The following is a 56,657-nucleotide window of genomic DNA, read 5'->3' as shown; positions in this document are numbered from 1 at the left end:
GATGGGCTCCTCGGGTGGCTGCGGGGTACTGACACCCATTGGTCGTTCGGCGCCAACGGGAATCGACAGCGGCGCGAGAAAATGTCGTGGCGAATTCATTCGCGAATGAATTCGCCCCCACGGGGGAGGAATTGAGGATAGCTCTGCCTGGCCGCCCGGCCCGCTGACGAGCCGAGCGGTCCGTTTCAGGTTATTTCTCGGCGGCGGCCTTGAGGTTCACCAGGCCCTGGTCGAACTTGCTGCCGACCATGTCATCCATGTCGAAGAACACCTGCATCAGGCGATGGGTATAGGGCGAAGGCCCGTACATGGCCCAGGTGACCTGGGTGCCGCCGTGCTGCGGCTGCAACATGAATTCGGCGGTGTTGTGGGCTTCGAAGGGCATCTGGAAGTCCAGCTTGATCTCCACCTTCGAGGCCGGCTCGCTCTGGGTGATTTCCATGCGCCCGGTGCCCACCTCGTTGTTGCCCTGCCAGGCATACGCGGCGCCGACGCCTTCCTTCGGGCCGCTGTAGCTGCGCTTGAGTGCCGGGTCGAGCTTTTCCCAGGGCGACCAGGACGTCCATTGGCGCAAGTCGTTGATCAGCGGGAAGACCTTCTCCGGTGGCGCCGCGATGGTGGTCGTGCGTTCGATGCGGAAATGATCCGGGCTGATCGCGGCGTACCCCAGCACGCCGAGTAACGCGATGACGATGATGGCGAGTATGGCTTTGAACATAGCGCCCTCCCGGGGCTTGCAGGCAGGTGGACTGGCACTTGGGCAGCATTGCCAGAACAAGGTTAGCCGCTCTGCGCCGCGACGCCTGGCAGCCGGATGTGTCGCCCCAACTCTTCGAACAGGGTGATGACCGAACGCAGCGCACGACAGTCCGGCCGGGTCAGTAGCCAGAGCGCGCTGGTGCAGCCGGGCAGGTCGCCTTCGAGAACCGTGAGTCCCGCTTCGCCACGCACCAGGAATTCCGGCAGCGCCGCCACACCGAGGCCGGCACGCACCAGTTGCGCCACCGACAGCATGCTGTTGCAGCGATGCATGGGCTGCACGTCGGGGAAGCGCTGGCGACGCCAGACCAGGCTGGGATGGTTGGGCAGGAAATCGTCAGGGGCTATCCAGGCCATGCGCGTCGGATCGCGTTCGGGCCAGCGCGCCAGATATGCATCCGCCGCGCAGAGGACGTAGGGCACCGGGCCCAGGCAGCGGCCCACAAGGTGGCCGGGCGGAGAGGTGGTCAGGCGCAGGGCGATATCCGCGTCGCGGCGGCTGAGGTTGGCGAAGTCGTTGGAGGTGGTCAGCTCCAGTTCCAGCGCGGGATAAGCGGGCATGAAGTGCGCGAGTGCGGGCAACAGCAGCCCGTGGAGTACGGCGTCGGTGCAGGTCAGGCGCAGGGTGCCACTGACAGCCTCGCTACCCTGCTCCAGGCCCAATCGCGCCGCTTCCAGCGCCTTCTCCGCCAGCTCGGCCTGCTGTGCCAGCAGTTGCGCCGCCATGTTGGGGAGGTAACCGGCGCGGCTTTTCTCGAACAGCACGCTGCCGAGCGCCTGTTCCAGGCGCCGGAGGGCGCGGAATACCGTGGAGACATCCACCTTGAGCTGCTCAGCGGCCCGAGCCAGGGTGCCACCACGAACCAGCGCAAGGACCAGGGCCAGGTCGGCGTGGTCGATCTTGTATTGCGTCACTGCAATCCCACCTTGCCAAATCGCCAATATTGATTGCCTTTTCGCAACTATATAGTCGACCGGAGCGGGCGCAAGCCGCGCCTGGCAATGGAGGACAGAGATGAAGCAACTGCGCATCGGCCTGGTTGGCGACAGGGACGACAACATCACCGCACACCGTGCCATTCCCCACGCCCTTGAGCTCGCCGCACGGGCCACCGGGAAAGACGTGAAAGGCATCTGGTTGGCTACGGAACGCATTGGCCAGACTCGGCTCGACAGCTTCGATGGCCTCTGGTGCATTCCCGCCACTCCTTACCGCAGCACCGAAGGCGCTCTGCAAGCGATTACCCACGCGCGCCGCAACGCCCAGCCATTCCTCGGCACCTGCGGTGGCTTCCAGCACGCGCTGCTGGAGTACGCGCGCAATGTGCTGGGCTGGTCCGATGCCGAGCACGCCGAAGAAGTCCCCCATGCATCGCGCGCCGTCATCAGCCCACTTGCATGCGCCCTGCGGGATACCCTGGAGCGCGTGCGACTGACCCCCGGCTCGCGCGTGGCCGAAGCCTACGGCGCCGAGGATGCCTTCGAGGGCTACTTCTGCGGATATGGACTCAACCCGACTTTCCGCGAAGCCCTCACCCAAGGTCCGCTGCGCGTTTCCGCCCAGGACCCCGCCGGGGCCGTGCGCGCAGTGGAACTGGACGACCACCCGTTCTTCATCGCCACCCTCTTCCAGCCGGAACGTGCTGCGCTGATCGGCCGCCTGCCACCGCTGGTACACGCCTTCGTCAATGCCTGCCAGGAGAATGCCCGATGATTGCCCAGACGCCGGAGCCGCCCTACTACGCAGTGATTTTCACCTCGCTGCGCAGTGAGACCGAGCAGGACTACGCCGCCACCGCCGAGCGCATGCTGGAACTGGCCGGTGACCAGCCCGGTTTCCTTGGCGTGGAATCCGCCCGTGGTGCCGACGGGCTGGGGATAACCGTGTCCTACTGGCGCAGCGAAGAAGACATCCGCACCTGGCGTCTCCAGGCCGAGCACCGTGAGGCGCAGCGGCGTGGACGGGAAGAGTGGTACCGGGCATTCCGCACCCGCGTGGCCCACGTCGAGCGGGACTACGGCAAGGCCTGAGCGCGGTGCACGACCAGGGGTCAGGCCACGCGCTGCGACTCCAGCACCAGCTCCTGCTCGGCTCCACGTTTGAGCAGCGCGTAGATCACTCCGGTCACCAGACTGCCGGCGACTATCGCCAGCAGGTAAAGCATCGCGTGGTTGATCGCGTTGGGGATCAGCAGCACGAACAGGCCACCATGGGGTGCCATCAGCTTGCAGCCGAAGTACATGGACAACGCGCCGGTCAGGGCACCGCCGGCGATGCTGGCCGGGATCACTCGCAACGGGTCCTTGGCAGCGAAGGGAATGGCGCCTTCGGAGATGAAGCACAACCCCAGCACAAGCGCCGCCTTGCCAGCCTCGCGTTCGCCCTGGGCGAACTTGCGACGCATCAGCAGGGTGGCGATGCCCATGCCGATGGGCGGCACCATGCCGGCGGCCATGGTGGCGGCCATCGGCGCATAGCTTTGCGATGCCAGCAGCCCCACGGAAAACGCGTAGGCGGCCTTGTTGATCGGCCCCCCGAGGTCCACGCACATCATCCCGCCCAGCAGCAGGCCAAGGAGGATGGCGTTGGACGTACCCATGTTGTCGAGGAAGTGGGTAAGGCTGGCGAGCATTCCCGCCACAGGCTTGCCCACCACGTAGATCATCACCAGGCCGGTGAACAGGCTGGCGAGCAACGGGATGATCAGGATCGGTTTCAGCGCCTCGACGCTCTGCGGCAGGTTCAGATGGCGATTGATCGCCCGCGCCGAGTAGCCCGCGAGAAAGCCCGCGACTATGCCGCCAATGAACCCGGCGCCGAGGATGCTGGCCAACAGGCCGCCGATCATGCCTGGCGCCAGGCCGGGACGGTCTGCAATGGAATAAGCGATGTAGCCGGCCAGCAGCGGCACCATCAGCTTGAAGGCCGCGTCGCCACCAATCTGCATCAGTGCGGCAGCGAGGCTGCCCTCCTCCTTGAACGCCTCGATGCCGAAGACGAAGGACAGGGCGATCAACAGCCCGCCCGCGACCACCATCGGCAGCATGTAGGAGACGCCGGTGAGCAAGTGCTTGTAGGCGCCCTTGGGTTCGGCCTTGGCCTTGCCTGCCTGGGCGTCAGTACCAGCCTTGGTGTCCAGCAACTGGCCTTCGCTCAGGGCACGCTTGAGGGTGGATTCGGATTGCTTGAGGGCAACGCCGGTGCCGCAGCGAAAGACCTTCTTGCCGGCAAAGCGGGCTGTGTCCACTTCGATATCGGTAGCCAGCAGCACGGCGTCGGCGGCGGCGATGGCTTCGGGCGTCAGCGGATCACGGGCGCCTACCGAGCCCTGGGTTTCCACCTGGAGGTCGATGCCCAGGCGCTGCGCCGCCTGCTTCAGCGCTTCAGCCGCCATGAAGGTATGCGCCACACCGGTCGGGCAGGCGGTGACAGCGACGATGCGTGGCCGTGAACCCGCGACGGGAGCGGCAGTCGGTGCTTCGGCCGGCTGCTCCCGCGCATCGACGGCGGCGCGCAGAAGGAAGGACTCGCTGTCACGCAGGGCTTCGGCGGGGCTGGCGATGCACAGGCGCTTGCCGGTGAAGCGGGTCAGGTCCAGTGCACCGCTCTTGACTACCAGCACCCAGTCGGCGGCTTCCAGGGTAGCGGCCGACAACTGGTTTTCCGGGTGCTGCGGGTCGACGATTTCGACGCTGGTGCTCCAGCCCAGGCGCTGTGCGGCGGCGTCCAGCAGGCGCGCACAGAGCACGCTGGTAACCATGCCATTGGGGCAGGCAGTGACTATGGCGAGTTTCATCGGGACACCTCTTGTTGTTCTTCCAGCGCCCGGATCTCTACGGCGCCTTCGAGCTGTTGCAGTTGCGCGGCATCGCTGATGCCGAAGCCCACCTGGGTCACCGCCTGGGCGGCGATGGCGGTGGCGTGGCGCAGGGCGCGAGCGGCTGGCCAGTCCCAGAGCAGGCCGTGAACCATGCCGGCCAGCAGGGAATCGCCAGCACCCACGGTGCTGGCCACGCTGACCCTTGGCGGCTGGGCGTGCAGGGCGAAACCGGGGCCGAACCAGTTAACGCCGTCTGCGCCCTGGGAAATCACAATCTGCTCGATCCCCTGTGCCTGTAGCTGGCCAGCCTCTTCGCGTTGTGCCGCGATATCGGTCAGCGACCGGCCACAGAGTTCGCTCAGCTCTTCGGTGTTCGGCTTGATCAGCCAGGGCGCGGCCTGCAGGCCGGCACGAAAGGCTGCGCCGCTGGAATCCAGGGCCACTTTCAGGCCATGCCCCTTGAGCCGCGTGATCAGTTCGGCGAGAAAACACGGCGCCACACCTCGAGGCAGGCTGCCGGCCACCACGGCCAGATCATGCCCCGGCGCGACGGCATCCAGTCGCGACAGCAGCGCAGCCTGGGCGGAGGCATCCACCATCGGACCCGGGCCATTGATATCGGTGATGCGCCCGTCGGCTTCGGCCAACTTGATATTGCTGCGAGTTTCCCCCGGTACACGAACGAAGGCGTCGGAGAAACCACGCCGGGCGAACAACGCCTCGAAAGCTTCTGCGTTGTCCGCGCCGAGAAAGCCGGACACCGTCAGGTCGTGACCGAGGTCAGCCAGCACCTGGGCGACGTTCACGCCTTTACCGGCAGCATGGCTGGCTTGGGCCAGGCTGCGATTCACCCGGCCGGGTTCCAGGCGATCCAGGCGCAAGGTCAGGTCGAGGGCGGGGTTCAGGGTGATGCAGAGAATGCGAGCCATCAGAAACGCTCCCCCAGTTCGCGGACCGCCGCCGCGCTTTCCAGGGTCAGTGCACCTTCAGCCAGCTCACGGGCAGCACTCAGGTTGAACTCGCGCACCCGTGCCTTGACCTCGGCAATGCCACCCGTGGACAGGCTCAATTCATCCACGCCCAGCCCCACCAGCAGTGGCACCGCCAGCGGGTCGCCCGCCAGCTCGCCGCACACGCCCACCCATTTGCCCTGGGCGTGGGCTGCGCGCACCGTGAGGGCGATCAGTTGCAGCACTGCCGGGTGGAGGCCATCGGCCTGGGCGGAAAGCGTCGGGTGGCCACGGTCGATGGCCAGGCAGTACTGGGTCAGGTCGTTGGTGCCGATGCTGAAGAAGTCCACCTCGCGGGCCAGCACGGGGGCAATCAGCGCCGCGGACGGCACCTCGACCATGATCCCCAGTTGCAAGTCGGCCTGGGGAATCTCCGCGGCAACTTTCAGCGCCATGTCGCGGGCCTGACGCCATTCTTCGACCGTGCCGACCATGGGGAACATGATGCGCAGCGGCCGCCCTTCGCTGGCACGCATCAGCGCACGCAACTGGGTCTCCATCAGCTTCGGACGCTGCAGGGTCAGGCGCACCCCGCGCACGCCAAGGAAAGGGTTCTCCTCGTCCGGCACCGGCCAGTAAGGCAATGGCTTGTCGCCACCGACATCCAGGGTACGGGCCACCAGCGGGCGGCCCTCGAGAGCGTCGAATACCCGGCGGTACTCCGCTTCCTGGGTGGCCAGGTCGGGCGCCTGCGGGTGAGCCATGAAGATGAACTCGGTGCGCAGCAGGCCGACGCCTTCCGCACCTTGCGCCACCGCCTTGGCGGCTCCCGCGCAGTCGCCCAGGTTGGCGCAGATTTCCACCCGGTGGCCATCGCGCGTCAGGGCCGGTTGCAGCTTGTCGGCATCGGCCAGTTGCAGGCGGCGCTGACGCCCTTCCTGCTCCTGACGGGCCCGTTGCAGCTGTTCGGCATCGGGAGCAACGACCAGTCGGCCGCGCTGGCCGTCCAGCAGCAGCGGTGTAAGCGGTTCCAGCAGCAGTACACCGGCTCCGGCCCCAACCAGTGCGGGAATGCCCAGGGCACGGGCGACGATGGCGCTGTGGGAAGTGGCACCGCCACGGGCGGTGAGGATGCCAGCCACGCGGTCGCGGTCAAGGCGCGCAACGTCGGAAGGCGCCATCTCGTCCATCACCAGGACATAGGGCTCGTCCGGCTCGGAGGCCGCCTCCACGCCACAGAGCTGGGCCAGCACGCGGCGGCCGATATCCCGCAGGTCGGCGGCACGCTCGGCCAGCAGCGCATCGTGCAGGCTTTCCTGCTGGGCGGCGGCACCTTCCACCACCGCCAGCCAGGCAGCGGCTGCGCTTTCGCCCTGTTTCAGGCGGGCATCCACCTCGTCGCCCAGTTCCGGGTCGGTGAGCATTTCCAGATGGGTGATGAAGATTTCACGGATGGCTTTCACCTCGCTGCGCAGCACCAGCGCCTCGATCTCGCCACGCACATGGCCGATGGCCTGTTGCAGGCGCGAGCGCTCGACGTCGGGGGACTCGCCACGCAGCGGATAGTCGAACTCCTTGTGCAGACGGATATGTGCAGGCCCAACGGCGATACCGGGGGCGGCGGGTACTGCGTGGAGCTGGCTGCCAGGCGTCGGGGCGGCGATGGGTTGCGCCTCCGCTTCGTCCTCCGGAGTGGCCTGCTCGCTGACCGGCAAGGGTTCGACCTCTTCGCCCAGACCCTGCTCGATGGCGGCTTTCAGCGCCGGCAAAGCGGCATCGGCGATAGCCGGTTCGGCAATGACCTCGATGAGCTGACCACGGCGGATGCCCAGGCTCAGGAGCTTGCTAAGGCTCTTGGCGGACACGGCGGCCGTGGCGCTGTCGGCAAGCCGCAGACGAATCTCGCCATCGAAGGTCTTGGCCAGTTGCGCCAGTTCCTTGGCCGGCCTCGCGTGCAGACCGTGAGCGTTGGCCAGGGGTAGACGCAGGCTCGGCCAGTCGGGCTGGATGTCTCCACCCAGGACCTCAAGTACCGCGCGACGTTGAGTGGCGCGGGCGAGCTCGCGGCCCCGCCCCTCGATCAACAGGGCGCATAGGCGTTCCAGCAGCGCCAGGTGGGCGTCGCCCAGGCTGGCCAGGCAGAACAGTCCGTTGAGGGGTTGGTCGAGAAGGCGCAGGGGTTTTTCCGGCGTCAGGTAGGCCAGGCCGGGACGCTGCACTGCCTGGTCGCTGTGCAGCCACCAGAGGCCCTCGCCCAGGGGCAGCGGTTCGCCCTGCAGCAACGCGGCGGCAAAGCTGCCGCCAACGCACTCGGCGCGACGCAACAGGCGAGCGCCTTGCAGCACCAGCTCGTCATAGTCTTCCACTGCCACGCCAAGGCCGATCAGTTGATCGTCCAGCGCCAGCTCCTGGGGAGCGCCCTGCAGCAGCTTGAGGATGTCTTCCGGGGTTTGCGCCTGTCGCAATTCGCTGCCGAGATCAGCTTCACCCAGGGCACGGGTGAGGATCTGCAGCAGGCGCAGGTGTTCATCGGATTTGGCGGCAATGCCGATGGCGAGGTAGACGATCTGTCCACCGCCCCAGTCGACCCCTTCGGGGAACTGCATCAGGCGCACGCCGGTGCTGAATACCAGCTCGCGGGTCTGCGGCGTGCCATGGGGAATGGCGATGCCCTGGCCAAGGAAGGTGGAGCCCTGGACCTCGCGAGCCTCGAGACCGGCGAGGTACCCCGCCGCCACCAGGCCATCGCCCTCGAGCAGCTCGGCGAGCATGCGCAACGCACCCGCCTTGTCCGCCGCGACCAGGCCCATGGAAATCTGCCCTGCGGTCAGTTCGAGCATCGCATCACCTCTTCGGGCCTTGCGCCCTTCTTATCGTTGTCACTTGCCATCAGCAGCGCCACCGAACGTCGGTTGGATCGGTCAAAGCGTAGACAGAGCGCTTGCTGAATCGTTTCACTAAACTGAACTGGCACGTTACTCGATAATCTTCGATTCTTGAAGCCCGCCCGATGAAACACATCCGCATAACAGGAGTCGTGAACTTGAAACTCAGCGATATCGCCCGCCTGGCCGGTGTTTCGGTGACCACCGCCAGTTACGTGATCAACGGCAAGGCCGAGGAGAAGCGCATCAGCCCGGCCACCGTGGAGCGCGTGCAGGCGGTGGTGGATGAGCATGGTTTCAAGCCCAATCCCCAGGCCGCCGGCCTGCGCAGCCGACAGACGCGCACCCTGGGTTTCATCCTTCCAGACCTGGAAAACCCCAGCTACGCACGCCTGGCCAAGCTGCTCGAACAGGCCGCGCGGGCGCGGGGCTATCAGTTGCTGATCGCCAGTTCCGACGACGAGCCGGAAAGCGAGCGGCAGCTGCTCAAGCTGTTCCGCGCGCGGCGCTGCGATGCGCTGATAGTCGCCAGCTGCCTGCCGCCGGAAGACGACAGCCTCGCTCGTCTGCTGGACGAAGGATTGCCGGTGATCGCTGTCGACCGGGTGCGCGATCCGGCGCGCTTCTGTGCGGTGGTCAGCGACGACCGCCAGGCCAGCCTGCAGCTCACCCGCAGCCTTTTGAGCCCCGCTCCCCGCCGCGTCGCCCTGCTCGGTGCGCGGCCAGACCTGCCCATCAGCGCCGAACGCAGCGCGGGCTTCCATGACGCCTTGAAAGGGCTCAAGTGCGAAGTGCTGGAACTCCAGGGCGAAGACTTCAGTCGCGAGTGCGGCCAGCGCCTGATGGCCGACCTGCTCGGACAGGGCGAGTTGCCGGATGTGCTGATCACCACCGCCTACGTCCTGCTGGCAGGCGTGCTGGATGCCCTGCGCGAACACGGCGCCTGGCCGCAGGGGATGCGTGTGGGCACCTTCGGCGATACCCAGTTGCTGGACTTCCTGCCGCTACCGGTGAACTCCATGTACCAGCAGCACGAACTGATCGCCGAACAGGTCCTGGGGCTGGCCCTGGCGGCGGTTGAGCGGGACGTTTACGAGCCGGGCGTGCGCGGCGTGGCGCGGAAGTTGAAACAGAGGATTGCCCGGTAGGAGCGATCTTGCTCGCGAGAACTGCGCCGGAAGAGCTTCGCGGGCAAGCCCGCTCCTACAGAACCGCCACCTCAACCGATGAACGCGTTTGCGCGGTAATCCCGCGGCGACTGCTCGAAGTGCTTCTTGAAGGTCCGGCTGAAATGCGCCGAATCGGTAAAGCCCCAGCGAAAGGCAATGTCGGTGATGGACTCATTACGCAGACGCGGATTGGAAAGGTCAGCGGCGCTGCGTTTCAGGCGAGCGCGCTGGATGAACCGGCAGACACTGTCGCCCTGGTCCTCGAACAGCCGGTAGAGCTGGCGCACGGAGATGTTCAGTTGCCTGGCCAGGGACAGCGGTGTCAGTCCGGGCTCTGACAGGGACTGGTCGATCAGTTGCTGGGCCATGCTGCGCAGGCCGGCATTGTGGCAGCCATCCTGTTCGCTGGTGGTTTGTCCGGGTTGCAGGCGCAGGGTCGGCGCCAACAGGGCGATCAGCGCTTCCTGCAGAGCCTCGCCCTCTTCGAGGCCAGCGCAATGGTCAAGCTCACCGCCGCATATCTGCTCCACCAGGGTTCGCAAGACCCGGCCGCTGGCGCAGTGCTGGGAGAGCTTGCCGAAGGTCGGCCGGCCTTCCGGCAAATGGCGGCAGACATCCTCGCGGGACAGGTGGAAGGAGGCGTGTTCGATCAGCCCGTGGGGGACGATCTCGCAACCGCGGGCCGAGTCCATCAAGGCCATCTCACCCGGAGCAAGCTCCACGCTTTCGCCATTCTGGCGCAATTGCGCACGACCTCTGCGCTGGACGATCAGGAAACAGTGGCGGTCATCGTCGTGGTCGATTGAGGTGCGCTGCCGGCTGATCATGCCGGCATTGGTGCGGATCTGGGCGACTTCCAGGCCGGCAAGGTCCTGGCGGGAGATTTCACCGATGAACAGCCCATGGCTGAGTGCGGGACGCGACTCGAAACGGCCGCAAACGCCTTGCAGAGAACGGAGCCAGGAATCGAAATCATGGGAGCGGACAGCTTGGGCAACCATCGGGAACCTCCGGATCGGGCTGACGCCACATTGTTGTTATGGCGACATTATTAACATGTTATCTATTTTGCCGACAAGGAAGCTGCCAGGCCCGAATAGATCGCTAATGCCTAAGCAAGAGGTGTACCCGTCCAGCTCGTTCAGTGGTTACCAAGAACGTCCTTGAATGCGCGCAACGCCTGCAACAGCAACTGCCGCTGTTCAGGCACGAGACGGATATAGCGGCGGAAGCCGGGCATCCGGTTGACCACTTCGCTGGCCCCCATGTGTTCCAGGCGGACTCTCCACTGCCGCCCTTCCCGCTCGATCACCAGACGTTTGAAATCCAGCGGCATCAGTGCCGCCCGCAACACCTGGTCGCTTTCCAGGCGCCCCAGCAACTCGCCCAGCGCGCGTGCATCGCCTGCACGCACATTGCAGGTGACTCCTTGGCGGCGAATCGCCCCACGATGGCTCAGTTCGATACGCACTGGTCCCACTCCGGTCGAAGGGACCTGCAAGACGAACTCGGTGAGCACCAGGTGCATGAGGAACTGCGCCTGGACCCGTTCACGAACATCGAAAACCAGGTCCCCGTCATCGCTGGAGAAGCGCGTGACCGCCCCCTCCAGCGTTTCGGCGCGCAAGCCTTGCAGGTCGCGCATCACCTTCAACAGCGTCGCCCCCGGCCGGTAGCCGGGAGGCGGCCGCCGCCAGTACTCAGACAGGCTTGGAAACATGGCTGAAATTCTCCACGGCGTGGGCAACAGGTTCGTGGCTGAACTCTTTTTCCAGCACTTCTTCCACCGGAACCGGAAGGAACGGATTGACCTTCTGAACCACCAGCGTCCAGAACAGCGCATAGGCAGCGGTAAGGCCCAACATCACGCCGAAGGGGATGTACACGTCACGGGGGTTCATGCCCGGCGGCGTGATGTACCAGAGACCGATGAGAATGCCGACGCTGGAGACGATCTGCGGCAGCGGGAACCAGGGCGAGCGATAGGCGCGCGGCAGGTCCGGACGACGGATGCGCAGCATCACCACCGACAGGGTCACCACCAGGTAGGCGGTGCTCCAGGCGCAGACGGCGGCCAGAACCAGATTGAAGATGTCATCGGTATTGCCACCCAGCCACCAGGCGTGAATGCAGGGAATCGCTGCCGCCACGGCGATGCACAACAGCGGGGTCTTGAAGCGCGGATGCAGGTAGGTGAAGGCCTTGGGCAGCGCGCCATCGACGGCCATGCCGTACATGATGCGCGGAAGGCCGGCCATCAACGTGTTGATGGTGGCGGCACCGGCGAACAGGAAGCCGATACCCAGCCAGATCGGCCCGATATCGCCCATCACGGCCTGGGCGAACTGAGGAATGGCCATGGGCGTGTCCAGCAGATGCACGCCGGTCGCTTCGTCCAGCAGCACGTTTTCCACCTGGCGTTTCATGGCCGCGCCGTAGATGAACATGCAGGACGCCACTCCCAGAAGCCCAAGGGCCATCGCGCGCGGCAGGGTCCGGGCCGAACGGCGTACTTCCGGAGCCAGCGGGGTGACGAACTCGCAGCCGACGAACATGAACATCGCCATGCCCACCAGGGACAGGATGGTGGTCAGGTCAGTACCGATCAGCGAGGCGCCGAACCAGCCGTCCAGCTCCACCCTGGGCGCGGCAATGAGGCCAGCCACACCGAAGATCATCAGCGTCGTCCACATGCCAAAGGTGAGGATCACTTCGGCCTTGCTGAACACACTGATGCCAAACGCATTGAGGATGCCGAAGGTAATCACGAAGGCGACACCCAACAGCCAGGAGCCACCGGCGGACTCGACAAGGGTGTTGAGGTGCTCGAAGTTCACCAGGGCCATGACCCCGGAGAGGATGGTCTCGGCGGTGCCGGCGAACACATGCACGATCAGGTAGGCGGAAATGGTGCCGGTGATGGCGAAGAAGCGCCCCATGCCACAGGAGATGTAGTCGTATACCGAACCACTGGTGGGCAGGATCGATGCCGCCTCGGCAAAGGTGGTGGATTGCGCCAGCATCATCACGGCGGCGATCAGCATGGCCACGGCGAAGGCACTGCCACCGATGCCGAAACCCATGGTGGCGGTGAGGATCACCGGGCTCGCCATGATCAGGCCGATGGTGCTGGCGAGCGCGGTGGGAAATCCGACCGTACCGCGATCCAGGTGTGCGGTGAGTCTTGCGTTGATGGACATGGTGGTGAACCTCGAAGGCGGATGTTGTCGTTGTTTGGTTCAAGGCATGTAAAAGGCCGGGCCTCCACAAGGGCCCGGCTTCGCCGCAGCAGGCGAAAGGTCTTTGGAGCGACGCCCGCACGGGTGTGCTCCTGGTACGGAACTCAGTAGGCGATGCAGACCGACTTGTTTTCGGTGAAGGCTTCGATGGCGGCGTGCCCCATCTCGCGGCCGATGCCGGATTGCTTGAAGCCGCCGAAAGGCATGGACGGGTCCAGCAGGTTGTGGGCGTTGACCCACACGGTGCCGGCCTTCAGGCGCGGGATCAGGCCCATGACCTGCTTCAGGTCGTTGGACCAGATGCTCGCCGCCAGGCCGTAGGGGCTATCGTTGGCCTGGTGCACCACTTCATCGATTTCGTCAAAGGCGGTGGCGACCACTACCGGACCGAAGATTTCCTCGCGCACCACCTGCATGTCCGAGCGCACGTTGGCGATCACCGTCGGCTTGACGAAGAAGCCTCGCTCGCCATGGGCCTCGCCACCGCAGATGACACTGGCGCCTTGGGCACGACCGCTCTCGATCATGCCCAGCACCCGGTGCTGCTGCTTGGCGGAGATCAGCGGATTGATCTGCGCGCTCGGATCCAGACCCGGACCAATGCTCAGGGAGCCAGCGATGCCCTGCAGGCGCTCCAGCACCTGGTCGAAGGACTTGCGCTGCACATAGAGGCGCGAACCGGCGGTACAGACCTGGCCCTGATTGAAGAAAATCGCCCCGGCGGCACCAGCAGCGGCGTTATCCAGAGCGATGTCGTCGAGCACGATCACCGGCGACTTGCCGCCCAGTTCCAGGGTGAAGCGGGTCATGTTCTCAACCGCCGCATGGCCGATCAGCTTGCCCACCGGGGTGGAGCCGGTGAACGCCAGCTTGTCGATCCCCGGATGGGCCGCCAGCGCGGCGCCCGCTTCGGCGCCCACACCGGTGACGATGTTCACCACGCCGGCAGGAATGCCCGCTTCCAGGCACAACTGGCCCAGGCGCAGGGCAGTAAGCGGGGTTTCGTCCGCTGGCTTGAGCACCACTGTGCAGCCACAGGCCAGGGCCGGCACGATCTTCCACAAGGCCATCATCAGCGGGAAGTTCCAGGGCACGATGGCCCCCACCACCCCCACCGGCTCCGGCACCGTGTAGGCGCGGAACTTGCCGCCGGGAATCGCTCCGATCGAGACATCCAGGCTCTTGCCCTCGATCTTGGTGGCCCAACCCGCCATATAGCGGGTGTACTCCACGCCTGCCCCCACTTCGATGGCGCGCGACAGGTTGATGGACTTGCCATTGTTCAGGGTTTCCAGCTGCGCCAGCTCTTCGCCGTGGGCCTCCAGCACGTCGGCCAACTTCAGCAGCAGGCGTTCTCGGTCGGCCGGGCGCTGTGCCGCCCAACTTCCATCGAAGGCACGGCGCGCCGCGGCCACTGCGAGGTCCACATCGGCCTTGCCGGCCACCGCCACCCGCGCCAGTTCTTCGCCCGTAGCCGGGTTATGCACCGGCATCTCGGCACCGGACAGAGCAGGACGGGACTGGCCGTCGATCAACAGGCCGTGGCGGGCCTCGACAAAGGCGGTCACGCGGGGGTCAAGGGCAATGCTCATCTCGGTTCCTCTTCTCGCTCGGCCGCTGGGGCGACCGGGTATCTCGGATAGTCGAGAGGCACTGTGCGCCAGGCCCGTGGCGCGATCTTGATCCTGGCTGCCGCCGGACTTGCCAATGGCTGCCAGGCACACTGGCAGGAAAAGGCAAACCCGCTGGCAGGCAGGTGCAAGTAATCAGCGGCGGCTTGAGGCACAAATGTAGCCACGCAGCTTGCACCGCTGCCCTTGGCGATGTTCGAAAAGTCGTCGAGCGACGGTCAGGCGAGCCGACTTTTAACGAAGCATCACCGATGCATAGGCACTTTTCGTACAAGGCCTGGAGGAGAATTCACATGACCACCCGCGACAATGCCTTCTGGCACCCCATGCTGCACCCCAACGAAATGAAGCAGCGCGAGCCCATCCGCATCCTCCGTGGCGAGGGCTGCTTCGTCTTCGATGACAAGGGCAACCGTCTGGTGGACGGCGTCGCCGGCCTGTGGAACGTCAACGTCGGCCACGGCCGCAAGGAGATCAAGGCGGCCATCGCCGCCCAGCTCGACGAGTTGGAATACTTCCAACTGTTCGACGGCATCAGCCACCCCCGCGCCGAAGAACTGGCCGCCAAGGTGATCGGCATGCTTGAACCCGAAGGCATGCGCCGTGTCGCCTTCAGCTCCGGCGGCTCGGATGCCGTGGAAACCGCGCTGAAGCTGGCCCGCCAGTACTGGAAGCTGCAGGGCCAGGCCGACCGCACCAAGTTCATCTCGCTGCGCCAGGGCTACCACGGCACCCACTTCGGCGGCGCCTCGGTCAACGGCAACACCGTATTCCGCCGCAACTACGAGCCGCTGCTGCCGGGCTGCTTCCATGTCGATACGCCCTGGCTCTACCGCAACCCCTACAGCCAGGACCCGGCAGAACTGGCACAGATCTGCGCCGACCTGCTGGAGCGGGAGATCCAGTTCCAGAGCCCGGACACCGTGGCCGCCTTCATCGCCGAGCCGATCCAGGGTGCTGGCGGCGTGATCGTGCCGCCGGAAAACTACTGGCCGCTGATCCGCAAGGTCTGCGACAAGTACGGCGTGCTGCTGATCGCCGACGAGATCGTTACCGGCTTCGGTCGTTCAGGCTCGATGTTCGGCAGCCGCCTGTGGGGCGTCAAACCCGACATCATGTGCCTGGCCAAGGGCATCTCCTCGGGTTACATCCCGCTGGGTGCCACCGTGGTCAATGAGCGCATCGAGCAGGCCTTTGCCAACAACGGCAACTTCACCGGCGCGATCATGCACGGCTACACCTACTCCGGGCACCCGGTGGCCTGCGCCGCCGGGCTGGCCAACCTGGACATCGTCGAGAAGGAAAACCTGCCGGCCAACGCAACGAAACAGGGCGACTACCTGCTGAAAAGCCTGGCCACCTTCCCCGAGCGTTTCGCCGCCGTGGGCGAAGTGCGCGGCAAGGGCCTGATGGTGGCGCTGGACCTGGTGAGCGACAAAACCACCCGCGAGCCCATCGACCCAATGGGCGGTTACGCCAACCGCGTCGCCGAAATCGCCCGCGCCAACGGCGTGATGGTGCGCCCGGTAGGCACCAAGATCATCCTGTCGCCGCCGCTGGTCATCGAGCAGGAGCAGATCGATACCATCGTCAATGCGCTGGCGATCGGCTTCCAGGAAGCGCATCGGTAAGCTCGACCCGGAGCGCGGAATTCCGCGCTCCGTCCCCCGTCGGGAGCCAACCATGAGCGACAACTTCGACCAGCAGTGCCTGACGGCTTTCAGCAAGGCCGTCCCGGCCACCTTCCTCGCCTTCTACCGGGTCGACGACCAGTTTCAGGCCCATGATTTCCAGTTGCTTGCGCCAGTCCTCAGACAGAGGAGAAGCAGTTATCCACAAAGAGATGCGCCCCACTGACGAAGGATGCCTCGTCCGATGCCAGGAACAACGCGGCACGGGCCACTTCCTCCGGCTCGCACAAACGCCCCTGCTGCAACGCGATGGCCGCCTCGCTGGCGTCCACGCCCATAGCCTGCAACTCCTTCATCTCGCGAACGCCATGAGCCGTGCGGATGAAGCCCGGCGCCACCGCATTGCAGCGGATTCCCCGGTCACGAAACTCCACTGCGATGGCCCTGGCGAACATCTGGCAGGCGCCCTTGGTGGCGTTGTAGACCACTTCGCCAGGCGTCGCGTATTCGGCGGAAATGGACGAGGTGCAGACGATGCTGCCTTTGCCTTTGGCGAGCATCTGCGGCAGCACGGCACGAGTCATCAGGTACATGCTCTTGACGTTGACCGCCATCAGCCAGTCCCACTCATCTTCCTCAACGTCGAGAAACGGCTTCACGATCAGGGTTCCGGCGTGATTGAACAGCACATCCGCGCCACCGAAGGTCGCCTCCGCTTTCGCCACGGCCGCGTTCACCTGGTCGGCCTTCGAAACGTCGGCGCCGATGCCAATCGCCTCACCACCGGCCGCCTTGATCTGCCGGGCCAGGTCCTCGGCGGCATCACCGTTGCGGTCGATGATCACCACCCTGGCACCTTCGGCAGCGAACAGACGACTGGCGGCTTCACCACAGCCACCCGCACCACCGCTGATGACAGTAACCTTGTCGAGCAGCCGGGGTCTTGCTAAGTGCATGGCGTACACCTCGTTTGCATGGGGACGTTCAGACCAGCGTAGTCCAGCCGGCTCCCACATCCGGCTGATACCGAACCGCCCCTATCCCACCCACCATCGACACACCCCAACCCACTGGAAACATGCGATGGAGAAAAGATCGTCCCGACGCTTGGCCTGGTCCTGATCGAACTGGAGAACCATCGCAGCGACGGCAAGATCCTCGGCTACGCCAGCGGCGATTCTGGCCAGCTGTCGCACGTCCCGATCAGTTCCCATTGCAGCGCGCTCAGTCGTACGGAGTACCCGCTGTGAAAGGCCTCGCCGTGCTGATTACCAGCGGCGGCACCGGCCAACAACCTACTGGCGACGGTACATATAGCGAACTACGGACAGGATCGGTTGAGCCTGTTCTGATCATGACGCGGATGAAGCCGCCCTTGTAGGTTGGGCACAGGAACGAAGCCCAACGGTGCGGGGTGGAGCGTTGCTTCGTCGGGCCTCGCCCCGCTCGACCAGCGTATCCCGGACCAACCTACGGGCCGCTGTGCGGCCATGTGCGAATGAATTTGCACCCACAAACAAAAAGCCCGGCATCTGCCGGGCTTTGAGGACTTGCAGCGAATTGCGATCAGCTGATGCGCTGGGCTTGCGGCAGACGGTCGGCGCCACCTTCGGCGACGCGCAGTGCCTTGGAGCGATCGGAGCCGCCTTCAGCTACGCGGAAGCCATGGGTGCGATCCGAGCCACTTTCGGCGATGCGGTTGGCACCGGTACGGTCGGAACCACCTTCGGCGATACGGTTGGCACCAGTGCGATCAGAACCACCTTCGGCCACGCGATCCAGGACCATGGAGCTGCCTTCGACTGCAACCGGATCGACAACCTGGATGTAGGCGCCTTCCTTCGACTCGCCCAACACCGGCTGGAAGTCGGACGGCAAGGCGAAGACGCTGGTGCTCAGGCTGGCGATGAACAGGGCGGCGAAGGCTTGGGTTTTCATGATCGTGGGCTCCTCGATGGGGGCTGGAAACTGAGTACGGAGCCCATATTACGGATGGAGATTCGATTAAAAAGTGATCACTCCCGATAGAGAACATCGACGCCGTTAATGGTCAATTAACCTAATAAATATCAATGACTTATCGATATAGAACAGACCGTTCAAGGTCAGATTCCGCACCTCAGTCGCCACGAGCAGGCCCGGGCAAACCCGGATTAAGTTAATATATTAACCTTTCCCCATCGCCGCTTTCCGCACTTATCCGAATGCCTGATCCTCGCCCCTGGCCCGTCGCCATCCGCGCCCTGCGCCATCGCAACTTCCGCTTGTACTTCGCCGGCCAGGCCATCTCCACCCTGGGTAGCTGGTTGCAGCAGGTCGCGCTGGCCTGGTTGATCTACCGCCTGACCGGTTCGGCCGCGTTGCTGGGCATCACCACCTTTGCGTCTTTACTGCCGCAATTGCTCGTAGGCCCGCTGGCCGGCGCCTGGATCGACCGGCATGACAAGCGCCGCCTGTTGATCGGCGTCCAGGGGCTGCTTGGACTCCAGGCCCTCAGCCTCGCGCTGTTGACTGCGACCGGCAGCATCGGCCCCGTACTGATCGTCGCCATGGCCGCGCTGCTGGGGGTGCTCAATGCCTTCGACACACCATTGCGGCAGTCCCTGCTGAGCCAGTTCGTCAGCGGCAAGCAGGATCTGCCGAACGCCCTTGCACTGAACGCGATGCTCTTCAACAGTTCGCGCTTCATTGGCCCGCCGCTGGCCGGACTGTTGCTGGGGTTCACCAGCGAAGCTGCCTGCTTCGCCCTCAACGCCCTCTCCTACATCGGCCTGGCCGTTGGACTCCTGATCATCCGCATGGCGCCGACACCGCGTGCCAGCGGGTCCACTGGAGACGTATTCCGCGAAGGGCTTGCGTATGTTGCCGGACGGCCGACCATTCGCCTGATGATGCTCAGTGTACTGGTGGTCAACCTCACCGCTTCCAGTTATGCAGTGCTGCTGCCGGTGTTCGCCAAGGACATCTTCGCTGGCGACGCGCGCACCCTTGGCTGGCTCTGGGGCGCCGCCGGGCTCGGCTCGTTGCTCGGTACGCTGTTCCTCGCCAATCGTCGCGGCCTTGCGGGGCTGGCAAACACCATCATGGGTTGCGCCATGGCTGGCGGTGCCGGCCTGCTGGCATTCGCCTTCAGCGAACGACTGGTGATCTCGCTGCTGGCCATGGCACTGCTCGGCTTCGCCATCACCAACTGCAACGTCGGCACCAACATCCTCCTGCAGAGCCTTGCCCCGGAGCATCTGCGTGGCCGCGTGGTATCGCTCTATACCTCGACGCGCTTCGGCTTCGACGCCATTGGTGGCCTGCTGGTGGGAGTGTTGGCCGAACATCTTGGCGCCCCCTGGGCCATGGCCAGCGCCGGGGTGCTGCTGCTCGGTTATTGCGCCTGGTTGCTACCGCGCCAGCGTCGGCTGGGCCGGGAGATTGCCGACTCGCCGACGGAGGACCATTGATCCCCATGCTGTCGGATCGATGTGTTGCATAGACTCGCCCAACGCCGACTCAACCGACCGGCCTGCAACGCAGAGATAGCGTCGTAGCTTCATCGAACTACCAGCCGTGTTGAGCATGGTTTCGCTCGTTGGGTTTCGTGCCTCTACCCAACCTACAGCTCAACCCCAACGCCGTCCTTCCATGTGGCAGATGAATCAACGCCACGCATCTTCCTTGTCGGCGGCGCGGCGCTGGCGGTACTCGCCCGGAGTCATGCCGGCGTTACGGGCGAAGAAGCGGCTGAAGTAAGCCGGGTCCCTGAAGCCCAGCAGGTAGCAGATCTCATTGGCCGAGCTGCCGGTGAACAACAACAGGCGCTTGGCCTCCTGCATCACCCGGTCGTGGATCAGGCGCTTGGACGGCAGGTCAGCGATGCGTCGGCAGATGTCGTTCAGGCGCGCCTCGGTCACACCCATCTGCTCCGCGTACTGCCCAAGGGACCAGTGCTCGCGGTAGTGCGACTCGATCAAACCGTTGAAACGGTGGAACACCTGCAAGTCTTCATGCCGTGCCGGTTGCGCCTTCAGCGAACGGGCCGAAAGGCGCAACAGGCTGATGAAGATCAACCGGGTCAACGCCGACAGGCTGGCCTCGCGCCCCGGCCGGCTGGCGGTGAACTCGCTGCGCAGTTGGTCGAACAGCAGGTCGAGACGCTGCACCTCCTCGCGATACTCCTGCCCCAGTTCCGAAAAGGCTACGCAAACCGGCGCAATCTGCGGGCCATCGGCCAGACCCTGCTCAGCTTCCAGCAGCGGCCATACCAGTTGCTGACGAACCGTGAGTACGTGGCCATCGGCGTCCTGCTCGGTGACGAAGGCATGGGGAATGGTCGGTGGCGTGAGGAAGAACAGCGGCCCTTCCTGGCGGTACTGCTGCTCATCGAGGTAGACCCGCACCGAACCGCTCTTCACGTAATGCACCTGGAAGAAACGGTCGTGGCGGTGCACCGGCATGTTGCGACCGAAGAAGTCCGCCAGCTTGCCCAGGGCTTCGTAGTGCACCTCGGCATCGGCGTAACGCTGGTCGTAGACCTGGCCGATGTTGATGTTGGGAATGGGCTGGCGCTCTGCCATGGCGACCTTTCTCCGCTGCCTTCGCACACCTTCGATGACGAAAGGCGAAGACGCAAGGCTTGACGATCATTAACATGTTAAATATAACGTTAACACATTAACGAAATCCTCGTTACGGGTGGCGCTCCTGTCACGGCCCCACCCGCTTTTTATCCACAGGAGACGACCATGCGCCCCGCACTCGACCACGTCGCCACCGGTACCCTGTTCGGCGTTGCGCTGAATTACCGGGGCCTGCTGGAAAGCCGTCTGGACGAATTCCAGCAGCCGCCCTACCAGAAGCCGCCGGTCAAACCAGTTCTGTTCATCAAGACGCCCAATACCCGCAATGGCCACGGCCAGCAGGTGGTCTACCCGAAAGGCGTGGAACGCCTGCAGCCGGGCCCAGCCCTGGGCGTGGTGATCGGCAAGAGCGCCAGCCGCGTATCCGAGGCCAACGCCATGGCCCATGTGGCCGGCTACGTGATCGTCAACGAGTTCAGCCTGCCGGAAGAGAGCTACTACCGCCCGGCGGTGAAGGCCAAGTGCCGCGACGGCTTTTGCCCCATCGGCCCGGAATTCGTTCCCGCCACCGACGTGCAGGACCCGCACGCGCTGACCCTGAAGCTGTTCGTCAACGGCGAACTGCGTCAGGAGAACAGCACCGCAAACCTGGTGCGCGGCATCCCGCGACTGATCGAGGAAATCAGCGAGTTCATGACCCTGCACGAGGGCGACGTGCTGATCACCGGCACCCCGGAAGGTCGCGTCGACGTGCATCCCGGTGACCTCGTGGAAGTGGAAATCAGCGGCCTTGGCCGCCTCGCCAACACCGTGGTTGCGGAATAAGGAGCCCGAGATGAAACACGCACGCATCCGTTACCAGGGCGAAGTCCACGCCGTTACCGTGGAAGGCGAAAATGCGGTCCGGCTCGCCGATGGCCGTCTGCTTGGTGAAAACCAGGTCGAGTGGCTGCCACCGGCCACCGGCAGCATGTTCGCCCTGGGCCTGAACTATGCCGACCACGCCGCCGAGCTGTCCTTCAAGGCGCCCACCGAACCACTGGCTTTCATCAAGTCGCCGGGCACCTATACCGGCCACAACCAAGTCACCTGGCGCCCGGACAACGTTGCCTACATGCACTACGAGTGCGAACTGGTGGCGGTGATCGGCAAGCCGGCGCGCAATGTGAAGCGCGAGGACGCCCTCGCCTACCTGGCCGGCTACACGGTGTGCAACGACTACGCCATCCGCGACTACCTGGAGAACTACTACCGGCCCAACCTGCGGGTGAAGAACCGCGACGCCACCACTCCGGTCGGCCCGTGGATAGTCGACGCCGCCGACGTGCCCGATCCCTCGAAGCTCAAGCTGCGCACCTGGATCAACAGTGAGCTGAAGCAGGAAGGCACCACCGCGGACATGATCTTCGACATCCCCTCCCTGATCGAATACTTCTCCAGCTTCATGACCCTGCAGCCGGGCGACATGATCGCCACCGGCACGCCGGAGGGCCTGGCCGACGTGGTGCCTGGCGATGAAGTGGTGGTGGAAGTCGAAGGCGTGGGCCGCCTGGTCAACCGAATCGTCAGCGAAGAGGCCTTCTTCGCCCGCAAGCAACAAGAGGCATGAGCAGCATGATCAAGCACTGGATCAACGGCCTGGAAGTCGAGAGCAAAGAAGTTTTCGTCAACTACAACCCCGCCACCATGGACCCCATTGGCGAAGTCGCCAGCGGCGGTGCCGAGGAAATCGCCGCTGCCGTGGCCGCCGCCAAGGAAGCGTTCCCCAAGTGGGCCAACACCCCTGCGAAAGAGCGCGCGAAGCTGATGCGCAAGCTGGGTGAACTGATCGACCAGAACGTACCGCACCTGGCCGAACTGGAGACCCTGGACACCGGCCTGCCGATTCACCAGACGAAGAACGTGTTGATCCCCCGCGCCTCGCACAACTTCGAGTTCTTCGCCGAGGTCTGCACCCGCATGGACGGCCACAGCTACCCGGTGGACGATCAGATGCTCAACTACACCCTCTACCAGCCGGTAGGCGTGTGCGGCCTGGTCTCCCCGTGGAACGTGCCCTTCATGACCGCCACCTGGAAGACCGCGCCTTGCCTCGCGCTGGGCAACACCGCAGTGCTGAAGATGAGCGAGCTGTCGCCTCTGACTGCCAATGAACTGGGCCGTCTGGCGCTGGAAGCCGGTATCCCGAAAGGCGTGCTGAACGTGGTGCAGGGCTACGGCGCCACCGCTGGTGACGCCCTGGTTCGTCACCCGGACGTGCGCGCGATCTCCTTCACCGGCGGCACCGCCACGGGGCGCAAGATCATGCAGACCGCCGGCCTGAAGAAATACTCCATGGAACTGGGCGGAAAGTCCCCGGTGCTGATCTTCGATGACGCCGACCTCGACCGCGCCCTGGACGCCGCGCTGTTCACCATCTTCTCGTTGAACGGCGAGCGCTGCACCGCGGGCAGCCGGATATTCATCCAGGAGTCCGTCTACGACCAATTCGTCGCCGAGTTCGCCGCCCGAGCCAAACGCCTGATCGTCGGCGACCCGCAGGACCCGAAGACCCAGGTCGGCTCGATGATCACCCAGCAGCACTACGACAAGGTCACCGGCTACATCCGCATCGGCATCGAGGAAGGCGCCACCCTGCTCGCGGGCGGCCTGGAGCGACCGGCCAACCTGCCGGCGCACCTGTCCCGTGGCCAGTTCATCCAGCCCACGGTGTTCGCCGATGTGGATAACCGCATGCGCATCGCCCAGGAAGAAATCTTCGGCCCGGTGGTCTGCCTGATGAAATTCAAGGACGAAGCCGAAGCCCTGCGCCTGGCCAACGACACCGAATATGGCCTGGCCTCGTATATCTGGACCCAGGACATCGGCAAGGCCCATCGCCTGGCCCGTGGCATCGAGGCCGGCATGGTCTTCATCAACAGCCAGAACGTACGCGACCTCCGCCAGCCCTTCGGCGGCGTGAAAGGCTCCGGCACCGGTCGCGAAGGCGGCCAGTACAGCTTCGAGGTCTTCGCCGAGATCAAGAACGTATGCATTTCCATGGGCAGCCACCACATCCCCCGTTGGGGCCTGTGAGATAACTGCTAATCCATGAAGAGGGGAGCACTGCTCCCCTCCCCGTGCCGGCGTGCAACCGACCCGATAACAAGGTTCCCCAAGAGGGGAATGACACGAGGAGTTACCGTCATGGGCAAACTTGCTCTGGCTGCCAAGATCACCCACGTCCCCTCCATGTACCTGTCCGAACTGCCAGGCCCGCGCCAGGGCTTTCGCCAGGCCGCCATCGACGGGCACCTCGAGATCAGCCGCCGCTGCCGCGAGCTGAACGTCGATACCATCGTCGTGTTCGATACCCACTGGCTGGTCAACGCGAACTACCACATCAACTGCGCGCTGAACTTCGAAGGCCTCTACACCAGCAACGAGCTGCCGCACTTCATCGCCAACATGGAGTACGGCTTCCCGGGCAATCCCGAACTGGGCCGCCTGCTGGCCGAGGAGTGCAATCGCTTCGGCGTGGAAACCATGGCCCACGACGCCACTACCCTGGCGCCGGAGTACGGCACCCTGGTGCCCATGCGCTACATGAACACCGACCGCCACTTCAAGGTGGTCTCGGTTTCGGCGCTGTGCACCTCCCACTACCTGAACGACAGCGCCCGTCTCGGCTGGGCCATGCGCAAAGCCGTGGAAGACCATTACGACGGCAACGTCGCCTTCCTCGCCAGCGGTTCGCTGTCCCACCGCTTCGCCCAGAACGGTCAGGCCCCGGACTTTGCCACCAGGGTCTGGAGCCCCTTCCTGGAAAACCTCGACCACCGCGTCGTGCAGATGTGGGAAGGCGGCGAGTGGGAGGATTTCTGCGCCATGCTTCCGGAGTACGCGGTCAAGGGCCACGGCGAAGGCTTCATGCACGACACCGCGATGTTGCTAGGCGCGCTGGGCTGGTCGAAGTACGACGGCAAGGCCGAAGTCGTCACCCCCTACTTCGGCTCCTCCGGCACCGGCCAGATCAACGCGATCTTCCCGGTCACGCCGCAGGACGGCTCCGCCATCCCCGCGGCCCAAGCCTCGAATCCGGCCGGCGTCGCCTCTAACAGCCGTCTCTGAGGGCCCCGCCGTGCCACATTTCATCGCCGAGTACACCCACAACATCGAAACCGAGGCGGACCTGCCGGGCCTCTTCGAGAAGGTCCACGCCTGCCTGGGCGCCTCGGGGGTCTTTCCCCTCGGAGGCATCCGCAGCCGCGCCATACGCCTGGATACCTGGCGCATGGCTGACGGAAAGCACGACTACGCGTTCGTCCACATGACCCTGAAGGTCGGTGCCGGCCGTGACCTGGAGACCCGGCGCAAGGTGGCCGACGAGCTGTTCGAGACGATCACCCGGCACTTCGCCGAGCTCCAGGCGCGTCGTCTGCTGGCCCTCTCCTTCGAGATGACCGAGCTGGATGCCGAGCTCAACTACAAGCTCAACAACGTGCATGCCTTCCTGAAGGGCCAGGGCGGCTGAAGTCGCCCCACCTTCCGCCGCTCTGCCTCATTCACAAAAAGTACAAGACCATGAGCACAGTCAATACTGCTTGTCCTGCCGACGCCGAAAACGCAGCCCGTGATGCGACCCATCGCGCCGTCACCTGGCGGCTGATGCCCCTGCTGCTGGTGTGTTACCTGTTCGCCCACCTTGACCGGATCAACATCGGCTTCGCCAAGATGCAGCTGAGCGCTGACCTGCAGTTCAGCGACACCGTCTACGGCCTCGGCGCCGGCCTGTTCTTCGTCGCCTACGCCCTGTTTGGCGTGCCCAGCAACCTCGCTCTGGAACGGGTCGGCCCGCGTCGCTGGATTGCCATCCTGATGGTGGTCTGGGGCCTGTTGTCCACCGGCATGTTCCTGATCCAGGACGCCACCGGTTTCTACGCGCTGCGTTTCCTTCTTGGCGTGGCCGAGGCCGGTTTCTTCCCCGGCATCCTGGTTTACCTCAACCGCTGGTACCCAGCCCGCCGGCGCGCCCAGGTTACCGCCCTGTTCGCCATCGCCGTGCCAATGGCCGGGGTAATAGGGGGGCCGCTGTCTGGCGCCATACTCGAAGGCTTCCACGACCATCTTGGCCTGCGCGGCTGGCAGTGGATGTTCCTGCTCGAAGGTGCCCCGGTGATCCTCCTTGGCCTGGTTGTGTGGTTCAACCTGCCGGAGCGCTTTGATGCGGTTGCGTGGTTGAGCGAGGAACAGAAGCGCTGCTTGCGGGAGGACATGACGATCGAGGAGCAGCGCAAGCCCATCACCTCCTTCGCTGGCATCTTGCGCGATCGTTGGGTGTGGCTCCTGGTGGCCATCTACTTCGCAGTGATGCTGGCCGTTAATACCCTGGCCTTCTGGATGCCCACCCTGATCCACGGTGCCGGCGTCGCCCGCGACAGCCAGGTTGGCTTGCTCAGCGCCATACCCTATCTGGCGGGTGTTTGCTTCATGCTGGCCTGCGGCCGTTCCTCGGACCGCCACCGCGAGCGCCGCTGGCACCTGTGCGTGCCTCTACTGATGTGCGCCGCAGGCATTGCCCTCAGCGGGCTGCTACCCACCAGAACCGTCCCGGTGCTGGCCGGGCTGATTATCGCCGGCATGGGCGCCAGTGCTGCCCTGCCGATGTTCTGGCAGTTGCCGCCGGCCTTTCTCTCCATCCGCACCCAGGCTGCCGGAATCGGCTTGATCAGTTCCTTCGGCAGCATTGCCTCTTTCCTCGCGCCCTACCTGATCGGCTGGACGCGCGACACCACCCAGAGCGCCAGTCTCGCGCTGTTCGTCCTGGCCGTACTTATCGCCTTCGGCGCCGCGCTGGTGCTTCGCACTCCCGCCGATCTCGTCAATCCCCGCTAGAGAGCCCCGTCATGCTCGACACTACTCTGATCCAACAGGCCGCCGCTCGCCTCGACGCCGCCGAGCGCTCCCGCGAGCAGGTGCGTCAGTTCTCCCTCGACTACCCGTCCATCAGCATTGACGACGCCTACGCCATCCAGCGCGCCTGGGTGGCGCAGAAAATCAAGGACGGTCGCAAGCTGGTGGGTCACAAGATTGGCCTCACCTCCCGCGCCATGCAGGTGTCGTCCAACATCACCGAGCCGGATTACGGCGCACTGCTGGACGACATGCTGTTCGAGGAAGGCAGCGACATTCCCTTCGAGCGCTTCATCGTCCCGCGTGTGGAGGTGGAGCTGGCCTTCATCCTCGGAAAGCCCCTGCGTGGCCCGAACTGCACCGTCTTCGACGTGCTGGAGGCCACCGAGTGGGTGATTCCAGCGCTGGAGATTATCGACGCGCGCATCCAGCAGGTGGACCCCGACACCAAGGTCACCCGCAAGGTGTTCGACACCATCTCCGATAACGCCGCCAACGCCGGCGTGGTGATGGGTGGGCGCGCCGTGCGCCCGACCGAGATCGACCTGCGCCGCGTGCCGGCAATCCTCTACCGCAATGGCGTGATCGAGGAATCCGGCGTTTCCGCCGCCGTGCTCAACCACCCGGCCAAGGGCGTGGCCTGGCTGGCCAACAAGCTGGCGCCCTACGACGTCACCCTGGAAGCCGGGCAGATCATCCTCGGCGGCTCCTTCACCCGTCCGGTGGCGGCCAATCCCGGCGACACCTTCCACGTCGACTACGACCAGCTGGGCTCTATCGCCTGCCGTTTCGTCTGACCACCACCCACCGTTGAACCGTAGGAGCGAGCTCTGCTCGCGAAGTGCCCGGGCAAAGAGCATTCGCCAGCAGAGCTGGCTCCTACATTTAATGCCTGCCAAGGAGTCCTCCGTGGACCTGCCGATCAATACCTTCAAACAGCGCCTGCAATCCGGCCAGCCGCAGATCGGCCTCTGGCTGGGCCTGGCCGATGCCTACTGCGCGGAACTGGCGGCCAACGCTGGCTTCGACTGGCTGCTGCTGGACGGTGAACACGCCCCCAACGACCTGCGCAGTCTGCTCGCCCAGCTCCAGGCCATTGCGCCCTACCCGTCCCAGCCGATCATCCGTCCGCCCATCGGCGACACGGTGCTGATCAAGCAGCTACTGGACATAGGCGCCCAGACCCTGCTGGTGCCCATGGTGGAATCCGCCGAGCAGGCCGCCGAGCTGGTCCGAGCCATGCGCTACCCGCCGTTTGGCGTTCGGGGCGTGGGCAGCGCCCTGGCCCGAGCCTCCCGCTGGAACAGCATTCCCGGCTATCTGAATCACGCCGACGAGCAGATGTGCCTGCTGGTGCAGATCGAGAACCTCGACGGTCTGGCCAACCTGGATGTCATCGCTGCGGAGGAAGGCGTGGACGGTGTGTTCATTGGCCCGGCCGACCTCTCCGCCGCGATGGGGCATCGCGGTAACCCCGGTCACCCGGAGGTCCAGGCCGCCATCGAGGACGCCATCGTGCGCATCCGCAACGCCGGCAAGGCTGCCGGCATCCTCTCTGCCGACCAGGCCCTGGCGCGCCGCTACATCGAACTGGGCGCCGCCTTCGTCGCTGTTGGCGTGGATACCACGGTGCTGATGCGTGGCCTGCAGGGCCTGGCCGCGACTTTCAAGGGCACTGCGGCGCCGGTGAGCGGAGGCGGCGTGTACTGATTGCCCCGGTCATGACAGAAAGCCGGCTCAAGCAGCCGGCTTTCTTGTGCCTGTTTTTGGGCTCCGATAGGCGTGGAGTGCGGTCCCCATCGTAGGGTGCGCTGTGTGTTCAGCCGGGACACATGGCGCACCCTACGGCACCTGCCTCAACCTGCTGGTTCGCTGACTCGAAAGCCGACGACTGATGACCACGTCATCAGGAGCTGGTTTCACGCGCAAACGAAAATGGCGCCACTTGGGCGCCATTTTCACTGCACGGATGCTCGATCAACCCAGCGCAATCACCGCCTTGAGCATGGCCTTGAAAGTCGCCTGCTGCTCTTCGCTGAACTGCGCGAAGACCTTTTCCTGTTGCTCACGGGCGATACGCCAGAGTTCCTCCGCCTGCTGCACACCGAGCGGTGTCAGGACGTAGCGCTCATCGGAATCGACCACCATCCCCTTGCGTTTGAGAATGGCCACGGCTTCCTCGATCTCGCGCATGGGCATTGCCACTTCACGCTGCAGGTCAGAGAGCCCCATGCCGGCGTCATTCTCCAGCACCATCAGCATCCGCGCCTCGCTGGTGCGCAGGCCGGTGGACAGCTGTTTCGGCTGGTAATCGGCCTGGTAGCCACGTACCGCCTGGGTCATCAGGTAGTAGAGGTTGTGCGCCAGGCGCCCCTGAAAAGCGCTGGAAGCGGGCTGGCCCTCGGACTTTCGAGTCATGCGGGTATGCGGCAGGACCATCGAATAGGCGCCCTGGTGATACAGCAGCGGCGAGCGACCGAAATCATCGAAACGGACCACCTTGCCGATGAGAATCCAGTGGTCGCCGCCTTCCACCCACTGGTGCATCTCGCATTCGAAACGCGCGGCGCAGTCGGGCAGCAGCGGCGCGCCACCAACGCCGGATTCCACCGCCACGCCCTCGAACTTGTCATCACGCGGGCGAGTGAACTGGTTGGACAAGTCGATCTGGTCGGCAGCGAGGATGTTCACCGCGAAATGGCTGGCCCGCTCGAACACGGCCAGGCTGCTGGAGCGCTTGTCGATGCTCCAGAGGATCAGCGGCGGCTCCAGCGACACCGAGTTGAAGCTGTTGGCGGTGACACCCACGCGAGTGCCATCAGGTGCAGTGGCGGTCACCACCGTGACACCGGTGGCGAAGTTGCCCAGGGCGCGACGGAAGGCACGGGAATCGAAGAGAGTTTCTTGAGAGGACATGACGCAACTCCTGGCGGCCGCCTTCCGGGACGGCCGCGCGTGAGTAGAGGATCGAGGCGGCGCGAGGCCGCCCCGCACGCAAGGGGATGGAGAGCCGGGCTCAGACCATGCTGGGGTCTGGCTCCAGCCCCATCAGCTCGCGGCCGAGGATTTGCGCGCAAACATCGTAGTCGGTGTAGGCATGGGCGCCGGTCATGTGGGAGTCGCGGAACAGGCGCTGCATTTCGTTGTTCTCGAACCAACTGGTACCGCCGGCGGCCTCGAACAGACGGTCCACGGCCTGGATGCACATCTTCACCGCGTAGGCCTGGTTGGTGCGCCAGAAGGCCAGGGTCTCACGGCTCGGGTACTGGTGGCGCTCACCGTGTTCGGCGTGCTCCTGCCAGGTCTTTTCCAGGAAGGCGCGGGCGGCGGCGACCTGGTGGGTGGATTCGGCCAGGCGCATCAGCGCCGGCGTGGCGGTTCCCACACTCACGCCGGTATAGGCGCGCACGCGGTTCTTCGTTTTCTCCTTGTAAGCCTCCAGCATGCGCTCGGCGATGCCCAGGCTGATGGCAGCAAAGCCGCTGGCAAAGTACGGACGGTAGGGTGCGTAGAAGATCTTGCTGTCCGGGTACAGGCCGAAGCCGTCGGAACGGCCCTCCATCATGTCCTTGGCCGCCTGGATGCGGTAGTTCGGCACGAAGGCGTCCCTGATGATCAGCGTCTTGGTTCCGCTGCCCTTCATGCCGGCGGCGTACCAGTCGTCGCGGATCTCGTAGTCGCTGCGCGGCAGTACGGCGAAGCAGTAGACCAGTTCGCCTTCGGTGCTCTTGCGGCGGCAGCCGACGATGGCCCACTCGGCATGGTCGCTACCACTGCTCCAGCCCATTTCGCCGCTGAACAGAACCCCGCCCTCGACCTCTTCCACCTTGCCGAATGGTGCGATGGAGCTGCTGGCAGTGGCGTCGGAATCCTCGCCCCAGACTTCCTCCTGCAGGCGTGCGGAGAACATCGCCAACTGATGGCTGTGGGTACACAGCAAACTGAAGGCCCAGGCAGTGCTGGCGCAGGCACCGGCCAGGGCAACCACGCAATCGGCGAACTCCGGCAGGGAGATTTCCATGCCGCCGTACTTCTTCGGTTGCAGCGCGCGGTGCAGGCCAATGCCCTTGAGGATGGCGATGTTCTCGTCCGGGACCTTGCGAAGCTGCTCGGCCCTGGCGGCGTTGGCTGCGATGGCCGGCAGGATCGCCCTGAGGTCATCGAGCAGTGGATTTGGCTTTTTCATGTCGAGGCCCTGCTTATTGTTAGTACTTGGAAAAGGCCAGGCGGATGGCTCATCTCGATGCGTAACGGCACGAGACGCCGGAGCCTGAAACGGGTAACCGAAGTGAATGCAGGGCGATTATGGGACGGGGCGTAGGCCCCAAAAATGGACGTTACGGTCTCTCGATTGCACTTTTCATGGCGCGCCGGGTGCATTGCACACCCGGCATATCCCCTAGGATGCCGTTGGTGCGATCAGGGCTTGATCTGCTTCAACTCGTTGAGCAATTCGAAGAGCTGCTTGAGCTTCGCCTCGCCGAACTGATCCTGGATCTTCTGGTAATTGGCTTCCATCCCCGAGCTCATGGAGACAAAGCACTGCTGGCCCTTTTCGGTGAGGTTCACCAACACACGGCGCTGGTCTTGCGGGGCCTTGCGGCGCACCACCATGCCATCACGCTCCAGACGCGCCAGCACGCCGGTCATGCTCGGCTTGAGGATGCAGGCAAGGTCGGCAAGCTGGTAACTCTCCAGTTCACCGTGCTGGCGCAGCAGGCGGATCACCCGCCATTGCTGTTCGGTCAGGTCGTGCTGGTTGAGCAGGGGACGGAAGAAACTCATGGTCGCTTCGCGCGCCTGCAACAGGGTGAGGGTCAGGGAGGGGCGGGTTTCGGGCATGGCGGCTGTGGTCCGGGAAGTATCGTGAATATTTTAACGAAAATATCCCCGGCACTGCAGCCCGGCAAGTGGAGCGGGCGGACGTCCGACGTCCGCCCGTTGACGCATCAGGCCTCTTCGAAGCTCAGTTCAGGTGGTTGGCGTCGGAAGCCACCGGTCAACCAGCCGAGGTAGATCACCCCCAGCGCCAGCCAGGAGAGGCCGAGGATGATTGCCAGGTGGTCCAGGCTGACCATCAGCCAGAGGGTCGCCACCATACCTGTCAGCGGGAACAGCAGGAACTGCACCAGCTCGCGCGGGCCGCGGCGATCACCGTTGAGCCAGTAGTGGAATATCACCGATAGGTTCACCAGGGTGAATGCCAGGAAGGCGCCGAAGTTGATGAAGGACGTGGACGTGGTCACGTCCATCTGCAGCGCCAGCAGGGCTACCACGCCACACAGCACGATGCTCCCAACCGGCGTGCCGAAGCGCTCGCTCAGGCGACCGAACAGGGATGGCGGCAGCACGCCGTCGCGCCCCATGGCGAACAGCAGGCGCGAGGCGCTGGCCTGGGCCGACAGGCCCGAGGTGAACTGCCCGACGATCAGGCCAATGAGGAAGATCGAGACGAACACATCGCCGCCGATGTTGCGGGCAATTTCGTAGGCCGCCGAATCGGCGCTCTGGAACTCGGTCGACGGGTGCGCCAGCTGCACGAAGTACGAGGTGGTGATAAAGATCAGCCCGCCGATCAGGGTAATCAGCAGGATTGCCTTGGGGATGGTGCGACGCGGGTCGCGGGTTTCCTCGGTCAGGGTGCTCACGGCATCGAAGCCGAGGAAGGAATAGCAGGCGATGGCCGCGCCGCTCATGATCAGCGGCAGCTGCATCCCCTCCTTGATGAAGGGGGCCAGCGACCACAGCGGCTTGCTCGCATCACCCAGCACGTAGTGCACGCAGAGCGCGACGAAGGCGACCAATACCAGGAACTGCACCAGCATCAGTGCGCCGTTGACGTTCTTCGCCAGGCGCAATCCCACCACATTGATCGCAGTGGTCACCCCGATGAACGCCAGCACCCAGACGGGCTGGGGCACATTGGGAAACGCCGAGTGCAGGTACGCCGCACCGATCAACCAGATGGCCATCGGCAAGAAGAGGTAATCCAGCAATACCGCCCAGCCGGCAAGGAACCCCAGTTTGGGGTTGATGGCCTTGCGGACATAACTGTAGGCCGAGCCGGCCACCGGGAAGGCAGCGGCCATCCGGGCATAGCTGAACGCAGTGAAGAGCATGGCCACGGAAGCCGCCACGTAGGCGGCCGGGACCACACCGCCAGTGGTGTCGGCGAGGATGCCGAAGGTGCCAAGAACGATGATCGGGGTCATGTAGGCGATGCCGAAAAGCACCACCGACCCCAGCGACAAGGTGCGCTGAAGATGAGCCATTACCGCTACTCCGAATTGTTGGTTGTTGTGACAGAGCCGAAGTCGGCGTGAAGCGGCCGCCCTGCGGATGGGGCGGCCAAAGGGGTCAGGAAATCAGCAGCTCGCGACGACCGTCTGCGTGGTCGATACGCTCGCCCGGCAGCACGAACCGGCGCTCGTCCAGATAGCGATAGTCGCGGCGCGCAGATTCGAGTCGGGTCATGTCCAGTTCTACGATCTGCCGGCACTCCTCCCGCCCGGCCTCGCAGAGCAGTTGGCCGAAGGGGTCGACCACCGCGCTGCCACCCGCGAACACCAGGCTGCCATCACCCTCGCCCACGCGGTTCACCATCACGGCGTATGCCTGGTTCTCCATGGCACGGGCCATGATCGCGGTACGGTGGGTGGGGCCATAGGGGTCCATGTTGCCATTGGTCACCAGGATCAGCTCTGCACCCAATTGGCCAAGGGCGCGGGCGCTCTCCGGAAACTCGATGTCGAAACAGATCAGGATGCCGACGCGAATGCCTTTCCACAGCGCGGTGGCGTAACGGTCCCCGGGCGTGAAGATGCCGCGATCCGATGCCCACAAGTGAGTCTTGCGATAGCGCAGGGCGATGCCGTCCGGTGTGATCAGCAGCGTGGTGTTGTAGAAGGTTCCGGCATCGTTCTCCGCCACTCCGACGACCACCGCCACATTGCGCTCACGCGCAGCGCGCTGGACGGCCTGCACGCTGGGGCCATCCAGCGGCTCGGCAACGGCGGCGACGTTGGCTTCGGTGGGGAAACCCATCAATTGGGTTTCCGGAAAAACCACCAGGTCCGTACCCGGAGCACAGGCGGAGATGGCCTGGAGGGTACGTTCGAGGTTGTAGGCAGTGTCGCCGTCACGGCCGGCGAGTTGGACGAGTTCGACCTTCATGGGTGCTCCTGGTTCTTGTCAGCGGGCGAGCAGACGTCAGAATGCTCTGCACCCGCCCTGGCATGTCCGGAGTATGGAACGCGACAGGGCCTGGAGTAATTACGCGGGTGTGGTAACCCATCGGGGGTAGAAACATGAGTCTTACCTTGCAGGACATCGCCTGGCACCAGTCCGTCGGGCGGTTGATCGAACAGCTCGATCGCCCAGGCTTCTGGATCGCCCTGGTTCGCCAGCTGGAGCAGTACGTGTCTTTCGATAGCTGGGTCGCCCTGCTCTTCAGTCATGGACGCCCCCAGGTGCTCGCCGAATGTCCGGGCGCGGATGGCGGACCCGACCCGCTGTTCCAGGATTACCTGCGCGGCCTTTACCTGCTGGACCCCTTCTACATCGCCAGCCGCGAGCACAACACCGGCGGCCTGTTCCGTCTCGCTGACGTGGCGCCGGAATGCTTCGAGCAGACCGATTACTACCAGCGCTACTTCCGGCTCAACGTCGTAGCCGACGAGGTGCAGCTGAACGTGCCGCTCGATGGCGGGCGGACGCTATGCCTTTCGTTGGGCTCGCGGCAGCGCTTCAGCCCGGAGCAAATCGCCTTGCTCGGCCTGATCCAGCCCTGGGTTGCCGGTCTGATGCGCCAGCGCCTGGCTTTCGAGCAAGAGCTGATGGCCAACCCGCCTCCACCCGCCCCAGCTTGGCAGGAACAGCTGGAAGCCGCCGGCCAGAAGGTAGAAAGCGCCCTGACCGCCCGCGAACTGGAGGTCGGCCGCCTGATGCTGAGCGGCTGTTCGAGCAAGGAGATCGCACGCAAGCTGGATATCTCCGCCGAGACGGTGAAGGTCCACCGCAAGCACATCTACAGCAAGCTGGGGATCAAGTCTCAGTCGGAGCTGTTCCGCCTGTTCCTGAAGGCGCAGGAGGGGTAAGCGGGCTCGGTATTCTGCTTGCAGAGTGATAATTCGGTTTGATGAATGACATCCTGCCAATCAACCGTTACTGCAACCCTGGCCAAAAACCACATATTCCAGGCGATGAACTTTGCCCTGATGATCTTCGTAGGTCATATAGGCCGGAACCACGCCGCAGACATCGGAAATTTCACTTCGAGAAAGAACTTTGGCGATATCAAGTTCCATCCCGTAGTGATACTGCTCGATCACGGGTTCCCCGGCGACAGTGGATTCTGCCGGCTCTTCAGCCAAGGCGAAGGCAGACATGCCGGCAAGAACCAGCAAGGCAAGAGCTTTCATTGGATTGTTTCCCGAGTGCTTGGAGTTTGGAACTTCGGCCAGCTCTCCACGAACTGGCCGAAGGTACAGCGCAACACCTTTCGGTGATGTTTACGGCAGCAAGTGCCTCATCGTGGGAGGCGGGATAATTTTAATATTCGGGAAACTTCACAAACAGCGCCGGATACAACAAGGACTGTTTACTGTGCGAACAGCAATCCATCGAGCCAGCCGGTAGTTTCCGGCCTGGCGCCCTTCTCCCCTATCACCACGGTGCAGGTCATGCCGGCAGCCAGCAGCACGCCTTCGGGAACCTCGTCCAGGTGGATGCGCACCGGCACCCGCTGGGCCAGTCGCACCCAGTTGAACGTCGGGTTCACGTCGGCGATCAGCTCGCGGCTTTCCGGGTTATCGCGGTCGTAGATGCCACGGGCGATGCTGTCCACTCGCCCGGTGAGGCGCTCGCCGCTCATCAGCCTGAGTTCGGCAAGATCCCCTACCTTGATGCGTGGCAGGCGGGTCTCTTCGAAGTAGCCGTTGACGTAGTAGGACTGCTCGTCCACCAGGGCCATGCTGGCTTCGCCGCGCTCGGCGAAGTCGCCCTTGTAGACGTTGAGGTTGGTGATATGCCCAGCCACCGGCGCCCGGACTTCGGTTCGCGCCAGGTTGAGCTTGGCGGCATCCAGGGCGGAGACAGCCTCCTGGTATTCAGCCAGGGCGGCGGCGGCCAGGTGGCCGGCGTCTTCGCGGCTCTCGCGGGATACCACCAGGTCGTCCATCTCGGCGCGGCGGTCGGCATTGACCTTGCGCATGGCGAGCGCCGCCTTGCGGGCCGCCACCAGGGCTTCGGCCTGCTCCACTACTACTGCGTAGTGGGACGGGTCGATGCGCAACAGCAGGTCACCGGCCTCTACCTGCTGGTTGTCGCGTACCGGCACGTCCACCACCAGGCCGGCCACGTCCGGGGCGATGTTGATCACATCGGCGCGCACGCGACCGTCGCGGGTCCAGGGCGAGTCCATGTAGTGCTGCCAGAGGGTGCGCACCAGCACGACCGCCAGCGCGAGGATGAGCAGGGTCGCGCCGACACTGATGATTCGTTTCAGGGACATGGAAGCCTCAACGGTAGATGGTCAGCGCCAGGGCGCCATACAGGCAGGTGAACAGGCCGACACGGAGCAGCGCCGGGTGCCAGGCGTGGCGGTAGAGGCCACACCAGGCGAACAGTCGATCCAGCGCCCAGCCGAGCAGGAACGCCACCAGGAACAAAAGGGTCAGGCTCGGCAGGTAGACACCGTGCAGTGCGATTTCACGCGGCATGGACGGTTCCTTGCGGATACGTCGTCGCTGCATCGCCGCCCAGCGGATTCTGAGGGTCCAGCAGCGAAGTACGGATGAAGTGCAGGTAACTCTGCAAGCGTCGCAGGGGCGAGGTTTCGAACTGCGGCGCGCATGGCTCGGCGGTGCTGCGCACGCTGTCGATGGCCTGTTCCACGGCGAACAGAGCGCGCTGGCGGTTGGTTTCCGAAGGCTGGATGAACAGCCGGATCAGTGCCCGGCCCATGGCACGGATGGCATTGCGCCAGGGCATGGATTCGGCATAGCAGGAGAGCGCCGGCAGGCGCGCCTGCTCCAGGCGCATCTCGATCACTGCATGCCCCACTTCCTGCACCAGGAACATCCAGCGCAGCAACTGGCGCTGCACGTCCGGGCGTCCGGCGGAATACAGGTAGGCCTGATTCAACAGGTCGCGGGTGCCGCTTTCGAAACCGGACACCAGCCCCTTCATCCGACCGCTCACGGCACGCACCACGCACATGCGCAGGTCGCGCTCCAGGCGCCGCCACAGCCAGGGCCGGTTGGGCGGCAGTAGCACCGCGGCGGCCGCGGTCGCCAGCGCCATGGAAATCACCGAGGCCAGGTATTCGTTGAGCACCCGGTGCGGGTCGAACAGTGTCTGGTTGGCCGGCATGGAGTTCATGCAGAACCAGATCAGCAGGCCCAGCCCGGCACCTGCCAGTTGCGGTCGCGCCAGCAGGTAGGCACCCAGCGCGACGACCGGCGCCAGGGCACAGCAGAGCAACGCGAAGCCGTCGATCTCGGGCAGGACACGGAAAGTCATGAAGATGCCCAGGCAAGCGCCCGCGCTGGCACCCAGGGTGAGTTGCAGTGAAAGGCGCCGAGGATTGGACGAGGATGATGCCAGCGCCGAAACCATGCCGATGGTCATGGCGAAGGTACCGCCGCTGGGCCAGGCGGTGGCCATCCAGAAGGCGCCGAGCAGCAGGATCAGCAGGCTGCTGCGCAGTCCCGCCACGGCCGCAGCCACGGCGTTGGCGCGGGGTCGGAAGCTTTCTTTCCACTGCTCGCGGGCATGGTGGTCATCCAACAGCGAGGCATGGGTCTGAGCGTAGCTGTGCAGGTCATCGGCAAAGCGGTAGAGCAGCTCGGCAGCCGTGTCGTAATCCAGGCTCTGGGCTTCACTGGGCTGCTGCACGGCAAGCTGCGCGCGACCGCTACGGATCAACTGCATCAGCTCTTGCTTGCAGGCCTCCAGGCGGATGGCGAGTTGGGCCGCGTCAGCCTCGCTGCTCAGGCGGTCACGCAGCGGCGCGAGCAGCCGTGAAACTTCCGCGAGGCAAGGCTGCAAAGCGTCGAGCACCATGCTCCCGTAGGAGCCAGCTCTGCTAGCGAACTCCATCGACTCCGAGCCTTCGCGAGCAGAGCTCGCTCCCACCTCTGGTGCAGGCGAGTTGGCCAGGCGCCGCAGCAACTGGTGCAGGCCATGGAAACGGGTGGAAAGCACCATGAATTCGTTGTTCAGGCGCGCCAGGCGCCCACTGCGCATGCGCATGTGCGGATCTTCGAAGGCGGTGGCGTTACGCATGTTCTCGAGATTCACGGCGGCGGCCGCAAAGCGCGCGTTGCTGGCATCAAAGCGTCCGGTATCGAGGCCGCCGGCCAGCCCTTCGCAGGCGAAAGCGGCGAAGTCGCGGAAACGTCCATGCAAGGTGTTGCGCAGGTCGGTACTGGTGCTCTGCGGCAGGATCAGGCCGTTGACCAGGCCGGTGCAAAGAATGCCCAGGCTGATCTCCAGGACCCGCCAGAGCGCGAGCATGAAGGCATCGTCCGGGTGCGAGGTGGCCGGCAGGCCGATCATCACCGCCGTGTAGCCCGCCAGTACGCATGCGTAGCCACGGAAATCCCGGTAGCGCGCGGCTCCGGCCGTGCACAGGCCGATCCAGATGGCCAGGCAGAGCATGAACAGCACCCGCTCCTGATTGAACAGGGCGATCAGCGCCACCATCACGGCCACCCCCAGCAAGGTGCCGATGATGCGGTAGAAGCTCTTGGCCAGGACCTGTCCGCTCTGCGGCTGCATGACGATGAACACGGTCACCAGCACGGTGCCCGGTTGCGGCAGTTCCAGGCGATAGGCCAGCCAGAGGGCGAGGAAGGCGGTGAGCAGGGCCTTGAAGATGAAGGCCCAGGTCAGGCCGTCACTGCGCGCCCAATCGACCAGCGCGCGGTTGAAGGTTCGAACCATGTCGGGTCCTCAGGACTTGGGGAGAAAACGCAGGCGAGGTTCCTGCGGCGCCAGCGTTGCGGCGTCGGGGCCGCCGGGCTCGGGCAGCACACCGCCACCAAGGGCCAGCAGCAGGTCGGCCTGGGCGCCGAGCAATTCCGCGCGTACCTGCTGTTGCCGGAGCTGGCGCTGGAACAGGACGGGTTGGGTTTCCAGCACGGCGTCGAAGCCGGTGAGGCCGCGCTTCTGCGCCAGCAGCGCGAGGTCGCAGGTCTTTTGCGCGGCAGCCACCGCTTCAGCAGCGAGTGCCTGCTGCTGGTGCAGCGACCTGATGCGCACCAGGGCATCGGCCACCTGTTGCAGCGCACCGATCAAAGTCCGGTTGTACTGCTCCACCGCAATGTCGTACTCGGCGGCGGCAGCGCCCAACTGGCCACGGCGTAGCCCACCATCAAACACCGGCAGGCTGAGGGCCGGGCCAAGGTTGTAGGTGAGCTTGTCGTAGCGCAGGAAATCCAGCACGCCGCCCTGGGTGGCATTGGTGCCGATACCGCCCAGCAGGTTGACGTTGGGGTAGAAGCCCGCCTTGGCGACCTCGATGCCGCGCGCCTGCGCCGCCACCTGCCAGCGGCTGGCGACCAGGTCCGGTCGACGACCGAGTAGTTCCAGCGGCAGTTGCGCGGGAAGGCCGGGCAGCTGTTGCAGATCGAGCGTCGGACGCTGCAGGTGCTCGCCCTCCCCCGGCCCCTTGCCGGCCAGGGCGGCAAGCTGGTTGCGGGCAAGGTCGATGGATTCATCCAGGGCGTCAATCTGCCGGTGGGACTCCGGCAATGGCGCTTCGGCACGACTGACTTCCAGGCGGGTGCCGATACCGTCGCGCAGGCGCTGTTCGGCCAACCGCAGGATTTGTTCCTGCTGTGCAAGAGCGGCCTGGGCTATGTCCTGTTGCGCATGCAAGAGGGCCAGGCGGACGTAGCTGCGCATCAGGTTGCCCTGAAGCTCCAGCGCCGCCAGGCGCCCTTCGGCCACCGCCATTCGGGCCCGGTCCAGCGCCTGGTGACTGCGGCTACGCTCGCGGCCCCAGAGGTCGAGGTCGTAGGAGAAGCCCAGCAGGCTGGCGTTGTTCCAGCTGGTGCTGCGGGCAAGATCGCCGGGACCATAGAAGTTGTCAGCCGGCCAGCGCTTGCGCTGCAGATTGGTATCGAAGGCGACCTGGGGCTGTTCAGCGGACTCCACCACCCCGGCCAGCGCCCGGGCCTTGCGCACACGGGCAGCGGCAATGGCCAGGCTGGGGCTGCCGGCAAGCGCCTGCTCCATCCAGGCGTCCAGCTGCGGGTCGCCATAGGCGCGCCACCATTGGGTGTCGGGCCAGGCGGCGTCACGCTCGGCGCGCCGAATGGCCGAGCCGGGGTCCAGTTGGGCAGCATCCAGGCGTTCTGCCTGGGGCGCTATGCCCTGACTATCGATACAAGCGGAGAGGAACGAAATGGCGGCGAACAGACTGGCGCGGGCGAAACCGGACCAAGGATTGCGGTGCACTGCGGCATATCCTGAATGCTGGGTAGCCAGGGACAGGGCCTGGATCGGCGGCGATTCTAGGGGCAGCCAGGGTGAAGGATAAGGCGACGGATAGATGAAGGATTGTGTACTGAATCAGCCATAATCCGGGGACATACTTCGTGACAAAATTTGCCTCCCTTCCGGGCCAGGACCCTCCATGGACATCCTCTTCAACATGCGCGCCTTCGTCTGTGTGGCGGAAACCGGCAGCTTCACCGCCGCTGCCCAGCGCATGGATCTCACGACCTCATACATCTCCCGCGCAGTCGCCACTCTCGAAACCCACCTGCGCACGCGCCTGCTGCACCGCACTACACGCCGCATCGCCCTGACCGAGGCCGGTCAGCGCTACCTGCTGCGCTGCGAACAGATCCTTGGCTACATCGAAGAAGCCGAGGCCGAGGCCAGCGAGGCCCATGCGCGCCCGGTGGGCAACCTGAAGGTGCATGCCATGACCGGCATCGGTCAGCACTACCTGATCAAGGCGATCGCCGGATACAGCGAGAAGTACCCGGACGTGAGCTTCGACCTGACCCTGGCCAACCGCACCACCGATATCCTCGACGAGGGGTACGACATCTCCGTGGTGATCGCCCAGGAACTGCCGGACTCGGGCTTCATTTCCAAGCAGCTCGGCACCACCTACAGCGTGCTTTGCGCTTCCCCCGGCTACATCGAGAAGCATGGGGCGCCGCGCATGCCTTCGGAGCTGTCGAAGCACCGCTGCCTGCGCCTGGTTAACAATGTGATGTCCCTGGACAAGTGGCTGTTCGAAGGCTCCGACGGACAGGAGATGGTCAGCGTCAACCAGACGCCCTTCCAGGTGAATACGGCCGATGCCATGACCGAAGCCATCAGGGCCGGGATAGGTGTGGGCGTGGTGCCGGTGTACTCGGCCATCAGCGGCCTGAAGGACGGCAGCCTCGTCCGCGTGCTGCCCAACCACAGCCTCTTCCCCCTCGGCATCTACGCGCTCTATCCGTCGCGACAGTTCCTCGATGCGAAGATCCGTACCTGGGTCGAGTTCCTTCGCGAGTTCCTGCCGGAGCGGGTCGCGGCGGACGAGAAGGCGGTGGCGGAGTACAGCTTGCGATTGGGGGTGCGTTAGCGACGGCCTTGTCAGCGTTAGCGATTGCCAATCTGCGCCAGCCTGAGGAAACCCTCTTCCGAACGCGGCCCGCCCCCTCTCCCGCAGCCAGGCGAAGGGTGACTCGCGCTAGCGAGGCCCTTGCCATCCTGAAGCCGAAACGTGCCTGATAGTGAGCAACAGAGGCGGGGCAACGACTCCGCCCCTTCAGCAGGCCGAGCGGAATCGTTGCGGAGGAGGACGAGCGGCATGGATGCCGCGAGAGGCGAGTGGGGCCATGGAGCCCCCTCGCACCGCGCCCCCGGCGCAACGATGAAGGGAGGGAACCCCGGCGAAGCCGGGGCCGAATGCAGGGGCAAGTTTTTTGCTTCCTTTTCAACGTTTGGAAAAGGGACTTACCTGGGAAGGCGAAACCAAAAATATCCGCAGAATTCGGTCAGCAGCTTGGCTCAGCGGGTTCTGGAAACTACTTGCCGTACCCCTTCACCGCTTCCAGCCAGACCGGATCGAGGCGGTTCTGCTCCACCGGCAGTCCTTGCACTTCCATCGCTTCTCGGTGCCGGTCGATCTCGTGCACATGGTGGCTGAGGTCGGCGCTGTTGCCATCCAGTTGGTGCATCTGTGTCAGGCCCAGGTGGTAGAAGCGCAGCAGCTTCATCGCTGCCGGATCGCCGGCCGCCACCCCTGCCTTGACCTTGTGCATGACATTGGTCACGCGCATCAGATTGCGCTTGAGCTGCCAGCCGTAGACGGCCGGAGCCATCCACGGGCGTGGCCAGAGCTGAAGGCGCACGAAGGCGACGGTGAGCGCCAGGCCGGCCAGCACACCAATCAGGTTCCAGCGGAAATTGTCGCCACCAGGCGTACCAAACACCTGCACGCAAAAAGTGGACAACAGCAGCGCCAGGGCAATGAACAGGCCTGCGATGACCAGGGTGATGCGCTGGGTCTGCTGGCGATATTGCTCGGGGATCATCGGACGTATTTCGAAGGGCTCGCTCATCACGCTTCTACCTGGCTCCACTGTTTATTAAGACGCTTATCGGATACCGCCATCTTCGTGCCCAACTGCTGGGCGAACAGCGATACGCGGTATTCCTCCAGCATCCAGCGATAGAGCACCAGCTCCGGATCACGCTTACCCTCCTGGGCGTGCTTGGCCAGGCGGGCCTGGTACTGCTCCCAGTAGCCAGCCAACTCGCCGGACCAGACACGGTCACGTTGCAGTTGTGCGGCAATCTTGTCGAAGCGCTGCTCGATGGCCTTGAGGTAACGCGGCAGTTCCTTCAGCCACTCCGCCGGGGTTTCGCGAACGAAGCCCGGATAGACGAGATTACCCAGTTGCGCCTTGATGTCGTTGAGCGCCACTGCCTGCGCCAGGTCGATCCGGCCCTTGAAACGCTTCTGCAGGGCATGCCAGAGCTTGAGGATGTCCAGAGTCAGTCGCGCCAGCCGCTCGGCGTGCTCGGCCCAGGCGCCGCGTTTCTTCTCGGCGAGCGAGGCCAGGGCCGCGCCATCACGGGGCAGGTTGGCTTCGCCATCGAGGATGCAGCTGTCCAGACTGGCCAGGAGGATGTCCTCCACCAGCGCGTCGACACGTCCCATGTCGCGGTACAGCAGGCCAAGTTCGGTAAGACCCGGCAGCTTGCCACGGAGGAACTTGGCGCTTTCGCCAAGCTGCTGCAGCAATAGGCGCTGCAGCGCGCGGCGATGCTGCCACTCGGCTTCGGCCTGGGTCGGGAAGCGGCTTTCCTTGACGGTGCCGCCCTCCTCTACCAGTGCCGGGTACACCGTCATGGAAAGACCGGCGACCTTTTGCTGGGTTTTCTCCGCGACCTGGGCGAAGCCCTTGGCTTCCACCGGCTTCTGTTCCTTCTGCGCCTGCGGAATGGCCAGGGCAGCCTGGCTGGCTTCGGCGAAGCGCGCGGTGATCTCGGCCAGTTCACGGCCTTCACCAAGGAACTTGCCGCGGGCGTCCACCACTTCGAGGTTCATCTTCAGGTGGCCTTCCAGCTGGGCAGCCGCCTCGACCCAGGCCTCTTCCGGCACGCGAGCACCGGTCATCCGCTGCAGCTCACGGCCGAGCGCTTCCGGCAACGAGCCTTGGGCGAACACCAATTTGGCCAAGGCCGCTTTCACGAAGTCCGGCACCGGCACGAAGTTCTTGCGGATGGCCTTGGGCAGGTTGCGCACCAGCGCCACGCACTTGGTTTCCAGCAGGCCGGGCACCAACCACTCAAGGCGCTCCGGCGGCAGCTGCGGCAGAAGCGGCGCGGGCACTCGCAGGGTCACGCCGTCACGGACGTGGCCGGGCTCGAAGTGGTAGGACAGCGGCAGTTCCAGTTCGCCCAGACGTAGTTTGTCCGGGTACTGCGCGGCGGTGACTTCACTGGCTTCGCGGGCCAGCACGTCTTCTTCGCGCATGATCAGCAGGTTCGGATTCTTCGCCCGCTCGCGCTCATACCAGCTATCAAAGCTGGCCGTCTGGTAGAGGTCTGCCGGTAGGCGCGCCGCGTAATAGGCGAAGAGGGTTTCTTCGTCGGCAAGGATGTCGCGGCGGCGTGCCTTGGCTTCCAGTTCGTCCAGCCGCTCCAGCAATTGGCGGTTGGCGGTCAGGCACTTCGCCTTGCTGTTGATCTCGCCACGTACCAGGCCTTCGCGAATGAACAACTCGCGGGAGACCTCCGGGTCCACCGGGCCGTAGTGCACAGCGCGACGGCCAACGATGATCAGGCCGTAGAGGGTGATCTGCTCGAAGGCCACGACCTGTCCGCGACGTTTCTCCCAATGGGGCTCCAGGTGATTCTTCTTCACCAGATGACCGGCCAGTGGCTCCAGCCAGTCCGGTTCGATCTTGGCCACCATGCGCGCGAACAGCTTGGTGGTTTCCACCAGTTCGGCGGCCATGATCCACTGCGGGCGCTTCTTCGCGATTGCGGTACCGGGGTGGATCCAGAAACGCCGTTGGCGGGCGCCCAGGTAGTCGCCGTCCTCGGTCTTCTGGCCGATCTGGCTCAGCAGGCCGCAGAGAATCGCCTTGTGCACCTTGGCGTAGTCGATGCTGCGTTCGGGCGTCTCCGCCTTGTGGGAGCCCCCTTGCTGGCGAACGGCGGAATCCTTCCGCGCCTTGCCAGATTCGCCAGCAAGCTGGCTCCTGCCGGCCTCGGGGAAGAGCTTCAGCTCACGGCAGATCAGCACCAGCTGGCGGTGGGCGTCACGCCATTCGCGCAGGCGCAGGTAGTTGAGGAAATTCTTCCGGCACCAGGTGCGCAGGGCGTTGGAGCCCAGCGCCTGGCGCTGTTCCTCGAAGCCGCGCCAGAGGTTGATAAGGGCAGCGAAATCGGAGTCAACATCCTTCCACTGGGCATGCGCCTGGTCGGCGGCCTGCTGGCGCTCCAGGGGGCGTTCACGCGGGTCCTGCACCGACAGCGCGGCCGTGATCACCAGCACTTCGTCCAGGCTGCCCTGGCGAACGCCTTCCAGCACCATGCGACCGAGGCGCGGGTCGATGGGCAGGCGCGCCAACTGGCGGCCGATGGGCGTGAGCTGGCACTCGCGGTTCACCGCCGAGAGTTCCTGCAGCAGCGTGAAGCCGTCCTTGATGGCCTTGCCGTCCGGCGGCTCGATGAAGGGGAAGGCCTCGATATCGCCCAGGCGCAGGTGGAGCATCTGCAGGATCACCGCCGCGAGGTTGGTGCGCAGGATCTCCGGGTCGGTGAAGGCCGGGCGGGAGATGAAATCCTCCTCGCTGTACAGCCGCACGCAGATACCCGGTTCGACACGGCCACAGCGGCCCTTGCGCTGGTTCGCGCTGGCCTGGGACACCGCTTCCACCGGCAGGCGCTGGACCTTGGCGCGATAGCTGTAGCGGCTGATGCGCGCGGTGCCACTGTCGATCACATAGCGGATGCCCGGTACCGTCAGCGACGTTTCCGCGACGTTGGTGGAAAGCACGATCTTGCGGCCCGGCATGGGGGCAAAAATCTTCTGTTGCTCGGCCGGCGTCAGCCGCGCGTACAGCGGCAGAACCTCGGTGTGCCTGAGGTTGGCCTTGCGCAGCACTTCTGCGCAATCGCGGATTTCCCGTTCGCCAGGGAGGAACACCAGCACGTCGCCGGGGCGCTTGCCCACTTCGCGTTCATGGGCGGTGATCTCGTCCAGGGCACGGAGGATGCCCTGGTCCACGGACAGGTCGTCGAACAGTGCTTCGCCGTCTTCGTCCACCTCGGCGGCCAGCGGCCGGTACCAGGTATCCACCGGATAGGTGCGGCCGGAAACCTCGATGATCGGGGCATCGCCAAAATGCTTCGAGAAGCGCTCCAGGTCGATGGTGGCCGAGGTGATGATCAGCTTGAGGTCCGGGCGGCGTGGCAGCAGGGTCTTGAGGTAGCCAAGGAGGAAGTCGATGTTCAGGCTGCGCTCGTGGGCCTCGTCGACAATGATCGTGTCGTAGCGTTCGAGAAAGCGGTCATGCTGGGTTTCAGCCAGCAGGATGCCGTCGGTCATCAGCTTGATCAGGCTGCGCTCGTTGGACTGGTCCTCGAAACGCACCTGGTAGCCCACCAGCTCGCCGAGCGGGCTGCCGATCTCTTCCGCCACGCGTGTCGCCACGCTACGCGCCGCCAGCCGGCGTGGCTGGGTGTGGCCGATCAGACCGTGGGTGCCACGGCCGATTTCCAGGCAGATCTTCGGCAATTGGGTCGTCTTGCCCGAGCCGGTTTCACCCGCGATCACCAGCACCTGGTGCTTTTCCAGCGCCGCCTTGATCTCGTCGCGTTTGGCGGCAATGGGCAGGGCGTCGTCGTAGCGCATCACCGGCACACTGGCGCGCCGCGCCTCGACCCGCGCGATGGAAGCCTGGAAGCGCTCGGCCCACTGCGCCAGCTTGGCGTCGTCCGGATGCTTGCGCAGCTCGTGGAGCTGTCGGCGCAGGCGATGGCGGTCGGCGCCCATGGCCTGGTCGAGGCGTTTCAGGAGTTGTTCGGCGCTGGGAGATTGCTCGCTCATCGGTTCCGCTGATTCTGCTGTCGTTTTCGGCAAGGGCGGAATTGTCGCAGATTTCCCAGCAGGCTGGCGTCTGTGTAGGAGCGAGCTTGCTCGCGAAAGGATGCGCTCAAAAGCTTCGCGGGCAAGCCCGCTCCTACAGGGGCACCTCGGCTACCGCCTCGGGTTCACTGCGCGTATCGATGCTCGCCTCTACTGACATTCCCACGCGCAGCTGGCCAAGCAGGGGCTGGCCGGCATCCAGCACGACCTTCACCGGAATGCGTTGCACTACCTTGGTGAAGTTGCCGGTGGCGTTGTCCGGCGCGATGGCGGCGAAGGTCACGCCGGTTGCTGGCGCAATGCTTTCCACACGGCCACGCAGGGATTCGCCGGGAAAGGTATCCACCGCGATCTCCACCTCCTGCCCCGGGCGCACGTGAGTGAGCTGGGTTTCCTGGAAGTTGGCCACCACATAGGCACGCTCCAGCGGCACCACCGCCAACAGCGCATCGCCGGGTTTGACGAAGGCGCCGACGCGCACGGCGCGGCGGCCGACCATGCCATCGATGGGCGCCCGCAGCTCGGTATGGGAAAGGTCCAGCTCGGCCTGGCGCAATGCCGCCTGGGCGCTGGACAGTGCAGCCTGCGCAGCATCGCGTTCGGCAGTGAGTATGTCGGTCTGCTTGCGCGTGGCGAGCAACGCGGCGCTGTGTTCGGCCTGTCGCGCCAGCACGCTGTCGAAACGGCTGCGGGCCAACTGCGCGGCCTGCAGTGTGCCGGCACCACGTCCTACCAGTTTCTGGTAGCGCTCCAGTTCATGCTGGGCGAAGACACGCTCGGCGCGGTCAGCCTCCAGCGTCGCCTGGGCCTGTTCGATCAGCGAATCCTGCCGCTCCAGGGTGGCCCCGGCATTTTCCAGTTGCGCTTGGGCACTGGCGACTTTCGCCCGCGCGCCTTCCAGGGCGGCACGGTAGTCGCGGTCATCGATGCGAGCGAGCAGCTGTCCGGCCTTCACCATCTGGTTGTCCTCCACCAGCACCTCGCGGATGAAGCCTGGCACCTTCGGTGCCGCCAAGGTGAAGTCAGCGTGAACGAAGGCGTCGTTGGTGTACTGGTCGGTGCTTTCGCCCAGCAGGTGCCAGGTGCCCCAGGCCAGCAGGCCGGCGCCCACCAGCAGGGCGACCGGGATAACGGGTTTGAGAATGCGGGATTGGTTCATGATCGACTCCGGTCAGGTCGGGGCGCGCGGCGGATAGATGCGCGTGGGCACGAAGGGAATGATGAGGAGCAGTGCGACCGCCACGGCGGACATGCAGAGGTAGAGATCAGCGGATGTCAGCACCAGAGCCTGCAGATGCAGCCGGCGGGCGATTTCAACGCCTCCCTCGACCAGCGGGTTATTGCCCAGGCGGTCGACCAGTTGCGTCGAATGGAGATGCAGGCGCAGGGTCGCAAGCGCCTCCAGCACACCGCCGGCAAGCACCGCGGCGAATCCCTTGACCGTGTTGAACCAGGCCGAGGCGAAAGGTCCGTCGGTGGGCTTGATGCTGCCTGTGGACAACATCAGCAAGGGCAGCACCGCCATCGGCTGGCCGAAGATCTGCAGCGCCTGCACCAGATAGAAATCGTCGCGGATCCAGGCCGATGTCAGCTGCGAACCCAACCAGCAGGAACAGGCGAGCATGACCAGGCCGCAGGCGAGCACCCAGCGGCAATCGACCCAGCGCAGGTTGCACAGGGCCGCCACCAGCGGCAGCGCCAGCAGTTGCGGCAAGGCCACTACCAGCATGACCGGCGCGGTCTGCAACGGCCGATAGCCTTGCACCTGGGCCAGGTAGTTCGAGGGAATCATCACTGCCGCCAGCAGTACGAACAGCACCCCGCCCAGGGTGAACAGCGCAAAACTGAGGTTGCGCAGCTTGAGCAGTTGCAGCTTGAAGAACGGCAGTGGGTGCCTCCATTCGTTGAGCAGGAACAACACCAGCAACACGCTGCCGCCACCGAGCAGGACGCGGATCAAAGATGACTCGAACCAGTCCAGCCGCTCGCCCTGCACCAGGCCGACCACGAGCATGAACAGCGCGGGAAAGCCAAGCGCCAGGCCCCGCCAGTTGAACTGACGGAAACGCTCCAGGCGCAACGGGTCCTGGGGCAACCCCCAGGCCACAGCGGCCATGGCCAGCAAGCTCGTTGGAACGATCTGCCAGAAGGCCCAGCGCCAACCTACGAACTCCACCCAGAACGCGGCCAGCGGCGTACCGAGGCTGGGGCCGAAGGTCGCGGTGAGGGCGTAGCTGGCGAGGCCGTAGATCTTGATGTTGGCGGGGAGGAAGCGCAGCGCCACGGTCATCAGGATCGGCGGCAAGGCTCCGCCGGCGAGCCCCTGCAGGCCGCGCAGCCACATCAGACTCTGCAGGTTCGGCGCCAGCGGGCTCAAAAGCCCGAGCAGCATGAAGGCGGCGATGGCCCAGAGGGTGAAGCGACGCAGGGACAAGGTCACCGCGAACCAGGGCGCGAAGGCCATGGCGCAAACCGAGGGCGCCGCATAGAGCGCCACCAGCCAGGTCCCTTCGTCACGACCAATGCCCATGGCGCCGCGGATATCCGCCAGGGCGATCTTGATCACGTTTTCATTGAAGCCGGAGACCAGGACAGCCAGCAGGACGCCGAGCATCCCGACCACCAGGCGTGGGGTGAAGGGAGTAGCGACAGGCGCCGCCACAGGGCCTGCGACCGGCAGCGGCATGGCCAGGGAGGCGTTCATCTGGACGCCTTTCCGCCGGCGCGAGAGGTGGAGTAAACGGACATGACAGGTTACCGGATTGCAGGCACGAGACTGAGTCTATTTGTGCTCCTGCCATGCCGATAACTGCAATTATGCGAATGAATCAGTGCGTTATACGCACGTATCCCCACTAGCTGCGCAGGCCCTCTTCGCAGCAGCGCTTGATCAGGCGGCGCAGCCAGCGATGGGCTGAATCGTTGTCGAAACGCGGATGCCAGGACTGGCGAACCCGCACCGATTCCAGCGGCAAGGGAATCGCAAACGAGCGCAGTGGCAGGCCGAGCCGCTCACACACCGAGATCACCGGGTCGGGCATGGGGAGGATCAGATCGGAATCGTGCAGGGCCAGCACCGCCGAGAAGAAGCTCGGGGAGATCAGCCCGACTCGGCGTGAAAGCCCCCGATCAGCGAGCGCCTGGTCGATGGGCCCGCGCGCCAGGCCTCGGCGCGAAACGCTGATCTGGTCGAAGGCGGCAAAGCGCTCCGCTGTGATGGGTGCGTCGAAGATCGGATGCCCCTCGCGCACCAGGCCGTTGAAACGGCATTCGAACAGGCCCTGGGACTTGATCTCGGGCGTCAGCTTGTCGGAAGCGCCGACGATCAGGTCGATGCGGCCGGCGCGCATGGCATCGTCGTCGCCATCGATCTCCGGAACGAAGCGCAGCACCGCGCCGGGCGCTTCCTGGCGCATCAGCTCGAACAGCCGGCCGCCATAGCAGACCATGAAGATGTCATTAGTCCGCACGTTGAACTGTCGCGCAAGACTCGAAAGGTCCACATCACGGGCATGGAAAAGTCCGCTGGCCTGCTCCACCAGCTCACGCACCTGTTCGCGCAGTTCCAGTGCGCGTGGCGTAGGCACCAGGCCGCGCCCGGCACGCACCAGGATCGGGTCGCCCACCGCATCGCGAATGCGCGCCAGCGTTCGGCTCATGGCCGGCGCACTCAGGTGCATGCGCCGTGCGGCGCCGGCCACGCTGCCCTCGTCGAGCAGAACATCCAGGGCCACCAGCAGGTTGAGGTCGGGCAATGACATTGCCGGCTCCAGCGCAAAAGAGAGATCGCCAATGTAGCGACCGGCCCGAATGCCGTCGATGGGACGCCATGAACGACAAGGCCCCGCGAGTGCGGGGCCTTGTCAGGAGCGATGGGGATCAGGCCTGGGCCTTCTCCTGCTTCGCCTTGAGCTTCTTCAGCTCTTCGTCACGCAGTTCGCGGCGCAGGATCTTGCCAACGTTGGTGGTCGGCAGCGCGTCGCGGAACTCGATGGCGCGCGGCACCTTGTAACCGGTGACGTTGCTGCGCATGTGCTCCATCACCTGTTCCTTGGTCAGGCTGACGCCGGGCTTGGCGACCACGAACATCTTGATCGCCTCGCCGGACTTCTCGTCCGGCACGCCGATGGCGGCGCACTGCAGCACGCCCGGCAGGGTCGCCAGCACGTCTTCCAGTTCGTTCGGGTACACGTTGAAGCCGGACACCAGGATCATGTCCTTCTTGCGGTCGACGATGCGCATGAAGCCGTCTTCCTGGATCACCGCAACGTCGCCGGTCTTCAGCCAGCCGTCGGCATCGAGGATTTCGTCGGTGGCTTCCTGGCGCTGCCAGTAGCCCTTCATCACCTGCGGGCCCTTCACGCACAGCTCGCCGGGCGCGCCCAGGCCAACGTCGTTGCCTTCGTCGTCCACCACCTTGCACAGGGTAGAGGGCACCGGAATGCCGATGGTGCCGATCTGGATGCTCTGGAAGGGGTTCACCGATACCACCGGGCTGGTCTCGGTCATGCCATAGCCTTCGCAGATGGCGCAGCCGGTGACCTGTTTCCAGCGCTCGGCGGCGGCCAGTTGCAGGGCCATGCCGCCAGACAGGGTCAGCTTCAGCGCGGAGAAGTCCAGCTTGCGGAAGTCCTCGTTGTTGCACAGGGCAACGAACAGGGTGTTCAGGCCCACGAAGCCGGTGAACTTGTACTTCGCCAGCTCCTTGGTCATGGACGGCAGGTCGCGCGGGTTGGAAATGAGGATGTTGTGGTTGCCGGTCAGCATCATCGCCATGCAATGGAAGGTGAAGGCGTAGATGTGATAGAGCGGCAGCGGGGTGATGAGGATCTCGCAACCTTCGTTCAGGTTGGCGCCCATCAGCGCCTTGCATTGCAGCATGTTGGCGATCAGGTTGCGGTGGGTCAGCATCGCGCCCTTGGCCACGCCGGTGGTGCCGCCGGTGTACTGCAGCACGGCGATGTCGCTGCCCTGCGGGCTGGCTTCGTTGACGGCACGGCCACGGCCCTTGGCCAGGGCATCGTTGAGCTTGACTGCCTGGGGCAGGCTGAACGGCGGCACCATCTTCTTCACATGCTTGATCACGGCATTGACCAGCAGGCGCTTGAAGGTCGGCAGCAGGTCGCCGACTTCAGTGACGATGACGTGTCTCACGCCGGTCCTGGGCAGCACTTCTTCAGCCAGGTGAGCCATGTTGGCCAGGCAGACCAGGGCCTTGGCGCCGGAATCGTTGAACTGGTGCTCCATTTCCCGCGCGGTGTACAGCGGGTTGGTGTTGACCACGATCAGACCGGCACGCATGGCGCCGAAGACGACTACCGGGTACTGCAGGATGTTCGGCAGTTGCACGGCGATGCGGTCGCCAGGCTTGAGATCGGTGTGGTTCTGCAGGAAGGCGGCGAAGGCACCGGAAAGTTCGTAGAGCTCACCGTAGGTGAGGGTCTTGCCCAGGTTGCTGAATGCGGGCTTGTCGGCAAAGCGTTGGCAGGACTCCTTCAATACCGCCTGGACGTTGGGGTATTGGTCGGCATTGATCTCGGCAGGTACACCCGCTGGATATTTGTCCTTCCAGAAGTTATCGGTCATGGAGGCCCACTCCTAAGCAACAGCTGATTTCACTACCCTCCGAGGGGCAGTTGTTTGTTGTGTTCTGTGCAATTGTGCGCCCGTGCGGGCAAAAAAACGCGCCGAGATTAACAGCTTTGCCAGAGCCTCACCAGCACCAAACCAGCCCTTACCAGTAATAAAAATGACCAAATTCAGTGCATCTGGTCATTTTTGGAGTCTGAACTCTAATTAGCCGACAAACGGCGTATTTCGGGGCTTTCACGGGTTCTGAGGGGGGAGATTGACCGGGCGGACAGGCGGTTCGTGCTGAAATGCGGGGTGAAGAGGAGGCGGGAAGAACAAGGGCAGGACGGAAGACCCGCCCTGCCCTTTCGGTCAGGCGATATCGCGCAGTTCGCGACGCAGGATCTTGCCCACCGGAGTCATCGGCAGGGCTTCTTTCAGCACGATGTGCTTGGGCACTTTGTAACCCGTGAAGTTTTCCTTGCAGTAGGCCTTCAGCTCCTCGACGCTGACGCCGCCCTCGCGCGGCACCACGAAGAGCTTTACCGCCTCACCGGACTTGTCGTCGGGTACGCCGATGGCCGCGCAGTTGGCCACCTTCGGGTGGGCCATCACCACGTCCTCGATCTCGTTTGGATAGACGTTGAAGCCAGAAACGATGATCAGGTCCTTTTTGCGATCGACGATACGCACATAGCCGTCCGGATCGATCACCGCGATGTCGCCAGTCTTCAGCCAGCCTTCGGCATCCAGCACCTCGGCGCTGGCCTCGGGACGCTGCCAGTAGCCTTTCATCACCTGCGGCCCCTTGATGCACAGCTCGCCTCGTTCCCCCAAGGGCAGTTCGTTGCCCGCATCGTCAATGGTCTTGAACGCGGTGCCCGGTACCGGAATGCCCACGGTCCCCAGGCGAGCCAGGCTGCCGTAGGGATTGGTGCTGGCCACGGGGGAGGTTTCGGTCAGGCCATAGCCCTCCACCACGGAACAGCCGGTCATGGCCTGCCAGCGCTCGGCAGTAGCCTTGACCAGGGCGGTGCCGCCGGAATTGGTGACTTTGAGGTTGGAGAAGTCGAGGTTCTTGAACTCGGGGTGGTCCATCAGCGCAACGAACAGGGTGTTCAGGCCCAGCAGCGCAGAGAAACGCCACTTCTGCAGCTCCTTGATGAAGCCGCCGATATCGCGCGGGTTGGTGATGAGGATGTTGTGGTTGCCGTTGACCATCATGCACATGCAGTTCGCGGTGAAGGCATAGATGTGGTACAGCGGCAGCGGCGCAATCATGATTTCCTGGCCCTGCTTCATGAGCGGCGCGCCATCCGGGCCGTGCTGTGACAGGCAGGCGTCGACCTGCTGCATGTTGGCCACCAGGTTGCCGTGGGTCAGCATCGCGCCCTTGGCCACGCCCGTGGTGCCGCCGGTGTACTGCAGCACGGCGATGTCTTCCAGGCCGACCCGCACCGGCTTCAAGCCATGACCCTGGCCCTGCTTCAGCACGTCCTTGAAGGAGACGGCCTGAGGCAGGTGATAGTCGGGGACCATCTTCTTCAGCTTCTTCACCACGGTGTTGACGAGCCAGCCCTTGAGGCTTGGCAGCATGTCACCCATGCGCGCCTCGATCAGGTACTCGATCTCGGTGTCGGGCAGGACTTCCTCGACCAGCTTGCCGAACAGGTTGATGTAGACCAGCGCACGCACCCCGGCGTCCTTGAACTGGTGACGCATCTCACGGGCGGTATAGAGCGGGTTGGTGTTGACCACGATCAGGCCGGCGCGCAGGGCGCCGAACACGGCAATGGGGTACTGCAGCACGTTGGGCATCTGCACGGCGATGCGGTCGCCGGGTGCAAGGTCTGTGTTCTTCTGGAGGTAGGCGGCGAAGGCTGCGGACAGGCGATCCAGCTCGGCGTAGGTCAGGGTCACGCCCAGATTGCTGAAGGCCGGGCGGTCAGCGAACTTCTTGCAGGATCGTTCGAAGACCTCGATCACCGACTTGTAGGCGGCCAGATCGATTTGGTTGGGCACGCCGGCCGGGCGTTTGTCGCTCCAGAAATCAGGTTGCATTGTTCTTATCCTCGAAGCCCTGAAATAGTCTGGCCCGCACTGCGGGGCTGCCGGGAACTTAGCAGCTCCGAAGCGCAGCGCAAATATGCGACGGGGTGTCATTGACCGCGTGAATCTTACCGATAGTCCAGTTAGATTCGCCTAGCATCAGAACAAGAACATGACATCCGGATTACATATCACCCATGCGTTTCCCTCTGGCCCTGTGTGCGCTGCTGTCCTGCCTGTTCCTCAGCTGCGGCGTGCGGGCCGACCTCCGTCTGGCGACCCTGGAATATCCGCCCTACTGCTCACAGTCCCTGCCGCAAGGCGGCAGCATCATCGAGCTCACAACCCGCGCCTTCGCCACCCAGGGCTACAAGGTCCAGGTGGATTTCATGCCCTGGGCCCGCGTACGTGCAGCCCTGCACAGCGGCCACTACCAGGGCGCCCTGGCCCTCTGGCCGCGTGAAGTGGTGGAGGAGAACCTCCATGCTTCGCGCCCGCTGTTCTACAGCGAACTGGGATTCTTCGTACGCAAGGACACGCCTGTCAGCTTCAAGAGCCTCTCCGAACTCAAGGGACGCAAGGTGGGCGTGGTCAGGGGCTACGGCTACCCGACCCGTGTGCTGCGCTCGGGATTCAGTGCTGAAGAGGCGGTGGACGACATCTCCAACCTGCGCAAGCTGGATGCCCGACGTTTCGACCTGGTTCTGCTGGAGCGAGCCGTCGGCCAGTACCTGATCGCCACGGACGAGCACCTGCGCGGCAAGCTCCAATGGCAGCCGCCGGCCCTGGAACGCATCCCTCTGCTGGCGGGATTCAACGCGCCGCGTGCCGGACAACCGGACTGGGCGCAAATCTATGAGCGCGGCCTCAGGGCACTGCTGGCCAGCGGCGAATACATGCGCATCCTCGAACGCCACAACGTCCCGCCCAATTGAGCAGGCTTTGCGCCACCTTCGCCCCCGTGCACAATGCGCCGAATCCCCGGCAAAAGGATCGGCCATGCGCCACGACGCCTTCTGGCTAGACGCGAGCGATAGCGCGCCCCTGTACGTCAATCACTGGTCCGGCGAGACCCCGCCCAGGGCGGTAGTCATGCTCTCCCACGGCATGGCCGAGCACGGCGGCCGCTATGCCCGTCTGGGTGCGGCGCTGGTAGCCGTCGGTTTCGAGCTCTACGCCCTCGACCAGCGCGGTCATGGACGCAGCGCCGAGCATGGCGTTCTCGGCCAGTACGCGGCGGATGAAGGCTGGAGCAAGGTCATTGGCGACCTGGCGAGCCTCAATCACCACATCCGCCAACAGCACCCGCAAGTGCCGATCTTCCTCCTTGGCCACAGCATGGGCAGCTATATCGGCCAGGCCTACCTGATGCAGCACAGCTGCAGTCTGCAGGGCGCCATTCTTTCCGGCTCCAACTACCAGCCCGTCGCGCTGTACAAGGTGGCTGCACTGGTGGCCCGTTTCGAGCGCTGGCGCCAGGGCAAGGAAGGCCGTAGCGCGCTGATCGAGTTCCTCTCCTTCGGCTCCTTCAACAAGGCCTTCAAACCCAACCGCACGGCCTTCGACTGGCTCAGCCGCGACCCGGCTGAAGTGGACAAGTACGTCGAGGACCCGCTCTGCGGTTTCCGCTGCACCAACCAGTTGTGGCTCGACCTGCTTGGCGGGCTTCAGAACATCACCCCGCCGAAACACCTGGCGCAGATCGACCCCGATCTGCCGCTGCTGGTGATCGGCGGCGAACGCGACCCGGTCAGCGAGGGCCGGCGTCTGCAGGATCTTGCCGCGGCATTGCGCCGGGCCGGTATCAGGGACGTGCAGCTGAACATCTACCCTGACGCCCGTCATGAGCTGCTCAATGAGAGCAACCGCGACGAAGTGATCGAAGACTTGATCGACTGGCTGGAGCAGACCCTTGCCCACAGTCGGCACCACAAAACGCAAGCCAAGGAGTCCGCATGAGCCAGGTAACCAACTTCACCTACGACGCCCTGGAAGTCGGCCAGAAAGCCACCTTCTCCACCACCGTCGAAGAGCGTCATATCCAGCTGTTCGCTGCCGTCTCCGGCGACCGCAACCCGGTGCACCTGGACGCCGAGTACGCTGCCGGCACCATGTTCAAGGAGCGCATCGCCCACGGCATGTTCACCGGCGCCCTGATCAGCGCCGCCATCGCCTGCGAAATGCCTGGCCCGGGCAGCATCTACCTCGGCCAGCAGCTCAAGTTCACCCGTCCGGTAAAACTGGGCGACACCCTGACCGTCGAGCTGGAAATCCTGGAGAAGCTGCCTAAGAACCGCGTACGCATCGCCACTCGCGTGTTCAACCAGAACTCGGACCAGGTCGTGGACGGCGAAGCCGAGGTGCTCGCGCCGAAGCAGCAGCTGTCGGTGGAACTGCCGGAACTGCCGCCGATCACCATCGGCTGAAGATGCAGCTGCCATGAAAAAGCCCGGATGACTCCGGGCTTTTTTTGGGCACTGTCCCTGTGGGAGCGAATTCATTCGCGAAAGGGGTAGGCACCGAGCTGGCCTGACGCTGCCCTCACCCCAACCCTCTCCCAGAGGGAGAGGGGGTGGTCTGTGCCAGCCCTGCCCTACTCAGCCACCGTCACGCTGGCCGTCATCCCGGCGCTCAGTGTCACATCATCCGGCACCTTGTCCAGCTTGATCCGAACCGGAATCCGCTGGGCCAGGCGCACCCAGTTGAAGGTGGGTTCGACGTTCGCCAGCAACTGGGTATCGGGAATGGCATTGCGGTCGGTGATGCCACGGCTGATGCTTTCCACCTTACCGGTCAGCGGCTCCCCTGCACTCATCAACCAGACCTTCACTGGAGCGCCTACCTTGATGCGCGGCAGCTTGGTTTCTTCGAAAT

Annotated in this window: 49 protein-coding genes and 1 pseudogene (1 of these 50 cut by a window edge); 20 read left to right on the top strand and 30 right to left on the bottom strand. The window is 64.5% G+C overall.

The features are described from left to right. Positions 1-190: 190 nt before the first annotated feature. The gene (locus SA496_RS05360; RefSeq protein ID WP_330115129.1) at positions 191-718 is read right to left on the bottom strand and encodes an SRPBCC family protein; all 528 of its coding nucleotides are present in this window, start codon (positions 716-718) and stop codon (positions 191-193) included. A gap of 62 nt (positions 719-780) precedes the next feature. Beyond that, positions 781-1,674, bottom strand: coding sequence for a LysR family transcriptional regulator (locus tag SA496_RS05355; RefSeq protein ID WP_256660997.1), 894 nt, complete (start codon positions 1,672-1,674; stop codon positions 781-783). 100 nt (positions 1,675-1,774) lie between these two features. Between SA496_RS05355 and SA496_RS05350 the strand changes: the two genes are divergently transcribed. After that, entirely contained in the window at positions 1,775-2,473 is a 699-nt protein-coding gene (locus SA496_RS05350) for a CTP synthase C-terminal region-related (seleno)protein (protein ID WP_330115128.1), read from the top strand. Beyond that, positions 2,470-2,790, top strand: a complete 321-nt coding sequence (locus SA496_RS05345; protein ID WP_120652334.1) for an antibiotic biosynthesis monooxygenase family protein — start codon at positions 2,470-2,472, stop codon at positions 2,788-2,790. Before SA496_RS05350 ends, SA496_RS05345 begins: the two co-directional genes overlap by 4 nt. A 20-nt stretch (positions 2,791-2,810) precedes the next feature. Here SA496_RS05345 and SA496_RS05340 read toward each other — a convergent pair whose 3' ends face one another. The 3 genes from SA496_RS05340 to ptsP are packed head-to-tail and all read right to left on the bottom strand — an operon-like array spanning position 2,811 to position 8,370. Next, positions 2,811-4,556, bottom strand: a complete 1,746-nt coding sequence (locus SA496_RS05340; protein WP_330115127.1) for a PTS fructose-like transporter subunit IIB — start codon at positions 4,554-4,556, stop codon at positions 2,811-2,813. After that, positions 4,553-5,509, bottom strand: a complete 957-nt coding sequence (gene pfkB, locus SA496_RS05335) for a 1-phosphofructokinase (RefSeq protein WP_330115126.1) — start codon at positions 5,507-5,509, stop codon at positions 4,553-4,555. The genes SA496_RS05340 and pfkB overlap by 4 nt, the downstream gene beginning before the upstream one ends. Next, positions 5,509-8,370 carry a phosphoenolpyruvate--protein phosphotransferase gene (gene ptsP / locus SA496_RS05330; protein WP_330115125.1) on the bottom strand — a complete coding sequence of 954 codons (2,862 nt, stop codon included), beginning with the start codon at positions 8,368-8,370 and terminating at the stop codon, positions 5,509-5,511. Before ptsP ends, pfkB begins: the two co-directional genes overlap by 1 nt. A gap of 203 nt (positions 8,371-8,573) precedes the next feature. On the opposite strand from ptsP, the gene cra reads away from it, so the two are divergent. Further along, entirely contained in the window at positions 8,574-9,563 is a 990-nt protein-coding gene (cra, locus tag SA496_RS05325) for a catabolite repressor/activator (protein ID WP_120652341.1), read from the top strand. A gap of 71 nt (positions 9,564-9,634) precedes the next feature. Here cra and feaR read toward each other — a convergent pair whose 3' ends face one another. The 4 genes from feaR to SA496_RS05305 form a co-directional block, all read right to left on the bottom strand. Next, entirely contained in the window at positions 9,635-10,585 is a 951-nt protein-coding gene (gene feaR, locus SA496_RS05320) for a transcriptional regulator FeaR (protein ID WP_120652342.1), read from the bottom strand. A gap of 140 nt (positions 10,586-10,725) precedes the next feature. Then, on the bottom strand, positions 10,726-11,304 hold the full coding sequence (locus tag SA496_RS05315; protein WP_330115124.1) for a DUF3156 family protein: 579 nt from the start codon (positions 11,302-11,304) through the stop codon (positions 10,726-10,728). Beyond that, positions 11,285-12,784, bottom strand: a complete 1,500-nt coding sequence (locus tag SA496_RS05310; RefSeq protein WP_330115123.1) for an APC family permease — start codon at positions 12,782-12,784, stop codon at positions 11,285-11,287. Before SA496_RS05310 ends, SA496_RS05315 begins: the two co-directional genes overlap by 20 nt. A 143-nt stretch (positions 12,785-12,927) precedes the next feature. Beyond that, complete coding sequence (locus SA496_RS05305; protein ID WP_120652348.1) at positions 12,928-14,415, bottom strand: aldehyde dehydrogenase family protein; 1,488 nt, start codon at positions 14,413-14,415, stop codon at positions 12,928-12,930. Positions 14,416-14,747: 332 nt separating this feature from the next. Here SA496_RS05305 and SA496_RS05300 point away from each other — a divergent pair, with 332 nt between their 5' ends. Further along, positions 14,748-16,085: an aspartate aminotransferase family protein gene (locus SA496_RS05300; protein WP_120652350.1), complete on the top strand. Its 1,338-nt coding sequence runs from the start codon at positions 14,748-14,750 to the stop codon at positions 16,083-16,085. A 52-nt stretch (positions 16,086-16,137) separates the two neighbouring features. After that, the gene (locus SA496_RS05295; RefSeq protein ID WP_153917707.1) at positions 16,138-16,311 is read left to right on the top strand and encodes a hypothetical protein; all 174 of its coding nucleotides are present in this window, start codon (positions 16,138-16,140) and stop codon (positions 16,309-16,311) included. Here SA496_RS05295 and SA496_RS05290 read toward each other — a convergent pair. Further along, entirely contained in the window at positions 16,265-17,041 is a 777-nt protein-coding gene (locus tag SA496_RS05290) for an SDR family NAD(P)-dependent oxidoreductase (RefSeq protein ID WP_330115122.1), read from the bottom strand. The two genes, SA496_RS05295 and SA496_RS05290, sit on opposite strands and share 47 nt — an antisense overlap. 132 nt (positions 17,042-17,173) lie before the next feature. On the opposite strand from SA496_RS05290, the pseudogene SA496_RS05285 reads away from it, so the two are divergent. After that, positions 17,174-17,335: pseudogene (locus tag SA496_RS05285) on the top strand (MoaF C-terminal domain-containing protein); the annotation flags it as partial. Between the two features lie 316 nt (positions 17,336-17,651). Here SA496_RS05285 and SA496_RS05280 read toward each other — a convergent pair. Beyond that, on the bottom strand, positions 17,652-18,023 hold the full coding sequence (locus tag SA496_RS05280) for a phage infection protein (RefSeq protein WP_330115121.1): 372 nt from the start codon (positions 18,021-18,023) through the stop codon (positions 17,652-17,654). Positions 18,024-18,289: 266 nt separating this feature from the next. Between SA496_RS05280 and SA496_RS05275 the strand changes: the two genes are divergently transcribed. Beyond that, the gene (locus SA496_RS05275) at positions 18,290-19,537 is read left to right on the top strand and encodes an MFS transporter (RefSeq protein WP_120652355.1); all 1,248 of its coding nucleotides are present in this window, start codon (positions 18,290-18,292) and stop codon (positions 19,535-19,537) included. 195 nt (positions 19,538-19,732) lie between these two features. On the opposite strand, the gene hpaA is transcribed toward SA496_RS05275, so the two are convergent. Next, positions 19,733-20,650: a 4-hydroxyphenylacetate catabolism regulatory protein HpaA gene (gene hpaA, locus SA496_RS05270; RefSeq protein ID WP_120652357.1), complete on the bottom strand. Its 918-nt coding sequence runs from the start codon at positions 20,648-20,650 to the stop codon at positions 19,733-19,735. A 168-nt stretch (positions 20,651-20,818) separates the two neighbouring features. On the opposite strand from hpaA, the gene SA496_RS05265 reads away from it, so the two are divergent. The 8 genes from SA496_RS05265 to hpaI all read left to right on the top strand — a co-directional run bounded on the left by SA496_RS05265 (position 20,819) and on the right by hpaI (position 28,255). Continuing rightward, positions 20,819-21,478, top strand: a complete 660-nt coding sequence (locus SA496_RS05265; protein ID WP_330115120.1) for a fumarylacetoacetate hydrolase family protein — start codon at positions 20,819-20,821, stop codon at positions 21,476-21,478. A gap of 10 nt (positions 21,479-21,488) precedes the next feature. Then, complete coding sequence (locus tag SA496_RS05260) at positions 21,489-22,262, top strand: fumarylacetoacetate hydrolase family protein (protein ID WP_330115119.1); 774 nt, start codon at positions 21,489-21,491, stop codon at positions 22,260-22,262. 5 nt (positions 22,263-22,267) lie between these two features. Beyond that, on the top strand, positions 22,268-23,728 hold the full coding sequence (gene hpaE, locus SA496_RS05255) for a 5-carboxymethyl-2-hydroxymuconate semialdehyde dehydrogenase (RefSeq protein ID WP_330115620.1): 1,461 nt from the start codon (positions 22,268-22,270) through the stop codon (positions 23,726-23,728). A gap of 111 nt (positions 23,729-23,839) precedes the next feature. After that, positions 23,840-24,763, top strand: a complete 924-nt coding sequence (gene hpaD / locus SA496_RS05250; protein ID WP_120652363.1) for a 3,4-dihydroxyphenylacetate 2,3-dioxygenase — start codon at positions 23,840-23,842, stop codon at positions 24,761-24,763. 10 nt (positions 24,764-24,773) lie between these two features. Next, the gene (locus tag SA496_RS05245; protein ID WP_120652364.1) at positions 24,774-25,166 is read left to right on the top strand and encodes a 5-carboxymethyl-2-hydroxymuconate Delta-isomerase; all 393 of its coding nucleotides are present in this window, start codon (positions 24,774-24,776) and stop codon (positions 25,164-25,166) included. A gap of 50 nt (positions 25,167-25,216) precedes the next feature. After that, complete coding sequence (locus tag SA496_RS05240; RefSeq protein WP_330115118.1) at positions 25,217-26,527, top strand: MFS transporter; 1,311 nt, start codon at positions 25,217-25,219, stop codon at positions 26,525-26,527. A gap of 11 nt (positions 26,528-26,538) precedes the next feature. Next, positions 26,539-27,342 carry a 2-oxo-hept-4-ene-1,7-dioate hydratase gene (hpaH, locus tag SA496_RS05235; RefSeq protein ID WP_330115117.1) on the top strand — a complete coding sequence of 268 codons (804 nt, stop codon included), beginning with the start codon at positions 26,539-26,541 and terminating at the stop codon, positions 27,340-27,342. A 112-nt stretch (positions 27,343-27,454) separates the two neighbouring features. Beyond that, positions 27,455-28,255: a 4-hydroxy-2-oxoheptanedioate aldolase gene (gene hpaI, locus SA496_RS05230; protein ID WP_330115116.1), complete on the top strand. Its 801-nt coding sequence runs from the start codon at positions 27,455-27,457 to the stop codon at positions 28,253-28,255. Positions 28,256-28,522: 267 nt separating this feature from the next. On the opposite strand, the gene SA496_RS05225 is transcribed toward hpaI, so the two are convergent. The 5 genes from SA496_RS05225 to SA496_RS05205 form a co-directional block, all read right to left on the bottom strand. Then, on the bottom strand, positions 28,523-29,461 hold the full coding sequence (locus SA496_RS05225) for a p-hydroxyphenylacetate 3-hydroxylase reductase component (protein WP_330115115.1): 939 nt from the start codon (positions 29,459-29,461) through the stop codon (positions 28,523-28,525). A 100-nt stretch (positions 29,462-29,561) separates the two neighbouring features. Then, entirely contained in the window at positions 29,562-30,731 is a 1,170-nt protein-coding gene (locus SA496_RS05220) for a p-hydroxyphenylacetate 3-hydroxylase oxygenase component (protein WP_153917695.1), read from the bottom strand. Between the two features lie 233 nt (positions 30,732-30,964). After that, a complete protein-coding gene (hpaR, locus tag SA496_RS05215; RefSeq protein ID WP_120652376.1) occupies positions 30,965-31,387 on the bottom strand; it encodes a homoprotocatechuate degradation operon regulator HpaR in 423 nt (140 codons plus the stop codon). A gap of 107 nt (positions 31,388-31,494) precedes the next feature. Next, positions 31,495-32,817, bottom strand: a complete 1,323-nt coding sequence (locus tag SA496_RS05210) for an APC family permease (protein WP_120652378.1) — start codon at positions 32,815-32,817, stop codon at positions 31,495-31,497. Positions 32,818-32,902: 85 nt separating this feature from the next. Continuing rightward, complete coding sequence (locus SA496_RS05205) at positions 32,903-33,718, bottom strand: carbon-nitrogen hydrolase family protein (protein ID WP_120652380.1); 816 nt, start codon at positions 33,716-33,718, stop codon at positions 32,903-32,905. Positions 33,719-33,852: 134 nt separating this feature from the next. On the opposite strand from SA496_RS05205, the gene SA496_RS05200 reads away from it, so the two are divergent. Then, positions 33,853-34,641: a helix-turn-helix transcriptional regulator gene (locus tag SA496_RS05200; protein WP_330115114.1), complete on the top strand. Its 789-nt coding sequence runs from the start codon at positions 33,853-33,855 to the stop codon at positions 34,639-34,641. A 60-nt stretch (positions 34,642-34,701) separates the two neighbouring features. Here the strand turns inward: SA496_RS05200 and SA496_RS05195 are convergent, their stop codons facing one another. The 5 genes from SA496_RS05195 to SA496_RS05175 all read right to left on the bottom strand — a co-directional run bounded on the left by SA496_RS05195 (position 34,702) and on the right by SA496_RS05175 (position 40,009). After that, positions 34,702-34,965, bottom strand: a complete 264-nt coding sequence (locus SA496_RS05195) for a DUF2790 domain-containing protein (RefSeq protein ID WP_120652384.1) — start codon at positions 34,963-34,965, stop codon at positions 34,702-34,704. Between the two features lie 179 nt (positions 34,966-35,144). Next, the gene (locus SA496_RS05190; RefSeq protein ID WP_120652386.1) at positions 35,145-36,056 is read right to left on the bottom strand and encodes an efflux RND transporter periplasmic adaptor subunit; all 912 of its coding nucleotides are present in this window, start codon (positions 36,054-36,056) and stop codon (positions 35,145-35,147) included. A 7-nt stretch (positions 36,057-36,063) separates the two neighbouring features. Continuing rightward, complete coding sequence (locus SA496_RS05185; protein WP_120652388.1) at positions 36,064-36,264, bottom strand: DUF1656 domain-containing protein; 201 nt, start codon at positions 36,262-36,264, stop codon at positions 36,064-36,066. Further along, a complete protein-coding gene (locus SA496_RS05180; protein ID WP_330115113.1) occupies positions 36,254-38,491 on the bottom strand; it encodes an FUSC family protein in 2,238 nt (745 codons plus the stop codon). Before SA496_RS05180 ends, SA496_RS05185 begins: the two co-directional genes overlap by 11 nt. A 9-nt stretch (positions 38,492-38,500) precedes the next feature. Beyond that, positions 38,501-40,009 (bottom strand): efflux transporter outer membrane subunit, encoded by a 1,509-nt coding sequence (locus SA496_RS05175; protein ID WP_330115112.1) that lies wholly within the window; start codon positions 40,007-40,009, stop codon positions 38,501-38,503. 178 nt (positions 40,010-40,187) lie between these two features. Between SA496_RS05175 and SA496_RS05170 the strand changes: the two genes are divergently transcribed. Further along, positions 40,188-41,138 carry a LysR family transcriptional regulator gene (locus SA496_RS05170; protein ID WP_330115111.1) on the top strand — a complete coding sequence of 317 codons (951 nt, stop codon included), beginning with the start codon at positions 40,188-40,190 and terminating at the stop codon, positions 41,136-41,138. A gap of 445 nt (positions 41,139-41,583) precedes the next feature. On the opposite strand, the gene SA496_RS05165 is transcribed toward SA496_RS05170, so the two are convergent. The 7 genes from SA496_RS05165 to fadD2 all read right to left on the bottom strand — a co-directional run bounded on the left by SA496_RS05165 (position 41,584) and on the right by fadD2 (position 53,795). Then, on the bottom strand, positions 41,584-42,120 hold the full coding sequence (locus tag SA496_RS05165; protein WP_330115110.1) for a DUF3087 domain-containing protein: 537 nt from the start codon (positions 42,118-42,120) through the stop codon (positions 41,584-41,586). Beyond that, complete coding sequence (hrpA, locus tag SA496_RS05160; protein WP_330115109.1) at positions 42,120-46,124, bottom strand: ATP-dependent RNA helicase HrpA; 4,005 nt, start codon at positions 46,122-46,124, stop codon at positions 42,120-42,122. The genes SA496_RS05165 and hrpA overlap by 1 nt, the downstream gene beginning before the upstream one ends. Positions 46,125-46,257: 133 nt before the next feature. Then, positions 46,258-47,322 carry an HlyD family secretion protein gene (locus SA496_RS05155; protein ID WP_120652400.1) on the bottom strand — a complete coding sequence of 355 codons (1,065 nt, stop codon included), beginning with the start codon at positions 47,320-47,322 and terminating at the stop codon, positions 46,258-46,260. Positions 47,323-47,334: 12 nt separating this feature from the next. Further along, the gene (locus SA496_RS05150; protein ID WP_377673517.1) at positions 47,335-48,867 is read right to left on the bottom strand and encodes an MFS transporter; all 1,533 of its coding nucleotides are present in this window, start codon (positions 48,865-48,867) and stop codon (positions 47,335-47,337) included. Positions 48,868-49,018: 151 nt separating this feature from the next. After that, on the bottom strand, positions 49,019-49,924 hold the full coding sequence (locus SA496_RS05145; protein ID WP_153917561.1) for a LysR family transcriptional regulator: 906 nt from the start codon (positions 49,922-49,924) through the stop codon (positions 49,019-49,021). A 118-nt stretch (positions 49,925-50,042) separates the two neighbouring features. Further along, positions 50,043-51,749: a long-chain-fatty-acid--CoA ligase FadD1 gene (gene fadD1, locus SA496_RS05140; RefSeq protein ID WP_330115108.1), complete on the bottom strand. Its 1,707-nt coding sequence runs from the start codon at positions 51,747-51,749 to the stop codon at positions 50,043-50,045. Positions 51,750-52,106: 357 nt separating this feature from the next. Next, positions 52,107-53,795, bottom strand: a complete 1,689-nt coding sequence (gene fadD2, locus SA496_RS05135) for a long-chain-fatty-acid--CoA ligase FadD2 (protein ID WP_120652407.1) — start codon at positions 53,793-53,795, stop codon at positions 52,107-52,109. Positions 53,796-53,980: 185 nt separating this feature from the next. On the opposite strand from fadD2, the gene SA496_RS05130 reads away from it, so the two are divergent. From SA496_RS05130 to SA496_RS05120, 3 genes are all read left to right on the top strand, one after another. Next, positions 53,981-54,718 (top strand): substrate-binding periplasmic protein, encoded by a 738-nt coding sequence (locus tag SA496_RS05130; RefSeq protein WP_120652409.1) that lies wholly within the window; start codon positions 53,981-53,983, stop codon positions 54,716-54,718. Positions 54,719-54,782: 64 nt separating this feature from the next. Next, on the top strand, positions 54,783-55,742 hold the full coding sequence (locus SA496_RS05125) for an alpha/beta hydrolase (RefSeq protein ID WP_153917559.1): 960 nt from the start codon (positions 54,783-54,785) through the stop codon (positions 55,740-55,742). Further along, entirely contained in the window at positions 55,739-56,209 is a 471-nt protein-coding gene (locus SA496_RS05120) for a MaoC family dehydratase (RefSeq protein WP_120652413.1), read from the top strand. Before SA496_RS05125 ends, SA496_RS05120 begins: the two co-directional genes overlap by 4 nt. Positions 56,210-56,376: 167 nt before the next feature. Here SA496_RS05120 and SA496_RS05115 read toward each other — a convergent pair whose 3' ends face one another. Further along, positions 56,377-56,657 carry the end of an efflux RND transporter periplasmic adaptor subunit gene (locus SA496_RS05115; protein ID WP_120652415.1) on the bottom strand. Its footprint extends 574 nt past the window's final position, so 281 of the gene's 855 nt are visible here — the last part of the coding sequence; the start codon falls outside the window, past its right edge; its stop codon occupies positions 56,377-56,379.

The sequence above is a fragment of the Pseudomonas sp. JS3066 genome, from assembly GCF_036328175.1.
In the GTDB taxonomy this organism is placed as follows: domain Bacteria; phylum Pseudomonadota; class Gammaproteobacteria; order Pseudomonadales; family Pseudomonadaceae; genus Metapseudomonas.
The sequence above is the reverse complement of the archived record's forward strand: the minus strand, read 5'-3'. Positions and strand labels throughout refer to the sequence as shown.

Bases quoted from the DNA above. Each gene is read 5' to 3' on its own strand.
- SA496_RS05360 (WP_330115129.1), bottom strand. From the start codon at position 718: ATGTTCAAAGCCATACTCGCCATCATCGTCATCGCGTTACTCGGCGTG.
- SA496_RS05350 (WP_330115128.1), top strand. From the start codon at position 1,775: ATGAAGCAACTGCGCATCGGCCTGGTTGGCGACAGGGACGACAACATC.
- SA496_RS05345 (WP_120652334.1), top strand. From the start codon at position 2,470: ATGATTGCCCAGACGCCGGAGCCGCCCTACTACGCAGTGATTTTCACC.
- SA496_RS05340 (WP_330115127.1), bottom strand. From the start codon at position 4,556: ATGAAACTCGCCATAGTCACTGCCTGCCCCAATGGCATGGTTACCAGC.
- pfkB (WP_330115126.1), bottom strand. From the start codon at position 5,509: ATGGCTCGCATTCTCTGCATCACCCTGAACCCCGCCCTCGACCTGACC.
- ptsP (WP_330115125.1), bottom strand. From the start codon at position 8,370: ATGCTCGAACTGACCGCAGGGCAGATTTCCATGGGCCTGGTCGCGGCG.
- feaR (WP_120652342.1), bottom strand. From the start codon at position 10,585: ATGGTTGCCCAAGCTGTCCGCTCCCATGATTTCGATTCCTGGCTCCGT.
- SA496_RS05315 (WP_330115124.1), bottom strand. From the start codon at position 11,304: ATGTTTCCAAGCCTGTCTGAGTACTGGCGGCGGCCGCCTCCCGGCTAC.
- SA496_RS05310 (WP_330115123.1), bottom strand. From the start codon at position 12,784: ATGTCCATCAACGCAAGACTCACCGCACACCTGGATCGCGGTACGGTC.
- SA496_RS05305 (WP_120652348.1), bottom strand. From the start codon at position 14,415: ATGAGCATTGCCCTTGACCCCCGCGTGACCGCCTTTGTCGAGGCCCGC.
- SA496_RS05300 (WP_120652350.1), top strand. From the start codon at position 14,748: ATGACCACCCGCGACAATGCCTTCTGGCACCCCATGCTGCACCCCAAC.
- SA496_RS05295 (WP_153917707.1), top strand. From the start codon at position 16,138: ATGAGCGACAACTTCGACCAGCAGTGCCTGACGGCTTTCAGCAAGGCC.
- SA496_RS05290 (WP_330115122.1), bottom strand. From the start codon at position 17,041: ATGCACTTAGCAAGACCCCGGCTGCTCGACAAGGTTACTGTCATCAGC.
- SA496_RS05280 (WP_330115121.1), bottom strand. From the start codon at position 18,023: ATGAAAACCCAAGCCTTCGCCGCCCTGTTCATCGCCAGCCTGAGCACC.
- SA496_RS05275 (WP_120652355.1), top strand. From the start codon at position 18,290: ATGCCTGATCCTCGCCCCTGGCCCGTCGCCATCCGCGCCCTGCGCCAT.
- hpaA (WP_120652357.1), bottom strand. From the start codon at position 20,650: ATGGCAGAGCGCCAGCCCATTCCCAACATCAACATCGGCCAGGTCTAC.
- SA496_RS05265 (WP_330115120.1), top strand. From the start codon at position 20,819: ATGCGCCCCGCACTCGACCACGTCGCCACCGGTACCCTGTTCGGCGTT.
- SA496_RS05260 (WP_330115119.1), top strand. From the start codon at position 21,489: ATGAAACACGCACGCATCCGTTACCAGGGCGAAGTCCACGCCGTTACC.
- hpaE (WP_330115620.1), top strand. From the start codon at position 22,268: ATGATCAAGCACTGGATCAACGGCCTGGAAGTCGAGAGCAAAGAAGTT.
- hpaD (WP_120652363.1), top strand. From the start codon at position 23,840: ATGGGCAAACTTGCTCTGGCTGCCAAGATCACCCACGTCCCCTCCATG.
- SA496_RS05240 (WP_330115118.1), top strand. From the start codon at position 25,217: ATGAGCACAGTCAATACTGCTTGTCCTGCCGACGCCGAAAACGCAGCC.
- hpaH (WP_330115117.1), top strand. From the start codon at position 26,539: ATGCTCGACACTACTCTGATCCAACAGGCCGCCGCTCGCCTCGACGCC.
- SA496_RS05225 (WP_330115115.1), bottom strand. From the start codon at position 29,461: ATGTCCTCTCAAGAAACTCTCTTCGATTCCCGTGCCTTCCGTCGCGCC.
- SA496_RS05220 (WP_153917695.1), bottom strand. From the start codon at position 30,731: ATGAAAAAGCCAAATCCACTGCTCGATGACCTCAGGGCGATCCTGCCG.
- hpaR (WP_120652376.1), bottom strand. From the start codon at position 31,387: ATGCCCGAAACCCGCCCCTCCCTGACCCTCACCCTGTTGCAGGCGCGC.
- SA496_RS05210 (WP_120652378.1), bottom strand. From the start codon at position 32,817: ATGGCTCATCTTCAGCGCACCTTGTCGCTGGGGTCGGTGGTGCTTTTC.
- SA496_RS05205 (WP_120652380.1), bottom strand. From the start codon at position 33,718: ATGAAGGTCGAACTCGTCCAACTCGCCGGCCGTGACGGCGACACTGCC.
- SA496_RS05200 (WP_330115114.1), top strand. From the start codon at position 33,853: ATGAGTCTTACCTTGCAGGACATCGCCTGGCACCAGTCCGTCGGGCGG.
- SA496_RS05195 (WP_120652384.1), bottom strand. From the start codon at position 34,965: ATGAAAGCTCTTGCCTTGCTGGTTCTTGCCGGCATGTCTGCCTTCGCC.
- SA496_RS05190 (WP_120652386.1), bottom strand. From the start codon at position 36,056: ATGTCCCTGAAACGAATCATCAGTGTCGGCGCGACCCTGCTCATCCTC.
- SA496_RS05185 (WP_120652388.1), bottom strand. From the start codon at position 36,264: ATGCCGCGTGAAATCGCACTGCACGGTGTCTACCTGCCGAGCCTGACC.
- SA496_RS05180 (WP_330115113.1), bottom strand. From the start codon at position 38,491: ATGGTTCGAACCTTCAACCGCGCGCTGGTCGATTGGGCGCGCAGTGAC.
- SA496_RS05170 (WP_330115111.1), top strand. From the start codon at position 40,188: ATGGACATCCTCTTCAACATGCGCGCCTTCGTCTGTGTGGCGGAAACC.
- SA496_RS05165 (WP_330115110.1), bottom strand. From the start codon at position 42,120: ATGAGCGAGCCCTTCGAAATACGTCCGATGATCCCCGAGCAATATCGC.
- hrpA (WP_330115109.1), bottom strand. From the start codon at position 46,124: ATGAGCGAGCAATCTCCCAGCGCCGAACAACTCCTGAAACGCCTCGAC.
- SA496_RS05155 (WP_120652400.1), bottom strand. From the start codon at position 47,322: ATGAACCAATCCCGCATTCTCAAACCCGTTATCCCGGTCGCCCTGCTG.
- SA496_RS05150 (WP_377673517.1), bottom strand. From the start codon at position 48,867: ATGAACGCCTCCCTGGCCATGCCGCTGCCGGTCGCAGGCCCTGTGGCG.
- SA496_RS05145 (WP_153917561.1), bottom strand. From the start codon at position 49,924: ATGTCATTGCCCGACCTCAACCTGCTGGTGGCCCTGGATGTTCTGCTC.
- fadD1 (WP_330115108.1), bottom strand. From the start codon at position 51,749: ATGACCGATAACTTCTGGAAGGACAAATATCCAGCGGGTGTACCTGCC.
- fadD2 (WP_120652407.1), bottom strand. From the start codon at position 53,795: ATGCAACCTGATTTCTGGAGCGACAAACGCCCGGCCGGCGTGCCCAAC.
- SA496_RS05130 (WP_120652409.1), top strand. From the start codon at position 53,981: ATGCGTTTCCCTCTGGCCCTGTGTGCGCTGCTGTCCTGCCTGTTCCTC.
- SA496_RS05125 (WP_153917559.1), top strand. From the start codon at position 54,783: ATGCGCCACGACGCCTTCTGGCTAGACGCGAGCGATAGCGCGCCCCTG.
- SA496_RS05120 (WP_120652413.1), top strand. From the start codon at position 55,739: ATGAGCCAGGTAACCAACTTCACCTACGACGCCCTGGAAGTCGGCCAG.